Source organism: Blautia caecimuris, assembly GCF_024622975.1.
In the GTDB taxonomy this organism is placed as follows: Bacteria; Bacillota; Clostridia; order Lachnospirales; family Lachnospiraceae; genus Blautia_A; species Blautia_A caecimuris.
Map to the genome: position 1 here is coordinate 1 of NZ_JANJZT010000027.1, position 52,396 is coordinate 52,396.

The following is a 52,396-nucleotide window of genomic DNA, read 5'->3' on the forward strand; positions in this document are numbered from 1 at the left end:
TGCTGATGACAGTATACAGGTCAATTCAGAGACAGGCAAGTAAATCAGTATTTTGATAATTTATGAGGTCAACAACAGTTACGGATTTTTCCGGCTTCCTCAAGCTGTTCTAAATATTTTTCATACATAATAAAATCCTCCATGTAAAATCAGTAGTAATCAAAACACTGCTTTACACGGAGGTGCATTTGGGTCATAAAACCGCTTGCCAACCAAGCGGAAGGGTGGTATTCTTTTCATAGGCAGTGGGAAGGTCGATCCTGTTTGATTGTTATTTTGTGGTGATTTAACAATACTACTTTTAGGACTTGCTTTCCACTGTTTTTTATTATAGAAAACAGAAAATCGCTATGCCACAGCCTTGGCAGGCCATCGCGCAGCGATTTTGTTCAATTCCAGTTTGTATAACAGGAAAATTTAAATTTAGCGAGGAAAAATATATGAAGAAAATAATTAAAATTCTGATTGCGCTGATAGTTGGATTTGCTCTTGCAATGCTATTGATGAGCGTCGCAATTTACTTTGGATATACTAACGCATATAGTACAGATGTAAATACACTAACTGTTAAAATACTCGGAATACCTATTTACGAACTTACAAAGTCTGGAACAGAGTATATTGGCAAATCAATAGGAGTTTATATGGGGGCAGTATGTGGTATTTGTATGGCAATCAGTGTTATTGCTGAAGAACTTATCAGCAAAGCAAGACACAAATAAATCCCAGTCTGTAGGAGAGATTGAAAGTACACGATTATTTGAATTTTGCGGAGACCAACTATGAATAAAATAATTGAAAAATATAAGTGTCCATGTTGTGGATTTTATACTTTTGATGAAAAGCCTAATGGTAATTACGATATATGCCCAGTGTGTTTTTGGGAAGATGATCCAATACAATTAGAGGATAATGAATATGAAGGTGGAGCTAATCGAGTTAGTCTCGTACAGGCAAGACATAATTTTTTGTCGTTTGGTGCATGTGAAGAAGAAATGAAAAAGCATGTGCGAAAGCCTAAAGAAGATGAATTGCATGGTATTGATTAGCAATGTGAATTTTTCAGTAATACAGAGAGACGAATTTGAATTTGTTAGGCTTCTTCGCTTAAAGAGTTTTTGCATATTAACACTGAAATTATTATTACTACACATGAAAAACAAATCATGAAAATGGAATCAAAATTATTATTTACATTTAAAAGCTCCAATTCATTAGCATAGAGCACTCCATTCATGATTGCATGGAACACTATACTTAAAGCTAAATATACCACTCGTTTATTTGTTACGGATTTGTAATCTATCAAAGTTAAACCCATCAACGCTCCAAAACTCAAAATTCTTCCAACAACGGCAATTAAACAACCAAAAATACTCATATGAGTAGCAAAAATTGTTACAAAATCAAATATTGTATGTATGCTACTACGCCCTAATCCAAATACAATCGGTGTTTCCTTAGATTTTTCTTTTTTTAGCATAGTTTTAAATACAAGATAATATCCACCTTCTTCAAACAAACCCTGAGTTATTCCAACTGCAACACATAGTAATAATGAATGTCGTAAAAAAAAGTCTTTGATAGGTGATTCAAGTAACACCATGAATGCTTGAATTGGCTGTGGTAGCAATAGTCCAAAAATCAATAAGCTTAATACTCCAATCAAGAATATTTTATACTTTTTCATCATTTTTCTCCTAATACAACTTCAAATTCATGCATACTTTCAATCTCTCCACAAGACTGAAAGTTGTCGCTTTACTTTCAAAGATAAAACTTTAATTTTCCTTTTAACCATAAAATAGAGAAATTGGATTTCTATTTATCGTTTCTTTTCATTCTCACCTTCCCAGTCATATTCTTTACAACTAGCTTAAATACCGTTGTATGAGGCATAACTGATTTATTAAACGGAAATGTTTCTTGATGATAATGTTTCATTAATATACATAAAGCATCATATTTTTCTTCTTCGGGAAGTATTTCAATATATCCCTTTCCAATAACGCTTTCATATTCCATAGTGCAACTTCCCCGTTCTAATTCTGTAACAAGTCTATGTTCACAGTCCATTTCAAAACTAGCCCTATTATCATTTTGAATCAAATCATACTTCATCCCTTCATTTGCTCCATGGAAGTACAGCTCTACAATATTATTATCAACTTTCATTCCAAAATTTAATGGTAAAATGTAAGGATATCCGTTATTATTTAATGCAATTCTACATACATCACATTTTTCCATAATTCTAATTATACCATCAAAATCTTTTACCTCTCTGTCTGAACGTCTCATTCTATTTCTATTCTCCTCCCTACAAAATTCAAATTTTTTTATTATCCAAGCTCTAAATCCAGCCACCTAGCATTTGCCCAGCTACGCTCTTTTTTTGTAGAAACTCATCACTAAAACAAAAGATATAAGCTGACCTATTAATATTCTTATAATCTGCAAATTATCAGCTTCGTTGTTAGATATTACATGTAAAAGATTTGTTACAACAATATTATTGAACAAGTGATCTCCAATCCCCATCCATAGTGAACCTGTCATTTTATAAAGCACCGACCACTTTATGCTCATAACACCCGACAAAATAATATATCCAATTCCCATTACAAGTAAATTACCGAGAGATGAGTTGCCTTCTATATAGTCTCTCATAGGCATAACCCAATGCCAAACTCCGAATAATAAGGCAATAAAAAACACTATGCCTTTGAAACTCATTCTATTTTCAAGCAGACGAGAGAAAAGTCCTCGAAAAATCCCCTCTTCCATCCAAACATTTATAAGATTGAAAGTAATACAAAGTAGAATAAATCCAATTCCAGTTTGCTTAACCGCCTCACCGTTTAATGAAAAACCACTTGTATAAACAGAAAGCTGAACATTCCCATTCATACAATACAGCAGAACACATTCTACAAGATAAGCAATTGAAAAGCAGGAAACTCCCAACGCCAATCCTTTTAAGATATTCTGTACAATCTTAGTTTTTGTAAATCCGATGCTATCCCAAGAAAGCTTTGATAACACAAGCATTACCACCAAAATAATTATGCCAAAAACCTTATGTATAAAATTCTCTGCTAGGATTGTTTCGTCTGTTCTTATCCCAAAGTACTCTACAACTCTTGCGATACAGCATATAAGAAAAATCAGCACACAACTTAATATAGATTTTTCAAAGATTACTTTTTTCATTTTCATCACCTATACAACTTCATCTCTCAGTATTACTGGAAGTTTACTTTGCTTTTATCTTTTGTATTATCTTATTTACAATAAATACTATAATAGATACAATCAAAAAACCAATAGTATAATTGACAAAAATATCTCTATATGCCGAAGATGCTAATTCAGCAGTTAGTCCCCTAAACCATACATACAAAAAAGCCAATAAAATTGTTGGAACATACACCACAACTAATTTAATTGCAAAATTCTTTATATGTATATATCTAATTAGTGAGTATGCTAAAATCACAATTAAAGTAATAATTGCACGGTCTAATTCGTGCCAGTTTCCTGCTGGATCTTCATATATCCCTTTTGAAAGATAAGAAATACTATTTACTATTGTCGCAATTGTATATAAGCCACAATATATTAATAACAAATCCTTTAAACCTTTGTTCCATATGTTTTTCATGTATTGTGTTCTCCGTCAATTGGAATTTACTTGCTTTTCTTCTCTTTGTTACATCTCGTTAATGCGATAAATAGTTCAATGCCCCCACCACATAGCCATATGATACCTAACGTAATATTTTCTGCCCAGAACCAAAACAGTGATATAACGATCCATGTAATCGCTAAAATAAAAATCCCCTTGCTTCTCATGATTTTCCTCCTCCAAATTCAAATTTATCTCTCAACCTCAACAATCAGCTCGGAGAATATGCCTGATATGTTGATTGTATTTTCGGCAGTTTCGTTTTCTTCAAGCTCAACAATTTCTCCGTTTTTGCGGGTGATGAGCTTGCATTTTCTGCCGTTATTTGAGAGTTTGTAGTTATCTGCATTTTCAAGGTGAACAATCGCTTTCGCTTTGAACTGGTTTATATCAAGTTTTGTGCAGTTACCTGAAATAAAAATTTCGTAGTCAGTCTTTGCGGTAAACTCCAGACTTCCCTCTGTGTCCCGGATAAAAACCTTTTCTGCGTCGCCGTCGTACTCAAGTCGGCTGAGGCGTAAATCCTCAATAAGAAGTTCCTTAACGCTTGCTGAAACCTCTGTATGCTCGGTAAACTTTTCAGGGAGTAAAAGAGTAATATCCACGCTTTCCTGTGCTTCAAAACGGCTGACGCCCTTTTTATTTACAAGTTCAATATCCAACTTATTACGCTTTTCGTCAAGTTTCACCTTGAAAAGAGAGCCAATTTCAGCAAGTATTTCGGAAGAAAGCACAATGTGGATTTTTTCATCCACACCTGTTTTGATAGTAATTTTCCTTGCACCGCCCAAGTTTATATCAAAATGCTTGCCGGTGTCGATATCATAAACTGTTTCGCTTTCGAAAACCACCGGCTTTTCTTCCTGTTTTTTGACCTCTTCAAGCACAAGCTCATCGAGAGTGAGCTTGAAAAGCTCTGCGAGGATAATCATATTTTCAACATCAGGGAGACCTCGCTTGGTCTCCCATTTTGTTATAGTTTGACGGCTTACTCCTGTTTTCTCAGCAAGCTGTTCCTGAGAAAGTCCCTCTTTTAATCTGTACTGCTTTAATTTATCACCAAAATCCATTTTTGTCTCTCCCTTATTCCTTAATGAGTACATATGCTGAAATCTTTCTTATCGGCATACACAAAATAATACTTATCATAATGTTTACTAAAATCTGAGCTACTGCAAATAGCATTAAAAAGCCAAATGAAATCTCAATGTTATTTTTCATGGCACCCAAAGTCTCAAAAATAAATTGATAGATAGCCGGCATATAATAAATTGCCAAAAAGCTTGAAAGCACAATTGCCACCATCGACACAGGCATAAATGAACCTGTTGTCTGTAAAATAAGCTGTGAACTTGTGTAGCCCATTGCTTTGTAAATACCTAACTCCTGTCTTCTTTTTACAAGCAGAGACTTGATGACAATATATAAAATAAATAACACAACGAGAATTGTTACCGCACAAATTGATACTACAAGCACCACAGTGATACCCATATACATATCCTGTGCTTCAGTTTGAAGCTTGTAAGAATTCACTGTGTCTGCTACCAATGCAGAGTAATCGGATTTATATTCCTTTGTAATCTTTTCGGCATTTTCAGCATTTTCAAGATACACATAGAGGTATGGAGTCTGATTTTGGTTAAAGAGACTGTTGTATCCTTCTATGCTCAGTTCACAAAGCTCGCCCTGTAAATTTACGCTTTGCACAAAGCCTGTAACCTGAAAGCTTTTTGTGATACCGTCCACCGTCACGCTGACTGTATCACCGATTTTAAAATTTTCTTCAAAAGCACTGCCCAAAGCGATTTCATCTGCATCTTTCGGATTTTCACCCATATAACATACATCATTTCTCACCTTTGAGAAGTCCTCGCAGGCAAAAGCAGTCACTGTTTTCTCTTCAATTTTAACAATTGCAGACATATATTTCAATGAATTTTGCACACGATTATCGTTACCAAGTTTTGACTCAAGCTCACTCATGCTGTCGCTTTTAGGATAAATAATCACATCTGCTACTTCGTCTGACAAAGCAGACATAAAATTATCCGGCTCAACTACTACATTGTAGAACAGTGTGCCTGAAAATGCTATGAGAACCGTCAGTACAAAAGACACCAGAAAGAGCATTATATTCTGTTTTGTAGAAGCTATCATCTGCTTTAAGACAAGCAGGAATTTTGTATTGCCTCTGGTTTCTTCAAGCGGAAAATAATTTTTCTTTGTGTGCTTTGAACTTGTATTACCTCTTAAGCCGTCAATAGGCTGAATTTTCTTGATTTTTCGTGCGGATATATATGTGAAGAACGAAACAACACCGCAAAGAATACAAGCCACACATACAAAGCTCAGCAAATCAAAGCTAACAGCAAACGAAAAACCTGACTGAACAGTAAGCACTGAGCAAAGCACAGGAAGTAAAGTGTAAGACAGACCAATGCCGAGAATTGCAAACAATAGCGAAACAATAGCATAAGGCAGTGTGATACTCGCTACAATCTGAGCACTTGTATACCCCAGAGCTTTAAGCACGCTCATATTTGTAATTTCGGACTCAATAGCATTTTTAACTTTGAAGTTACTTAGGAATACGCTAACTGCAAGGATGATTAGTGCAAAAGCGGTTAAAATAAGTACAAGCAGATCCGTAACCATTGTCCGTGTACCCTTTACGCTTTCGCTGTCAAGAATTGATAAAGCCATAACACCTTTGTTCTCAATTGCTTTGCTGACATCATCTTTCACTTCATCAAGGCTTGCATCGCTCTTTACGCTCATTGAATATTCAACCACAGCCTTGTCACTATAAGAATCCGCAAGCTCTGCAAACTCTTCTTTTGGTAAATAGGCACACAGCAAACCCGAACCATAGTTGCCGTACTGCATTTCTTCAATCACACCTGCCACAGTGAAACTATGGGACTTGCCGTCAATTGCATAAACGATTTCGTCATTCAAAGCAAATCCACCAAAGTTGGATACATAAAGTGGGATATAGATTGGATCGTCAACATTATTTTTGCTTTCACTCACAAGTTCATAATTGTTAAGAGTACGCTTGTCGTCAATGTTATAAAACACTGTGTTCATTGAAAAATCCGCACCATTGAAATCCTTGACAGTAGCTTCTGTCATAATAGCAGTATAGCTTTCGATTTTCTCTACCTTTTCGATTTCATCAATTGCTTTTTCAAGTTCACTGCTGTTCTGGACCTCAGGAACAATTGCGGTGAGCATTGCGCTGCTTAACTTTTCAAACTTTGTATCATAAGCCCTATCTACCTGACACAGCAAAACCGCTGCACAATTTAATATTAGAGCAGTTATCAGAATGATAACGCCGAATGATATAAAGGAGGTTTTTTCTTTTTTTAAGTTGTATAAAATCTGATTTGCTATTTTTTTCATATTACCATCCCATCTCTGTTAAAAAGTTGTTTAGCTTTGCTTCACGGTCTTTACTTTCATTTGTGTAAACCCCAAGGTCACACTCACCGTAGATCATGCCGTCCTTAACATATAACACACGGTTGCCTCTTAAGGCTGTTTTCTTGTCATGAGTTACCAATATAATGCTCTGACCATCATTATGAAGCTTTGTAAAAACATCAAGAACCGCAGTTGAGTTATTTGAGTTCAGTGCACCTGTGGGCTCATCGGCAAAGAGAATCTCGGGTTTATTTATAACTGCCCTTACAATGCCTGCTCGCTGAGCCTCACCGCCCGACACCTGAGATGGGAACTTTTTGCGTGTTATCTCAGGAATATTAACAAGCTCGAAAAGCTCTTTGGCATATTTCACTGAGTCCTTTTTGCTTGCTCCTGACAATGCACTCGCCGTAAGTACATTATCCATAAGGCTCATCTTATCAAGAAGATAGATTTGCTGAAAAACAAAACCACAGTTCTTTCGTCTGAAAATTGCCAGCCTATCATCACTTAAAGATGTAATTGTTTTGTCGTTCCAAACAACCTCGCCCGAGCTGGGCCTGTCCATTCCCGAAAGGGAGTACATCAGTGTGGACTTGCCTGCGCCTGAACTACCCATAATCACAGTAAAGTCACCCCTATATATATTAAGGTCTAGATTTTCAAAAATTGTCTGCTCTGTGTCACCTGTAATAAAACTCTTTTTAAGTTTAGTTGCCTTGATAATGATTTCTTTTTTGTTACTCATAACAATGCCTCCATCAGTATTTTGATTTACACTCGCATCTTACACAAAATGAAAAAGTAGCACCACCAACACCTGTTTACAAATCAAAAAACGGACGCTACTTTCCGTAGCATCCGCTTAAAATCAAGTTTTTCAACTTATAATCCCTGATTCAAGTCGAGCATCCGCGAGACTTGGCGCGTGATTCTGGGCAGCGTAAGCTGACACATTCTTTACAGAATCACTGCGCATCCTCGCGGAGCGTTTATCTCAGTCGGAGATTGGACTCCCACTGAGACAAATTTGCTGTTACTCACCACCTGAAAGAGGTGGGAGTCTTCTCGACTGAGATAAATCTCCTCTCCAAGAATAGCCTTGTCACGCACATAGCAGGCAAAGCTATTAAATTGCCAAATATCTCCTACTCGATAATTCTCTAGTAAGTTAATTTCTTTTATTTTATCACACCAAGCCTAGATATTCTGCCAACATTTTATCAAAAAACATTTATAGAAATCACCAGACTGCCAAACTATCAATCGCATCCACCCATGCCTGCATTTCATCCAGTTCCAACTGCCATTTTTATAATTTGTTATAAGTTGTTACCAGATTTTCTTTCCCTTGTTTTTTCCCTTATCAGAGTTCATAACCAAGGGTAAAACGATATAACACGATACAAGATGTGACGGAGAGGACACCCACAAAAACTTTAGTATTTCAAGGGTTTGACGAGATTTTTATAACCAGATATAACAGTTATTAAATCCCTTAAAATACCTCAAGTGAGAATTCAAATTCATGCATACTTTCAATCTCTTCATAAGACTGGAAGTTGTGGTGTATCTTATCAACTCGTCCGTTTATTGTTCATTATATAAAATAACAATACTATTATAAATGAAATAAGCTGACCAATCAAAATTCTCACTATTTGCATACTATCTGCTTCATTATTTGATATAACATGAACGAGATTAGTGACAATTACATTATTGAACAAATGGTCTCCAAGTCCCATCCACAATGAGCCTGTCAACTTATATAATAAGGACCATTTAATACTCATGATGCCTACCAAAACTATATATCCAATTCCCATAATCAAAAGGGTTGACAATGATGATTTTCCTTCTATGTAGTCACGAAACGGCATTACCCAATGCCACACGCCGAATAGGAATGCAATAAAAAAAACTGCTTTTCCGTTTCGCCACTCAGAGAAAAGCCGCTTGCATAGAATTCCAGTTCCACATTTTGATTTGTAATGTGCAATATCAAACACTCAATTCCGTATGCAGCAGCAAAACAAACGCTGCCTAATAAAATTCCTTTTCCACAATTTCCAATTGCATATTCATTTACAAATCCAATGTCTTTCCACTTCATTTTTGAAATATGAAGAATAATAAATAAAAGAAAAATCCCAAATAACTTATGGATAAAGTTCTCTGACAAGAACGATTCGTCAGTTCTTATAAAAAAATATTCAACTATTCTTGCCGCAGCACATATCATAAAAATTAGCCAGCAAACTATCACTGGATGCTTTCTAAATTTATCCATAAAACTTCTACTCTTTGTTCTCGCAAATTACTAAATTAGGATTTTTCCACTTCCACCTTCTTGCCCTACGGACAAGAAGTATCCCTCGCTTTCAGCTCGGTCAATTCGAGTTTTTAGAACCTATGGATTGGTTGAAATATGGAATCACACGAAAAGGTCTGGAAGAAGCCGCAAAAGGAAAGGAATGAAACTGTTATGACTGAGAAAGAAAAAATGCAAAAGCAGATGCTTTATGACGCAAATAACGACAGAAATTTGTTAGATGAAAGAGCCAAGGCAAAAGACCTTTGCTATCAATTCAATCAGCTCCGTCCATCAGATGAAAAAGGACAGCAAAAACTTATGAAACAACTGTTAGGAAAGACAAAGAACGTATTTTGTATTGTTGCACCATTCTGGTGCGATTACGGCTACAACATCGAAATCGGAGAAAATTTCTTTGCGAATCACAACACGGTTATTCTTGATGGGGCGAAAGTGACTTTTGGCGATAATGTGTTCATTGCACCTGATTGTGGCTTCCATACAGCCGGACATCCGATTGATTTTGAACGCCGGAATCAAGGATTAGAGTATGCTTATCCGATTACCGTAGGAGATAATGTATGGATTGGTGCCGGTGTTCAGGTTATGCCCAATGTTACAATCGGAAGTAATGTTGTAATCGGAGGTGGAAGTGTCGTTGTCAAGGACATTCCAAGTAATTCGGTAGCAGTCGGAAATCCTTGCAGGGTCATTCGAGCAATTACAGAAGAGGATAGAAAGACCTGTTGGGACAGATAAATTCCAGTTGTGCGCCCAGCTAAGGGTGTGTAGTCAAGCCGGTGGGATTCCGGTTTATCCAAGGTTTAGCCAACCAGATAATAGCGAGTCTTGGGATGATGCCGGTAACGGCATCTGACAAGCGTAGACAGCAAGAAAGCAGGGTTGAATAGTGATTGAGCTTCGAAACGTTAACTTCAGTCGGTCGACGTCTTAACTGGTGCGGAAGACAATATCATGTAATGCGATATGGCGAGTGTTATGTGGCACTGCGGAGTCAGAGAACCAATCATGTTTTACATTGTGAATACACATCAACTGGGGAGAACCTGCCATTTCTCGAAGAAGAGTATGAAGTTGCAACTGAAAACGGAGGATTTCAAATGAATGGTAGGTGGTCGGACAATCCCATAGTACTGTAGAAATCGGGCAATGCCGATGGAGGGAAGGGGATTGCATAGTAAAGGTCTTACTGAGGACACATTATCCGTACCCAGGGACGGAGGAAATAATGGAAACGAAATTAGTAAGAATAGCTGAGATATCGGCAACATCAAAACATCCTATATTTACATCAGTGTACCATTTGATAAATGAAGATATGCTAAAGCAATGCCATAAGGAATTAGATGGGAACAAAGCAGTCGGAATTGACAAGGTAACTAAGGATGAGTATGGGAAGAACCTTGATAGAAATATCAAGGAACTGGTACAGAGGTTGAAAAACAAATCCTTTAAGCCACTTCCGTCACTGAGGGTATATATACCTAAAGGAAATGGAAAGAAACGACCATTAGGGATTGCTTCCTATGAAGATAAGATTGTACAAATGGCAGTGAAGAAAATACTGGGAGCTATTTATGAACCGAGATTCCTAAACTGCATGTATGGATTCAGACCGAATAGGGGGTGTCACGAAGCAATAAAAGAAGTATACCAACGGATAAGCTATGGAAAAATCAGCTATATCGTAGATGCCGATATCAAAGGTTTCTTTGACCATATCGACCATGATTGGATGATGAAGTTCCTTGAATGGAATATACAGGATAGGAACTTATTGTGGCTAATACGTAAATACCTTAAAGCAGGAATAATGGAGCAAGGAAAATTCGAGCCAACAGAGGAAGGTTCGGCACAAGGCTCAGTAATGAGTCCGATGCTTGCAAATATATACATGCATCATGTGCTGACGCTGTGGTTTAAGCTGGTGGTGCAAAGGGAAATGCAGGGAGAGTGTTTTCTCGTCAACTTTGCGGATGATTTTGTTGCAGGATTTCAATATAAGTCAGAAGCTGAAAGATACTATAAAGAATTAAAGGAACGAATGGAAAAGTTTGGACTGGAGCTGGAAAGTAGTAAAAGCAGACTGATTGAATTTGGGAGATTTGCAGAGCAGAATCGTAGAGCAAGAGGAGAATGTAAGCCTGAAACATTTGATTTTCTGGGATTTACCTTCTACTGTAGCAAAACTCGAAAGGGAGGTTTCGTGCCAAAGGTACAGACTTCAAGAAAGAAGTTTGAGCAAAAGGTTAGAGCATACAAGAACTGGATTTACGATAATCGAAATCGACCAATGCGAGAAATAATTAAAGAGTTGAATGTAAAACTAATTGGACACTATCGGTATTATGGTGTTACATGGAATTTTCGGAAGATAACAACATTCCTGCATAGAGTACAACAGTTTCTATTCAAAGCCATGAATCGGAGAGGTTGTAGACGGGCATACACATGGAATGGATTTGTGGAAATGCTCAAGTATTACCCGTTAGCAAAACCTAAAACGTACTATTGTTTATATTGAAGCGAATGTTACTATGAGGAGCCGTATGCGGGAAAGCCGCACGTACGGATCTGTGAGGGGCTAAGATTGAGAGGTCTTAGTCTACTCGACTGTAGAATTCAAAAATTTAATATGAAATGTGAGATAGAGCGTATGGAAATTAACTATACGTTCTATTTTTTTGCCTTTTTTGAAAAAGTGATTAAAAAACTATTGACATTTTGTTACTGGCAAAACGGCGAAGTCGATTTTGATTTCCTGTGGTGCCAGACTTGCCCCATTTGATATCGCAGAACTCCGTGAGATCATGTCTTATGATGAAATGGAACTGGATAAGATCGGAGACAGGAAGACAGCCTTGTTTCTGATTATGTCCGATACAGATACAACCTTTAACTTTGTGATTGCCATGTTACAGTCACAGCTTTTCAATCTGCTTTGCGATAAGGCAGATGATGAATATGGTGGAAGACTTCCGGTGCATGTGCGTGTCATCGCTGACGAGTTTGCCAACATCGGACAAATTCCTCAGTTTGACAAGCTGATCGCAACCATCCGAAGCAGGGAAATCTCTGCTTCTATTATTTTGCAGTCACAGAGTCAGTTAAAGGCAATGTATAAGGATAGTGCAGATACCATTCTGGGCAACTGTGATACGACTTTATTCCTTGGTGGGAAAGAGAAGACCACATTAAAGGAAATGAGTGAGCTTCTGGGTAAGGAAACCATTGACCTGTATAACACTTCGGAGACGAGGAGTAATCAGAAGTCTTTTGGATTGAATTACCAGAAAACAGGCAAACAGCTGATGACAGAAGATGAGATTGCAGTCATGGATGGAGGAAAATGTATCCTGCAGATCCGTGGTGCCAGACCATTTTTCTCGGACAAATATGATATCACGAAACACAAAAACTATCGGCTTCTTGCAGATGGAAACGAGAAGAACCGATACAAAGTTGAGAAAGAGTTAAATCCGCAGTACACACCGAAATCTGAAGAAGAGGTGGAAGTAATTCATGTAGAACTGTCGGAGTAACCTTGGGAATGAACGAAAAATAATGAGGAAAGGAATAACTGACATTAGGTGCGCCGGCTTTTTAGTCGGTGTTTTTTCGTTCCCGTAAACACCTGAAAAAAGTCAGTTTTGGTGAATGTATATGGCGTTTTTTAGCAGTGCAATTACAACTTTAAAAACTCTTGTAGTCGCAATCGGTGCAGGTCTTGGCGTGTGGGGTGTCGTAAACCTTCTGGAAGGTTATGGAAATGACAATCCCGGCGCTAAGAGCCAGGGCATCAAACAGCTGATGGCTGGTGCCGGAATCATGCTGCTGGGAACTACCCTGATTCCACAGCTGGCAACATTGTTCTCTTAAGAGGAGTAGTAGATGAACACCATCATTGAGAGAATTACGGAAGCGATAAAGGATATCCTGATCGGGCTTATCAAGTCAAGTTTGGATAACATGTTCACGTCTGTCAATGAACAGGTGGGAACCATAGCCGGGCAGGTGGGACAGACACCGCAGGGATGGAATGCAGGGATTTTTAATCTGATTCAGAATTTATCCCAAACAGTGATTGTCCCCATTGCGGGACTGATCATCACCTTTGTCCTGTGCTATGAATTGATCACGATGGTAACACAGAAAAACAATTTCCATGAATTTGAGACTTACAATATTTTCCTCTGGATCTTCAAAGCGTATGTAGCCATTTATCTGGTGACAAATACGTTCAATATCACGATGGCGGTCTTTGACGTTGGCCAGCATGTGGTCAACAATGCCGCCGGAGTAATTTCCGGAAACACAGCAGTGGACGCATCGGAAGCAATCACAAGGATTGTGGATGCACTGGAAGATATGGAACTGGGGGATTTGTTCCTGCTATCCATGGAAACGCTGTTGATCAGTGTTACCATGCACATTCTGTCAATTATCATTACGGTAATCTTGTATGGCAGGATGATAGAGATTTACCTTTACACTTCCATAGCACCAATTCCGTTTGCCACCATGACCAATAAGGAATGGGGCAATATCGGAAACAACTATTTAAAAGGCTTGTTCGCACTGGCATTTCAGGGATTCTTCATGATGGTCTGTGTGGGAATTTATGCAGTTTTAGTAAATGCAATGACCATATCCAGTGACCTTCATGCAGCAATGTTTTCAGTAGCGGCTTATACCGTGATTCTTGCATTTTCATTATTCAAGACCGGAAGCCTTAGCAAATCAATATTCAATGCCCACTAACGGGCAGGAAGGGAGAGCATACATGGCGTATGTACCAGTACCAAAAGACCTTACCAAGGTCAAAACAAAAGTAGCGTTAAATCTGACAAAGCGGCAGCTGATTTTCTTTTCACTTGCCGCAGTTGTGGGAATTCCGTTTTATCTGTTCATGAGAAAACCAATCGGTTCCAGTATCGCAGCCATCCTGATGGTAACGATCATGCTTCCGTTTTTCTTCATGGCAATGTATGAAAAGGATGGACTTCCCTTTGAAAAAGTGGTGGCAAATATCATTCGACAGAAGTTTATCTGTCCGGCAGTAAGACCATATAAGACAGAAAATTTTTATCAGGAGATTGCCACCCTTGTAAAAAAGGAGGGTGTGCCGGATGGCAAAAAAGACAAAGCAGGAGGCTCAGCAGGAGCGTCTGTCCCTGGCGGAAAAAAGAAACCGTCAGGAAAGAAGAAACAAAAAAAGCAGAAAAGAAAGAGAACAGGAAAAGCGTAAGAAGAAACAGGAACGGGATCGCAGGAAACAGAAAAATATTCCTACAACTGCACAGCAGAGTATTCCGTATATTCGGATGCTGCAGGATGGTATCTGCCAGGTGACAAAGACCTTTTTCTCTAAGACAATTCAGTTTTATGACATCAATTATCAGCTTGCTTTAAACGAGGATAAGACCACGATATTTGAAAATTACTGTGATTTTTTAAATTACTTTGATTCTTCCATCAGTGTGCAGCTGTCCTTTATCAATCAGCAGGTGGATGTGGCAGAATTCGAGAAAAGTATTGATATTCCAGATCAGAACGATGACTTCAATGCCATTCGTGAAGAGTACCGTACTATGCTGAAAAATCAGCTTTCCAAAGGAAATAATGGTCTGGTAAAGACAAAGTATATCACTTTTGGAATCGAAGCAGAAAGCCTGAAAGTGGCAAGACCAAGGCTTGAAAGAATCGAAACAGATATCTTAAATAACTTTAAGGTTCTGGGAGCACAGGCACATTCTTTGAATGGTCTGGAAAGGCTGGAGATTCTGTATCATGTGTTCAACCAGGATCGGATTGAACCATTTAAGTTCCAGTATAAGATGCTTCCGGAAACCGGATTAAAGACCAAAGATTTTATTGCACCGACTTCCTTTAACTTTTCCAAGAATCAGACATTTTTGATGGGAAGAACGATGGGAAGCGTGAGTTATCTGCAGATTCTTGCACCGGAGCTGACAGACCGGATGCTTGCAGATTTCCTGGATGTGGATGACAGCATCAATGTCAACATTCATATCCAGTCCATTGATCAGAGTTCAGCAATCAAAATGATCAAGAGCAAGATTTCAGATCTGGATAAGATGAAGATTGAAGAGCAGAAACGGGCGGTACGTTCCGGTTATGATATGGACGTGCTTCCGTCAGACCTTGTGACTTATGGAGAAGAGGCGAAGAACCTGTTGGAAGATCTGCAGTCCAGAAATGAGAGAATGTTCCTTGTGACGGTTCTGGTAATGAATACCGCTAAGAAGCGCCAGAAGCTGGATAACAATATTTTCCAGGTGCAGGGAATCGCACAGAAATATAACTGTTCTTTAAAACAGTTGGATTATCAGCAGGAGGCAGCACTTATGTCCTGTATTCCGCTTGGAGTCAATCGAATTGAAATTCAGAGAGGGCTTACCACATCATCAACAGCAATCTTTGTGCCATTTACGACACAGGAACTGTTTCAGGAAGGGGAAGCTCTTTATTATGGATTGAATGCATTATCCAATAACATGATCATGGTTGACCGGAAGCGTCTGAAGAACCCGAATGGACTGATTCTCGGCACACCAGGTTCCGGCAAGTCCTTCTCAGCAAAGAGAGAGATTACAAACTGCTTCCTGATTACGGAAGACGATATCATTGTCTGTGATCCAGAAGCTGAATATTCAGCACTTGTGCAAGCACTGCATGGGCAGGTGGTACGTGTTTCTCCGGTATCTGACCAGTATATCAATCCAATGGATCTGAACCTGAACTATTCCGAGGAAGATAATCCACTGTCACTGAAAGCAGATTTTATTCTGTCTTTGTGTGAGCTGATTGTTGGAGGAAAGAATGGACTGGAACCGGTAGAAAAGACCATCATTGACCGCTGTGTGCGGTTGGTATATCAGGAATATCTTGCCGATCCCGTACCGGAGAAGATGCCAATCCTGGAGGACTTATACAATCTTCTGAGAAAGCAGGAAGAGCCAGAAGCACAGCGACTGGCCACTTCATTGGAAATCTATGTTACAGGTTCTTTGAATGTATTTAATCATCAGACAAACGTGGATATCAATAACCGCATTGTCTGCTTTGATATCAAGGAACTTGGTAAACAGTTGAAAAAGATTGGGATGCTTGTAATCCAGGATCAGGTCTGGAACAGGGTAACAATGAACCGTTCTGCCCATAAGTCCACCAGATACTATGTGGATGAGTTCCATCTTCTTTTGAAGGAAGAACAGACCGCAGCCTATAGTGTGGAGATCTGGAAGAGATTTCGTAAATGGGGTGGTATACCGACTGGAATCACCCAGAATATCAAGGATTTGCTGTCTTCCAGAGAAATCGAGAATATATTTGAAAATTCAGATTTTATTTATATGCTGAACCAGGCTTCCGGAGACAGGCAGATTCTTGCCAAACAGCTGAATATTTCACCAACCCAGCTGTCCTATGTAACCAACAGTAATGAGGGGGAAGGACTTCTGTTTTATGGCAATGTCATTATCCCATTTGTAGACAGATTCCCGAAGAATTCCCTCTATAAAATCATGACAACCCGCTTGGAGGAGACTTCCGAAGCAGGTTAAATCAAAGGAGAAAACAATGTTACGAGCAATTTCATATGTATTAACTTTTAGTGGCGGTGCTGTTTTTGGCATCGCTTTTCTCTGTTTATTACAGGCAGGGAAAGGGTATCCGAAGAAGGAGGAATAAGTAGTGGCAGAGCAGAGAATGAAAGTCAGGGATAAGAAAGTCCAGAAAATGACCAAGGATGGTCTGGTGGAAGAAAACCTGACGGATAAATCTTCTGTTCGTGTCAGTAACCGTGCCAGTGATGTGCAGATGGGGAGGAAACAGGGGGAAATAGAAGAAAACCTTGTGGATAAGTCTCCCCGCCAGTCTGAACGGAGTGGGAAAAATATTCGCCCCTCTGTGCAAAAATCCAGAGATGCACCGGAACTGATACGGGCAGAGAAGCAAAGTGAGGATCTTGGACAGAGTAGAAAACAGCAAAATAGAAAAAGAATCCGTGCTGAAACCGGAAAAGGTTCCAGACTTGCAGAAAAATCCGAAGCCGGACAGTCAGGGAGACTGAAAGAAAAACGTGCGGATCTATCAGAAAACAGAGGAGACAGCCGGAGAAATCAGACCGGTGGCAGCAAAAAGCCGAAACAAAAACAGCGTTTGAAGTTTGCTTATGAGGAAACTGGTGCTTCTGTGAAAAATGATAAAGATATGGAGAAATTGAACCAGATGGATACGGATGGAGTCAATTTTCGCCATCAGAAACAAAAGGAAAAAGCCAGAAAGTTTTCTTATGAGGAAGCAAAAAAGAAGAAGGAAGCAAAGCAGCATTCCAAGAAAGCACAGGTTTATCAGGCAAATGATGGAGAAGCTCCTGGAAAGAAGAAATCCCGCTTGAAGTTTGGCGAAGGGGAATCTGTGAAAACAGGAAAAACTTCTGTTGTCAAGAAAGCAGGAAGTGCAACTTCCGCAGCATTGCACCGTGAGATCAGCAAAAATGAAGACGATAATGCGGCGGTAGAAGGTGTCCATAAGTTAGAAGAAAGCGGCGAAGGTGTTTACCGGCTGGAACAGAGAAGTGCCAGACGCAGGAAACAGAGGGCATCCAGAAAAAGAAGCAGACTAGAAAGACAGGAAGAGAAACAGACACAGGCGGCAGCCCATCAGGAGCAGAAGAAACTGAAAAAACAGATTCAGAAGCAACAGATCAAACGGGATTATGCCAAAGCGAAGCGAAGTGAACAGACAGTAGGGACAGCTGCAAAAGGTACGATTGATTATATCAAGAAGATTGGCGGCAAAGTCACCAACTTCTTTAAAGAAAACCGGAAGGTGTATATCAGTGTAGCAGTTCTGATCGGATTGATGTTTCTGATCATAACGAATGTCACGTCATGCTCTTCAGTGTTTTTGCAAAATGTGATCACTTACACCGGAACCAGTTATCTGTCATCGGATCAGGCAATCCGGGAAGCGGAACTGTATTACACACAGCTGGAAGCTAATCTGCAGGAGCGGATCAACAATATGGAATCTGAAGAACCGGGACATGAGGAATACCGATATAACATCGGACCTATTGAGCATGATCCGTTTATCCTGATTAGTTATCTGTCTGCAAAGTACGAAGAATTTACTTTTGAACAGGTCAAGCCGGAGCTGGATGCCTTGTTTGCAGAGCAATATCATCTAACTACTGAGGCAGTCAATGAGACTGTAACGGAGACAGCAACAGTAAGAGTTGGAGAATCTTTGGGACAGGTTGTGACCAGTGGATATTGTAACTGTCCAATCTGTTGTGGTATTTGGAGCGGAGGACCGACTGCCAGTGGAGCATATCCAACTGCCAATCATACCTTAGCGGTAGATGCTTCCAATCCGTTTGTTCCAATGGGAACAAAGGTAGTTATGAATGGTGTTGAATATACCGTAGAAGATACCGGAGCTTTCGCAAGATACGGTGTACAATTTGATGTCTATTATGACAGTCATGCGGCAGCATCTGCACATGGACATCAGACCTGGGAATGTTATCTTGCGGATGATAACGGAAGCAATGAAGTCGAAGTGACCAGAACCAGAGATGTGGACACGCTGAATGTAACATTGACCAGTGGAAACCTGATGTCAATCTGTCAGGACAGGTTGGGATTCTTCCAGAAAGAACTGTTCAGTGCTTATAACGATACGAAGGGTAATTTACAGATGTTTGCGACACCAGTTGATTTTAACTGGTATTCCAGTGTGACCAGCTATTATGGATATCGGATTCATCCAATTTCAGGAGCAAATCAGTTACACAATGGTATGGATATCGGAGCACCGGAAGGGACAAAAGTAATGGCAGGGCTGACCGGAACAGTTACAACTTCTGCTTATAACGACAGCTATGGCAATTATGTTGTAATCAAGGACAGTAAAGGCTACGAACTGCGGTATGCACATTTAAGCAGCCGGAGCGTATCTGCAGGTGTATCCGTCACGAAAGGTGATGAGATAGGTCTTGTAGGAAATACCGGAAATTCTACAGGAAGCCATCTTCATATTGAGCTTCTGAAAAATGGAGAGCGTTTAAACCCAATCTTTTATCTGGAAACAGGAGAAGGGGCAGGCTTTGGCGGTAATGAATATACCAGCGAAGCAGCGCAACGTTTACTGGAAGAGGCTGCAAAATATCTTGGAACACCGTATGTGTGGGGCGGATACTCTCCTAGCGGATTTGACTGTTCCGGATTTGTAAGTTACTGCCTGACACATTCGGGTGTAAGGAATACAGGAAGATTAACGGCACAGGGATTGTATGACATTTGCACGCCGGTATCCCAGTCAGATGCACAGCCAGGAGATCTGATCTTCTTTACCGGAACCTACGATGCAGGAGAACCAGTAACGCATATTGGAATCTATGTGGGCAATGGTCAGATGATCCATTGTGGGCATCCGGTTCAGTACACGTCCATCAACTCTCCATACTGGCAGAGCCATTTCTATGGATTCGGGCGATGGTAAGGAAAAGGGCGGTATAACAGCCGCCCGGAAAGGAGAAGAGATGAAAAATCTTGAAAAAGCAACGGCAGATTATGAGAAAGCCAAGGAAAAAATGGAAGCATCCAAAGCCAGATATGAAGCAGATTTAAAGCGGTTCAAGGCTGCGGAGATTGCAAAAACAGAAGCGGAAAATCTGGAAATTGTAAGAATTATCCGCGCAATGGATATGAGTATTCCGGAATTGGAAGCTTTTAAAAAGAAAATGAAAAATGGGTTGCCCGGCAGGGTAGAAATACAGAAGGAGGAAATAAAAGCCGATGATGAATCTGGAAAAAATGAAACAGAAGAAGAGAACAACTACTAAAAGCAGGGTGAAAAAGAGTCTGCTTGCAGCAACGACATTTCTTTGCCTGACAACACCTTTGCTCCAGACACAGACTGCTTATGCAGCTGAGAATACCACACCTGCAATCACGATTGAGAAACCGGATGGCTGGAAACAGGGCGAAACAAGCATTGCTGTTACGGTAGATGCCAGTCATATGCCGGAAGGTTTCTCAATAGCAAAGATTGAAGCAAAAGCAGGAAAAGATGGAAGCTGGCAGGATGTAACTGGAAGCGGAAGTATCACGATCACAGGAAATCAGATAGTGTACGTGCGTGTGACAGATGGTGATGGAAAGGTGTATGAGCAGAATCGTTCTATTAAGTGTTATGATACGGAAAAGCCGACACTCTCTGCTTCCCTGACAGATGGCATACTGACGATTCAGGGAAATGATACCGTTTCCGGTATTGCTTCTGTGACAGTTAATGGCACCACTTATACAGATCTGAAGGATGGAATGCTGAGAGTGCAACTGACACAGAAAGATTTTACAACAAAACAGATTGAAATCACGGTAACGGATGGTGCCGGAAATACTTCTGAGAAGTATGTACTGCAGAATCCTTATTATGAATGGGCAAAGAAGCAGGCAGAGAAACAGAAAACCTCCAGTGACAGTAATGGCGCAATGGCAACTACGACCAGTGCAGATGCAACTGGGACTGAGAAAACAACGACTTCTCCGCTTCCGCAGGATGCACAAGCTTCTGAGCCGACAGATGCAAAAGGAACTGTGGATGATCGGACAGTGACAGGTATTGAGGAGCAGCTTAATAAAGAAGGAGAGACAGCAGATTCTGTTACCAAAACAGCTACGGAAGGCACAAAAGAGTTTTATACCATTTCAACTAAGAGTGGTAAGATTTTCTATCTGATTATTGACAATTCAAAATCTCAGGATAATGTGTATTTCCTTACCGAAGTCAGCGAGAAAGATCTGATGAACTTCACACTTTCTGATTCGGTGACACTTCCGGAAGTAGATACTGTTTATGCAGAACCAGAGAAACAGGCTGAAGAAGAAAAGCCGGAAACGACAGGGTCAGCTGAGAAAGATAAGGTAGAGGATGACATTCAGATGCCAGAAGATAAAAGTCCAATTGGAACGTATCTTCTGATTGCACTGGTTGCAGTAGGAGCTGTGGCAGGAGGATATTACTTCAAAGTCTATAAACCAAAGCATGAATATGATGACGAGGATGAGATGGAAGAGGATGAAGATGAATCCGAAGATTCAGAGTCAGAAAAACGGGAAGTAGACGATGCAGATGAGCAGGAAGAAAGTACAGAACCGGAAATCTTGCGAGATGAAGATTTCAATGATGATGTACTGGAAGATGAAGAAGAGGAGCATGAGTAAATGAAATTAGTGATTGCGGAAAAACCATCGGTTGCGATGGCACTGGCTTCCGTGATTGGAGCCAGAACAAGAAAAGATGGTTACGTGGAGGGAAACGGTTATATCGTTTCCTGGTGCGTAGGACATCTGGTTGGATTATGTGATGCATCGGAATACGATGAAAAATATAAAAAATGGAAATATGAAGATCTGCCGATTGTGCCGAAACGTTGGAAACACAAGGTTTTGGAGGGCACAAAGAAGCAGTTCGGAATCTTGAAAAAACTGATGAGAGATTCCAAAGTAGATGAAGTGATCTGTGCTACTGATGCAGGACGTGAAGGAGAGTTAATCTTCCGTCTGGTGTATGAGCAGGCAGGATGCAAAAAGCCGATGAAGCGGCTCTGGATCTCTTCCATGGAAGAACAGGCAATTAAAGATGGATTTGCGTCATTAAAAGACGGTTCGTGTTATGACAGTCTCTATCAGTCAGCACTTTGCAGGGCAAAGGCAGACTGGCTGGTGGGAATCAATGCGAGCCGTCTTTTTTCCGTTCTGTATAACCAGAATCTGAAAGTTGGAAGAGTACAGACACCAACACTTGCCATGATCGTGGATCGAAATCAGAAGATCAAGGAATTTACCAAAGAAAAATATTATATGGTTCATATCAAGTTTGACGAGATGGATGCAGTCACAGAGCATTTTCAGAAAAAAGAGGATGCAGATAGAGTGGCTGCGGACTGTATGGAGCGTATGTGCGAAGTGGAAAAGGATGATGTGAAAGAAAAAACGGTTCGTCCTCCGAAGCTCTATGATTTGACCACTCTGCAGAGGGAAGCAAACAGAATGTTTGGTTATACCGCACAGCAGACATTGGATGCCATGCAGGAGATGTATGAGCAGAAGCTGGTCACTTATCCGAGAACAGACAGCCAGTATCTGACAGATGAGATGGGAGAAAGCACTGAAACACTGATTCAGATGTTACTTGGGAAAATGCCTTATGCTGAAGGTCTGGAATATCAACCAGACGTGAGTAAGGTATTAAATTCAAAGAAAGTATCCGATCACCATGCGATTATCCCAACCATGGAAATAGCCAAAGCAGATAATGGTGAACTGAAAGAACGAAACCGCAAGATTTTGTATCTGATCAGTGCCAGGGTACTGACAGCAACTGCAGATCCTTATATTTATGAGAGCCATAAATGCCAGATTACCTGTAATTATCATACGTTTTATTTCACAGCAAAGAAAACAAAGCAGGAAGGATTCAAGGCAATCGAAAATAAATTAAAACAGTTCTTTGGAGTAAAGATTGAGAAAGAAGAGCCGGAGCTGGATATCTGGGCAGGTAAGCATTATGGTCCCTGTGATTCTTTTGTATCGGAGCATTTTACACAGCCACCGAAACAGTACACAGAAGATACCCTGCTTTCTGCAATGGAACGTGCAGGGAATGAAGAGCTGACCGAAGATACGGAAAAGAAAGGACTTGGTACTCCGGCAACAAGGGCAGCAATCATTGAAAAACTGATTCAGTCTGGTTTTGTGAAAAGAGAAAAGAAAAATCTGGTGCCGACAGATGATGGCAATGTACTGATTACGGTTCTGCCGGACGAGATTAAATCTCCGAAGATGACCGCAGAGTGGGAAATGGCATTGAATCACATTGCCCAGAATACAGAGACAGCAGATGAATTCCTAAATGGGATTACAGAACTGATGCAGGAACTGGTTGCCAGGTATCAGGGTATTTCAGAAGAGAAGAAAAATCAGTTTCAGGGAAAGGCAAAAGGAGAAGTCATTGGCAAATGTCCCCGCTGTGGAGCAGATGTCCGGGAAGGAAAAGTAAACTTTTACTGTTCTGACCGGAACTGTGCTTTTACCTTGTGGAAGAATGATAAATTCCTTGCAAGCCAGGGGAAAAGGATGAATAAGGCGACAGCAAAGAAATTTCTGTCTAGAGGAAAAATCCATTATAAGGATCTGGTATCCAGAAAAACAGGGAGACAGTATGAAGCAACTGTGGAGATGGTTGATCCCGGAGAGGGAAATGTACAGTTCAATCTGATTTTCCCACAACGATAAGTAGTGTATTGCAGGCAGTCTAAGGACTGTCTGTTTTAATACAAATATATGAAAGAGAGGACCTTAGCATGAAGAAAAAAGGTAATTTTAGAAAAGTAGTATCTGGCTTGCTGGCAGGCATGACAATGCTTAGTACAGTGCTATCTCCGATGACTGCATATGCAGCGGAGATCCAGCCAGAGGAGAAACCTCCACTTTATGAGGAAGTGAAAGACCTTCTGGATGAAGATGAGGTGGTGACTGCCAAAGACTATGAAATCGAAACAGGCAGTGTATTTGATGTGAAATCAGATTATACCGGATTGGAAATCAAGGATGATAACAAGGTTAAAGTCACATTTGAGGAAGCAAAGAATGATAAGAATGAGGATTTTACGACAGATCATGCGGACACTTACAAAGCGGTCTATTATGTGGAACCGGTAAATCAGGAGCATCCGAAGTACCAGATCAGCCGAAAACTGATTGTGCGTGAGAAAGAAACAGAAGCGCAGAAAGAGGCGGCGGGGAGTGAAGCAATGACCGAATCCGAAACAACTGGCAGTGAACAGCAGACAGAGGAAGCGGAGGATTCAGAAGCAGACTCGGAGATTACCGATATTGACGCTGATGAATTTGATGATTTCGTAGAGCAGGCACAGAATCAGGATACCTATGATGAAGAATCAGGGTTAGAGCTTCATGATGTTTTGGAACAGGCAGGAGAAGAAGGCGTGGATCTTGATGCTATGGAAGAGGGAGAGATTGCAACATTTGAAGCAGTTTCGGCTTATTCAGCAAGAAGTACACAGCAGGTGACAATTGAAAAAGGACCACTGTATAGATATGCAGATTATAATCTTGGAACGTATCTGACAGAGCCGTACTATATCAGCTACGGAAGCGTCAGAGCAACTGCGTATTGTGTACAGCCAGCAAAACCAGGACCAGGATCTGGAAATTATACAATCACAAAGATCGGGGACAATCAGGCGTTAGCAAAAGTGTGTTATTACGGTACAGATGCCGCAGGGAGCGAAAGCTTTTTTGCGAATAAACACACGGATTTCTCAGAAGGAAAAAGATTCATCATTATTCACATGGCTGCATCGTATGCCAATGGAAGCAGTGATGCATTCTATGGAACAAATGCTACAGGCGAGGCTTTGGCAAAAGAACTTTATAATTATTGTGTGAATAAGCCGGAAATACCAGATGTAGCGATGTCATTTTCAAAGCCGAGTGTAAAGGCTTATGTAGATGGAAATGTTCAGAGAACGGAGAACATTAAGTTCAACGCATCTTCCCAGCAGAAAATTACAATGGACTTACCAAAAGGAGTAAAGCTCCATAATGTATCTACTGGAAATGTAAGTGCGGCAGGTGCAAGCGTAACAATTGGAGGAGGAACCACGTTTTATCTTTCAGCACCTCTGACACAGACAAAAGATGTAAGTGCTACTTTTTCTGCAAAAATGAAGGGAAGTATTACAAAAGATTATTCAGCATATAAACTGACTACGAATGCAAGTGTTCAGGATCTGGCATTTGTGTTTGGAGAAGGTGTTGCTGATGAAAAATATGTAAGCTTAAAGGTGTCCTGGATTGAGCAGGCTACGATCGAAATCGTAAAGAAAGGCGATATAGCGGATGTCAATCTTTCTGGTGCAGTATTTGGTGTTTACAGCGATGAGGCTTGTACAAAGCTGATCACTCAGATGCCGGCAACAGATAAGAATGGAAAATCCTCTGTTACGATCATCAAGACACAGGATACCGTTTATCTGAAAGAGATCACAGCACCACAGGGATATGTAGTAAATGCAACGGTAACAAATGTAAAACTGGCAGCAAGTAAGACTTCATCGGTAACTGTGGAAAATAAGGAACAGCTGGCAGAGCTTACCATCTACAAAGAAGGACAGGTTCTTACCGGAGCAGATGTCAGTGAAAATGGAACGGTATTTCAGTATGAAAACCGCAGACAGAAAAATGCAGTATATAACGTGTATGCCGGAGCGGATATCGTAACTGCTTATGGCACAAAAGTGTACAGCAAAGGTGATCTGGTAAAAGAGAACCTGACTACGGGAGAGAATGGTTCTGTTACACTGAAGAACCTGCATCTTGGAACCTATGTGGTAAAAGAAGCAAAAGCACCAGACAATTTCTATAACGGCAGTGAAGAAAAGTCAGTGACTCTGACCTATGCCGGACAGAATAAAGAAGTTGTATTTGCAGATGTGACTTTTAACAACGAGAGACAGAAAGCAGCTGTTTCCGTAGTAAAACAGGATAAAGACACCAAGAAACCACTGAATGGCGGTATTTTTGCTCTGTATGCATCCGATGATATTAGAAATGCAGACGGAACCGTTGTTGTGAAAAAAGGAACATTGATTGAGAAAGCAACTACTGGCGCAGATGGAACTGCAAAATTCACAGCAGATCTTCCGATTGGATATTCCTATTTTGTAAAAGAAGATCAGGCACCGGAAGGCTATGTAAGAAATACAGAAGATGTGTATACGTTCAAGTTTTCTTACACCAATGATAAAGAAGCAACCGTATCATTTGCTCATATCTTCAGCAATGACCGTGTGACAGCAAAGATCAATTTATTCAAAGTTGATAAAGAAACAGGAAAAGCAGTACCACAGGGAGATGCCACACTGAAAGGTGCAGTTTATGGTCTGTATGCCCGTGAAGATATTGTGCATCCGGACGGAGCAACCGGAACTATTTATAAAGCAGGAGAACAGGTAGCTTCTCTTACAACAGATGACAAAGGACAGGCTTCTGTAAATGGCTTGTATCTTGGCAAATATTATATCAAAGAGATCACACCTCCGACCGGATACCTGGCAGACACAGAAGAGCATGATCTTACGTGCAGTTATGAAGGAGATATGAAAGCAGAAGTAAAAAGAGAGTGCACTTCCAGTGAGCAGGTCATCAAGCAGCCATTCCAGATCATTAAAGCAGCCAACAATGGAAAGACAGATGCAGATCTGTTATCCGGAGCTGGATTTACAGTTTATCTGAAATCTTCCCTTACAAAAAAAGCAGATGGAAGTTATGATTTTGATTCTGCAAAACCAGTAGTGAGTGGAGAAAATGGAGCAACTGAGATTTTCACAGATGAAAAAGGGTATGCCTGCAGTATTCCATTACCATTTGGAAGCTATATCGTGCGTGAGACAACAACACCGCACAACTACAAGCCAGTCGATGAATTTGAAGTGAATATCACAGAGCATCATCCAAATGAGCCACAGATCTGGCGAGTGCTTCTGGATGAAGAGTTTAAGGCAAAACTGAAAATCGTGAAAAAAGACGATGAAACAAAGAAATCCGTCCTGATTGCAGGAACAGAATTTAAAGTGTACGACTTGGACAACAAGAAGTATGTGGAACAGGTAACAACTTACCCAGTGACAACAACCCACAAGTCCTATTTTACGGACAGCCAGGGATATCTGATCATGCCGAAGAATCTGAAGATCGGACATTACCGGATTGAGGAAGTTAATGCACCGGAAGGGTACACAATCAATAAGAACTATGTAGAGATTGCGGTGGATGCAAACACAGCATACCAGATGGATTCTGAGAGCGGAGATGCCATTATTACGGTAGATTACGAGAACCATCCGGTAAAAGGAAAGCTGACGATCTATAAAAAAGGTGAAATGCTGACCGGATTCAAGAAGGATTTTGTTTATGAAGAAAGATACCTGAAGGGTGCGGAATTTAATGTCTATGCAGCTGAAAATATCTATACACCGGATTATCAGAAAGATGAAAACGGAAACAGACAGCTGATCTATGCAAAAGATGCACTGGTAATAACAGTAACGACCGGGGAAGACGGAAAAGCAGTTGCAGAGAATCTGCCGCTTGGTTCTTACTATGTGGTAGAAAAGACTGCACCGGAAGGATTCGTCCTGAACCATGACAGATCAGATGTCACATTTGTCTATGCCAGTCAGGATACACCTGTGATCGAACAGGAAGTGACTGTTGGCGATGACCGCCAGAAAGTTGCAATCCAGGTAGAAAAACAGGATGCAGAAAATGGTGCAACCGTAGCAGGAGCTGTCTTTGGTATCTATAACAAAGCGGATATCAAGGCAGATGGAAAAGTAATCGTGAAAGCAGACACACTCTTACAGGAAATGACTTCTGATAACGATGGACTTGCAGCATGTACGCTGGATCTGCCACCTGGACAGTATTATGTGAAAGAGTTAAAGGCACCGGCGGGATTTGTATCCTCTGATGAAGTTCTGAATCTGGATGCTTCTTACCAGGGACAGGATGTGAAGACAGTAAAACTGAAAACTGTGAAAAAGAACCAGCCGACAACAGTAGAAATCACGAAATCTGATGTAACAACAGGTGTGGAGCTGGATGGGGCAAAACTCACCGTTCTTGATAAAGAAGGAAATGTTGTGGATCAGTGGACGTCTGTAAAAGATCAGCAACATGTGATCAAACGCCTGACAGTTGGAGAGGAATACACTCTTCGTGAGGAAATGGCACCTTATGGATATCTGAAGGCAACGGATGTGAAGTTCACTCTGGAAGATACCGCCGAGATTCAGAAAGTAGAGATGAAAGATGAAGTACCGACAGGACTTCTGATCATCAACAAAAATGGAGAGTTTTTGGATAAAGTGACACTTTTGGATCATGTAAAAGGTACCGTGGAGCATCTTTTTGAGTATGTAACCGGAAGCCTTACAGATGTGACGTTCGATGTATTTGCTGCGGAAGATATTAAAGCGGCAGATGGTGTCAGTGAAGATTATTTCAAAACCGATGAAAAAGTGGGAACCATTACCACAGATTCCAATGGTATTGCACAGATGGGAGCTCTCCCGGCTGGAAAATACTATGTGAAGGAAGTAAAAACAGCCCATGGTTATGTGCTGGACGGAGCACCGAGATATGTTGACCTTTCCTACCGTGATCAGGACACACCAGTTATCACTTATGATGAGAAATGGCAGAATGCCCGTCAGAAAGTAAAGGTTACGGTTCTGAAGAAAGAAAAAGATACAGACCGTGTCCTTGCAGGTGGTGTCTTCGGCCTTTATACCAGTGAAGATATCAAAAATGCAAAGGGCGAGGTACTCCTTGAGAAAGACAGTTTGATCGAGCAACGAGTAACGGATGAAAAAGGACAGATCACTTTTACGGCAGATCTTCCGGTAGACGGAAAATACTATGTGAAAGAGATCTTTGCGCCGGACGGATTTGTTACAACAGAAGAAGTACAGGAATTTACCTTTGAATATGCCGGAGAAGACCAGGCAGAAGTAAGCTACGACTTTACTTTTGAAAATCAGCCGACCACAGTAGAGCTGACCAAAACAGACCTGACAACAGGTAAAGAACTTCCTGGTGCACACCTGAAAGTGACGGATTCAGATGGCAATACAGTGGATGAATGGACTTCTACGGAAGAATCCCATGTGATCAAAGAACTGGTTGTTGGTAAGGAATACACTATGACAGAGACAAAACCGGCAGATGGATATGTCACTGCAGAAAGTATTACCTTTACAGTAGAGAATACGGCCGAGATTCAGAAAGTAGAGATGAAAGATGATGTGACAAAAGTACAGATCAGTAAGACGGATATCACAGGAGAAACAGAGATTCCGGGTGCGAAACTGACAATTCTCGATAAGGATGATCAGGTAGTAGAGAGCTGGACTTCCACAGAGGAAGCACACTATATCGAAAAACTGCCAATCGGTAAATACACCTTACGTGAAGAGCAGGCACCGAAAGGATATCTTCTGACATCTGATGTGACATTTGAGGTGAAGGATACCGGAGAAATTCAGAAAGTAGCTATGGAAGATGATACTGCCAAGGGAAAAGTGATTCTCAATAAGGCAGATAAATCGTCAGGAGAACCGCTGAAAGGGGTAGAATTTGAACTCCGTGACAGCAAAGGAAAGGTTCTGGAAACCTTAAAGACAGACGCTGCCGGTCATGCAGAAAGTAAGCTGTATGAGATTGCCACATTTAAGAACGGCAAATATGATACAGCAATCAAGTATTATCTGGTGGAAACAAAAACACTGGATGGATACACACTGGATCAGACCAAGCATGAAGTGACATTTGCTTATGTGAATGACAGTACACCAGTCGTGGAAGTTACTTTCAATCTGACAAATGAGAAACCGGTAGTTCCAGAAACACCGAACACACCGGATACACCACAGTCCCATGAAGAGACAAAGGTATCAAATGCACCAAAAACAGGTGACAGCACGAATATCTGGCTGCCGATTCTGCTTCTGGTAATCTCCACAGGAGGTATGGCAGGACTTTATATCTGCAGAAAAAGGAAAAGCAAATAAGGAAACCAACGGTTATGATTGGGAGCTTCTATGTGAGGCTCCCTTTTTCATACAAAAAATCACAGAAAGGAACAGAAAACTATGATGAAAGCAATGGAAAAAAGACAGGAAGCACGAAAAAACCAGGAGAAAACTTTAAAGAGAATGATGGCTTATCAGAAGAAAGCCGAGCAGATGATCAGCAGAAAAAGAATGAACCATCACATGATCAGAAAGGGGTAAAAGCGTATGATGAACAGAAAAGAATTTTATGAATATGTCAAAGACAATGTAAAGGAGTATCTGCCAGAGTCTTACAGGGACGCAGAAATTAAACTTCAGGAAGTAGAAAAAAACAATGGACTGAAGCTTACTGGCATTACAATTCCAAATGGGAATCAGAGAATCGTACCGACAGTCTATCTGGATTCCCTCTACCAGGAATATATCAATGGGAAAGATGTAGATTCTTGTGTTGGGGATGTAGCTGATATGCGTATTGAAGCACAGGGTAAAGCAGAATTTTGTGATATGGGAGTTCCGGATATTCTGGATTATGAAAAGATGAAGGACAAATTACAGGTAAGAATTTGTGACAAAGAATGGAATACCGATCGTCTGGCAGATAAAGTAGTCACAGAACACGGAGATTTTGCAGCTTATTATGCAGTAAATCTGGAGGAAAATGGAGAAGGAATCAGCAGTATTCCCGTAACAATCTCTCTGATGAATGAATGGGGAGTATCTGTTGAACAGATTCAGGCAGATGCGATGATGGCAGATAGGAACAGAGGCGTGCAACTGGTGGATATGACACAGATTGTCGAATCCATGATTTTTGGAGGAACACCGAAGAATCTTTTGAATGAAAAACTGGATATGGAAACTGTGGAGAATCCAATGTTCTGCCTTACCAATGAATCTAAGATGAATGGAGCTTCCCTGTTACTGCAGGAAGATATTCGAAAACAGATTGGGGAATGCCTGGGAAGTGATTACTTTGTCATCCCATCTTCCGTTCATGAAGTGCTGATTCTCCCGGATAACGGTATTTTTCAGGTTCCAGAATTAAATGCGATTGTACAGGAAGTCAATGAGACACAAGTGGAAAGACAGGAACAGCTTTCTGATAAGGTTCAGTTCTGTGACAAAAAGACAGCAGTAATGGAAAATGCTGAGCGCAGGGAAGCACGTTTGGAAAAGGAAAAAGTAGCCGAAAAAGCGGAAGTAAAAGGTGGAATTCATGGAAGATTGGAGAAAGCTAAGGCAGAAATCAAGGCAAAAGAGGTAGACAAAGTGCCAAAAAATAAGTCAAAAGATCTTGCCGCAGCATTATAAAGAGAAACAACGATGATTTTAAGGGGACTGTGCTAAGCAGTCCCTGATTTTATGAAAAGGAGTAGCACATGGCAAATAAATTATATGCAATGGAACAGCTGACGGAAGAGGTGGCAAAAGATGTAGCTGCCAGTCCGCAGGAATGGATGCGGTTCCTAAACACGGCATCCAGACTGTACAAATACACTTTTCCAGAACAGCTTTTAATTTATGCACAGCGACCGGAAGCAACTGCCGTAGCATCCATGGAAATCTGGAATCAGAAGATGTACCGCTGGATCAAAAAGGGCTCCAAGGGGATTGCCTTGATTGACAATACTTCCGGACCGAAAACAAAACTTCGGTATGTATTTGATGTGCAGGACACTTATAAAGTGCGGAATCTTGGAAAGGATCCTCAGTTATGGAATCTTCCGGTGGAAGGAGAACAGCTGGTTGCAGATTATCTGCAGGAGCAGTTGTCTCTGGAAGAAACAGAGGGTGGACTTGCAGAAATTTTACATCAGGCAGCGAAGGAGAGTATGCAGGAATGGCTTCCTGATGCATTGGAAGAACTGAGAATGGACGTAACAGGGACATTTTTGGAAGAACTGGACGAACAGAATCAGGAAGTCGAATTTCGGGAACTGATGACCAATAGTGTCTGGTATCTTTTAATGAATCGTTGTGGATTAGACGTTCAAGAATATCAGGATGCTGAGGATTTTCGGCATATTACGGACTTCAATCAGCTGAAAATATTAGGACATCTGGGAAGTGCAGTCAACGAAATCAGCAGGCCAGTCCTGATGCAGATTGGACGGTATGTGTTGAATGATCTGGAAAATGACCTGAAAACGGTTGCAAAAGAAAAAGAAGTAGTCTATAATGAATTTAACACGTTAATTCGTGAAAGTAAAACAAATAACACAGAAAATAGAGCAGAAAATAAGGAGGAAACGGACTATGAGAGAGATCAGTTACAGCCAGAACGGAGCGTATCAGATTCCAGATATCAGCCTGGAAGAGACAAGAGGAACCATCGGGAAGTACGGAATGATGAGGAAAGAGTATCTGAGAAATCACAAGGTAGCCAGGTTCAACATTCTGACACTGCAGAACCGTCTGGACAGTCATCTGATGGAGATCGACAGTCAGGCAAGACAGAGAGTAGACAACCTGATGAACGAACTTCTGGAGAAAGATCCGGCACCAGACAAGATGGCAGACACAATGGCATGGACCAGACACATGAACCAGATCAAAGCACAGGCAGAGGAACTGGTAATTCAGGAGATTATTTACAGTTAAGCCTGTTCCCAACAGAAGAGGAACAGTTAGGAGAAATAAGGAAAGCGGCAGCTGCATTAGAACAGCCGGCCGCTTTTCTTATTTCCGATGAAGTAGTCGATCATATCCTTCGCACAGGTAGTGGGCAGAAAAATACACTGTTTCATATTACTGCAAGATTGATCGAAGGTCTGGATAATGAAGAAATGCAAAGCTTCCTGAAAGATGAATATGGCACCGGAGGAAAAGGATTTACCATAGATAATCAGAAAATCAGTATCTGGTACGACAACGATGGTATCCGTATCCGGCGAGGTGACTCTGCAAGAAGAAACTTTGACCGTATCGTTACGTGGGAAGAAGCTGCTGACAGGATCCGGGATATGTATGAGGAAGGAAATTACGTTGATAATCTTATCTCCAATAATGCTATCGAGCAGGAACAGAAAGAAATGACAGATCTTCTGGCGCTTCATTTTCGAGACACAAATAGAAATACGGAAGAATACCGGTCTTATACGGATTGGCAGGATACCATTCGGAACGCTTGGACAGATCCAGAAGGAAAAAAAGAAATCTATCAGCAGTTTGAATGGTTACAAGCGGATATGAATGAAAATCCGAGTAATTATCATCGTTGGGAAATCCAGCATAATCCGGAATATTTCCAGCGTTATAAAGATCTCCAGAGGGATCGTTCCTGGGTGGATCAGCAATTCAAGGTAGAGCGACCGGCACTATCCTTTATCACACAGGATGAAATTGATGCAGTGTTAAGAAGAGGCGGCATTACTGCCGGAGGACGTAACCGGATTTACGAATATTTCATGGAACATCATGATATGAAAGATGCAGCTGAGTTCTTGAAAAATGAATATGGAACAGGTGGTTCTTCACCCGGAATACCAGGAGCAGGTGCTTCCGACGCATCCCATGATGCAAAAGGATTAAAACTTGCAAAAGGGAAAATTGGCAGTCCAGAGGTAGAAGTTTTATTAAAGTGGAACAAAGTTGCAGAACGTGTTCGCCAGTTAATCCGCACAGATGATTATTTGTCACCGGAGGAAATGGAAAAGTACGAAGAGCGACAGGAAGCACAAAAACTGGCAGACTTGGAAGAAGCACAGCAGATGTTAGGAGAACAACAGGAGCAGGATACTTTGACCGCTGAAGATATAACTGATTTGCAATTAGTTGATTCAAAATATATGTCTGGTACCAGAACAACAATTCATGATTTTGATTGCAAAGTTAAGGGAGAAGAGAATCAACTTCAATACACATTAGAATATCATGATGATGGAGAAGGTTTCACGATTCATACGGAAAAAGATGATATTTGGAATCGAATGTCAACACAAGAATTGGAACGTCTGGATGTAAAACTTGGACAAGAAGTACTTTATTATCATTATCACAACAAAACAGTAAATGCAGATTCCCTAGATAAATTACGGGAAATCAGGGAAGAAATAATGGAGGAAGAGTCCTCGTATTTCACTGCTGTTTCTAATCGTGTGTGGACAGATTATGATAAAAAAGAAAAAGAATTATCTGGAGAAGTTGAGGTATCGGAAGAAAAAGAATCTTTGGAAGAGATTAACGGAATATCAGAACCGATTCCAGCAACAAACTTCCACATCACAGATGATGAGCTTGGGCAGGGTACAGCAAAAGAAAAGTTCCGTGCCAATATCATGGCTATCCAGTTGTTAAAGAAATGTGAGGATGAGAACCGTAATGCGACACCAGAGGAACAGGAAATCTTATCCAGGTACGTCGGCTGGGGAGGTCTTGCAGATGCATTTGATGAAACAAAAGCTGCATGGGAGACAGAATATCTGGAATTAAAGACAGTCCTTACACCAGAGGAATATGCTGCAGCCAGAGCTTCCACCTTAAATGCTCATTATACACAGCCGATTGTGATTGACAGTATGTATCAGGTGTTGGAGAATCTGGGATTTACAAAAGGAAATATCCTGGAGCCATCTATGGGAGTCGGGAACTTTTTTGGAATGCTTCCGGAGAATCTAAACCAGTCCAAACTTTATGGTGTGGAATTGGACAGCATCAGCGGCAGAATTGCAAAGCTGCTCTATCCTGATGCCAATATTCAGATCAAAGGTTTTGAGAAGACAGATTATCCCAATGATTTCTTTGACGTGACGATCGGAAATGTGCCATTTGGTGCATACAAGGTCAATGACCGTCAGTATGATCGCTTCAATTTCATGATTCATGATTACTTTCTTGCCAAAACGATAGATCAGTTACGTCCAGGTGGTGTGGCTGCATTGATCACAACAAAGGGAACCATGGATAAAGCATCACCGGAAGTCCGGAAATATCTGGCAGAGCGGGCAGATCTGCTAGGAGCAATCCGACTTCCGAACACAGCTTTTAAGGCAAATGCAGGAACAGAAGTCAGTGCTGATATCCTGTTTTTTCAGAAGAGGGAAAGCCTTACGAAAGAAATGCCGGAATGGATAAATCTGGATAGTGATGTCAATGGTATTACAGTCAATCAGTATTTTGTTCAGCATCCTGAAATGATTTTGGGTGAGATGAAAGAAGTATCGGGTCCATATGGTATGGAAACAACCTGTATGCCGATAGAAGGTGCTGACCTTGAACTCCAGCTTGCAGAAGCGGTCAAGAACATTCATGGAAACATGGTACCGGCAGTAGATGTGGAAACAGAACTGGATGAGATGCCAGAGAGTATTCCAGCAGATCCAAATGTCCGAAATTACAGCTATACGGTGGTAGATGATCAGGTATATTACCGTGTCAACTCTTTGATGAATCAAGTGAAGATGCCTGCCGCTACTGCAGAACGTGTAAAAGGGATGGTTGCAATCCGTGATACTGTCCGGGAGTTGATCGCCATGCAGATGGAGGAATCCGTCACAGACGAAGAAATCCAGAAACAGCAGGAGAAACTGAATCAGGTATATGATACCTACACAGCAAAGTATGGAGTTATTGGAAATAATGCTAACAAACGTGCATTTTCCGATGACTCTTCTTATTGTCTGTTGTGTTCGTTGGAAGACTTAAACGAAGATGGAACATTGAAGCGAAAAGCGGATATGTTTACGAAACGAACCATCAAAAAGGCAGTGGCAGTAACCAGTGTAGAAACTGCGACAGAAGCATTAGCATTATCTCTGAATGAAAAAGCAAAGGTTGATCTGTCCTATATGGCACAGCTGACCGGAAAAACAGAAGAAAAAATCACAGAGGAACTGGTTGGAGTTATCTTCAAAAATCCACTGACAGATCAGTGGGAGAGTGGAGATGAATATCTGTCAGGCAATGTCAGGGAGAAACTGAATACAGCAAGAACTTTTGCAGAGAACCACCCGGAATTTACACCGAATGTTCGTGCATTGGAGGCAGTTCAGCCAAGAAATCTGGAAGCATCTGAAATAGAAGTAAGGATTGGGGCAACCTGGATTGAACCATCGGATTATCAGGACTTTATGCGGGAACTGCTTCATACCCCGTGGTATCTTGCACAGAAGGAAATACAGGTCAAATTCTCTGAGGTAAATGGTGAGTGGCGGATTACAGGAAAGAATGCCGACAGTCCGAGAAATGCGTTTGCTTATGCAACGTATGGAACTGAGAGAGCAAATGCCTATAAGATTTTGGAAGATACCCTGAACCTGAAAGATGTACGCATCTACGATAAGAGTGTCAATGAAAATGGTGATGAGATCCGTGTCCTCAATAAAAAAGAGACCATGCTGGCATCACAGAAGCAGGATGCTTTGAAGGCTGCATTCCAAGATTGGATTTTCAAGGATCTGCAGAGGAGAGAAAGGCTGGTAAAAGTATATAATGAACGATTTAACAGTATCCGTCCCCGTGAATATGATGGCAGTCATTTGACTTTCCCAGGAATGAATCCAGAAATAGAGCTTCGCCCGCATCAGAAAAATGCTGTTGCACATCAGCTTTACGGAGAAAATGTGCTTCTGGCTCATGTAGTAGGAGCTGGGAAGACCTACGAGATGGTAGCGGCTGCAATGGAGAGCAAACGTCTGGGATTATCACAGAAGAATTTATTTGTCGTGCCGAATCATCTGACAGAGCAATGGGGAGCAGAATTCCTGCAGTTATATCCGGGAGCCAATATCCTGGTAGCAACCAAGAAAGATTTTGAACCGGCGAACCGGAAAAAGTTCTGTGCCAGAATCGCTATGGGAAATTACGATGCTGTTATTATTGGTCATTCCCAGTTTGAGCGTATACCAATCTCTGATGAGAGGCAGGAAGCTATGCTGCGGAAGCAGATTGATGATTTGGAAATGGCGATTCAGAGTGCAAGGTATGAACAGGATGGCGGACGTTATACTGTCAAACAGATTGAAAAGACCAGAAAGACACTGCAGACAAGGCTGGAAAAACTGAATCAGAAAGAGAAAAAAGATCAGGTAGTTACGTTTGAAGAACTGGGAGTGGATCATTTGTATGTAGATGAAGCACACAGCTATAAAAACGCATTCCTTTATACAAAAATGAGAAATGTAGCCGGGATTGCACAGAACGAAGCACAGAAGTCAGCAGATATGTTCAATAAATGTCAGTATCTGGACGAGATTACCGGAGAAAAAGGCATTACCTTTGCTACGGGCACACCGATCAGCAATAGTATGACGGAATTATATGTTATGCAGAGGTATCTGCAGAACAGTAAATTACAAAATATGGGACTGGGACTGTTTGATTCCTGGGCCTCCACTTTTGGAGAGGTAGTTACGAGCATTGAACTTGCGCCGGAAGGAACAGGCTACCGTGCAAAGTCAAGATTTGCAAGATTTTATAATATTCCGGAACTGATGAATATGTTTAAGGAGATTGCAGATATTAAGACTTCTGATCAGTTAAAACTTCCTGTGCCGGAAGCGGAATATGAAACAGTGGTGCTGAAACCAACGGAACAGCAGAAAGAAATCGTAGAAAGCCTTGGAGAACGTGCAGAAGTTGTCAGAAATGGTGGGGTAGATGCCTCCGTTGATAATATGCTGAAAATCACCAATGATGGAAGAAAGTTAGCATTGGATCAGCGTTTAGTGAACGAATTATTGCCGGATAATCCAGAAAGCAAGATATCAGTCTGTGCAGAGAAAAGCTATGAAATCTGGAAAGACACAGCAGCACAGAAATCAGCACAATTGATTTTCTGTGATTTGAGTACACCGAAAGGCGATGGCAGTTTCAATGTTTATGATGACTTGAAGCAGAAACTGATTGGGAAAGGTGTACCGGAAAAAGAGATTGCTTTTATTCATGATGCAAATACAGAAGCAAAGAAGACGGAGCTGTTTGGAAAAGTAAAATCCGGACAGGTTCGTTTTTTGATTGGTTCTACAGCAAAGATGGGTGCAGGAACCAATGTGCAGGATCGTCTGATTGCTCTGCATCATCTGGATATTGGCTGGAAACCATCTGATCTGGAGCAGAGGGAAGGACGTATCATCCGTCAGGGAAACCATAATAAAAAGGTTCATATCTTCCGATATGTAACTGAATCCACATTCGACAGCTACATGTGGCAGCTGATCGAGAACAAGCAGAAATTCATTTCTCAAATTATGACCAGTAAAGCACCTGTGCGAAGCTGTGAAGATGTGGATGAAGCGGCACTTTCCTATGCAGAGGTCAAGGCACTGGCAACCGGAAATCCGGCAGTTAAAGAGAAGATGGCATTGGATGTGGACGTGGCAAAATTAAAACTTTTAAAAGCCAACCACATGAATAACCAGTACCGCCTGGAGGATGATATTGCAAGAAATATTCCGCAACAGATTGCAAAACTGACAGAGATCATTGACAGCTACAAGGCAGACATCGCTCATTTTTCTGAGTATAAAATCACAGATCCGGAGCAGTTTTCTATGGAAGTCGGTGGCAAAGTATTTACAGAAAAGAAAGAAGCAGGAGCAGCACTTCTGGCAGTCTGCAAAGACATTAAGTCTGTGGATGCAGCTATGGATATTGGAAGCTATCAGGGATTTAACATGAGAATCCAATTCGACAGTTGGAGCAAAGAGTTTATCCTGTCTGTAAAGCATGAATCGGTAGCTAAAGTTCGATTGGGAGCCGATGCTCTAGGAAATATCACTCGTATCAATAATCTTTTAGAAAGTTATCCGGAGAAACTGGCAGAAGCAGAACAACGGCTGGAAACGGTACAGGAGCAGATGACAAACGCCAAAGAGGAAGTCGGGAAGCCATTTCCAAAAGAAGAGGAACTGAACCAAAAACTGGAGCGGCTGTCAGAGTTAAATGCACTTCTCAATATGGATGAACGGGAAGATACAGAAACAGAGCAGTCGGAATCAAAAGAGAAAGAAGAAAGACCGGCACGAGGTTCTATCCATGAGAAACTGCAGATTTATAAAGAAAAGAGTCAGCGGGAAAGTGAAACTGGCAAGGAAACCAGAAAACGGGACTTCGGTCTGGAATAAATAGGAAAGATGGCATAATTTGGTAGAAGAAGGTTCTGTCGGTTATGCCATTTTTTAGAACACAGGAGGAATTTATATGGCAAGAAACAGGATAACGGGCAGAGAAACACAGAAAATGCAGGAATTTACGCAGGAACAGATCAGTCAGGCAGAGCGTAGAGGCATAGAATTTCCAACAGATGTAAAAGAACAGCTTTTTGAATATGCGAATCTGATTGGTGAGGAAGAGAAAATTAGGACCCTGGTAAGAAATCTGGCAGATGCATTGAGCCAGGCAGATGAAGAAGGGGGAGAGGATTTGCTGGATGACGCAAAAATGGATATTCAAGAACTGCCGGATCCAACCATAGGTAAGCTAGAATTACGTGACTATGGATATACAGCAGAAGATATGGTACCGCTTAGAAAAGAAGCAGCTTTGGATTATCACAGAATGGGTTCTAAGATTTATTGCCTTGGAAGTGATGGCAGTAAAGGTGAATATGCGAGTAAAGAAATGATACAGGCGCATGAAGGTCTGTTTGGAATGGAATCGAAGATGTGGGAACGGATAGAGGAGAATGATCTGGATTATGCCGATGAAGATTTTGGAGTATTTCAGGAGCCTATGAGTGTGCTCAATCAGAAAGAAGCACTGAAATTATACGATGCCGGAGCAGATATTTATTTGATTACTAATTTTTCATCACCGATCTATGTCACGGAACGCATGGAAATTGAACGAGGACCAGAACATTATCAGATGTCCATGGCAGAACTGGAGCGTTTCCGTAACCTGGAATGGAAAATGCAGAAATATCCACAGATTCAGTCTTTGAAAGAGGCAAACCTGTTGTTAGGAACAAGGCGAACCTTTGGTATTTATCAGATCAAGGATGATTCACCGGGCGAAAACTATGCATTTATGAATATGCGCTTTATTGAAAGTCATGGTATGCAGATAAAAAAAGAAGATTATAAGCTGGTCTATGTTGGCGAATTACTGGGAAATATGTCACTGGATGATATTTTTGAAAGATTCAACATTGACAGACCGGAAGACTTCCGGGGACATTCCCTGTCGGTCAGTGATATCGTGGTTCTGAATGACGGAGAAAATGTAACCGCTCATTTTGTAGACAGTATCAGTTTTGAACAGCTGGATTCTTTCCTGAATCTGGAAGAGCAGGTTCTTAGTGAACTGGCATATGAGGTGGGAGAACGTTACTTTGCTATTCAGAGGACAGAAGAAGGATATGATTATTCCTTTTATGATGAAGATTTCCGTCTGCTGGATGGTGGAGTCTATGAGAATGATGAAATTTCTATTGAAGAAGCGGCAGAGGAACTTTTGGAAGACGAAGGCTGGACTGGAGAACACATCCGTGGGGATTATGATCAGTTGATGGAAAAGGTAGAAGAAATGGATGAGGTTGTAATGGCAGAGATTCAGAAAAGCCAGGGCGAATATAAGCCTTTAGCAAAGGTGGAGGAACTGGAAGAGGCGAATTATAACATGATTGATAACGTCCTCAACAATATGCCACCGAAGAAAGAGCCTTATCTGGAATACTTTGCCACAGAATGCGATGAGTTCCATGACATGGGAGCTTATGAAAAAAGTACCGATGTTAATCAGATAGCTGCAGTCTATGAAAAATATAGGGAGAATCCAGAAACAGCTTATCTGGGATGCTCAATGGGAATTATCTATCGTGATCCGGAAGACAGTTACTATGATGAAGCCGAATTTGCAATCGTTAAAGGAAATACCGTACTTGGAAATCTGATGGATGATGTTCGATTTTATGGAGAACTTGCACTGGTACGGGAAGGAATTGAAAAAATCCATGAAGCATTGCCGGATTATAAGTATGTACCGATGAGGAATGTCCGAGAAGCAATGTATCCAGAAAAGATGACCACAGAACAGCTGGCAGAGGCACTGGATGAGATTGCAGAAGCTTTTGATCCGTATGAGTATCGAGATAATGTGGAGATGGGAGAAAATACGGTACAGGAAGTAATGCTGGATTTACAAAGCGGTAATATTCATTCCTATATTTCGTATCTGAAGGATATTGTAGACGAAGAATGCGACCTGTCTGTTCGTTCAGGTGTATTGATAGAAAGACTGAAAGCCTATGAACCTGAACTTCCAAAGGATATGGAACCGATGGTGTATGTGAATTATTGTGAGAAAAGTGAGCTGGGGAATCCAAGATGCCAGAAGTTATCTGATTTGGATTCAAGAACCGTAGAACAGGACAAAGCCTGGTATGCTGATCGTGATCCCAACACCAACGAACCAAAAACGACAGCACAGATGTTTTTTACAGTATATTATGCTGAGAAGGGCGACAAGATGCTGCATCATTTTCAAGGTAAGATAGACATTGGTAGCGGAAACGGCGGTATCATCAGTCAGTTAAAGATGCAGAATGAAATGAAATTGACAGATGAAAGCTGGATTAGCTATCAGCAAGGAAAAGGTAATGAAGAGTATCAGAAGTATATGGAAGATCTGACGGATATGCAGAATCATGTACTGCCGTATTTGCAGAGCTTTTGCAGTCTGGAAGAAAAAGGTGTGAAGGAGAGACGAGAACAGCAGGTGGCAGAGATAAATGAGAGCAGAGAGGCTGTGCCAAGAGCTGGCGTTGAAATAAATACAGCAGTTAAGGACGCAGGGAAAGCAGAAAGAAAGGCAGTAGCACAGAAAAAGGCAATGACAGGAAAAGAGAAGAAACCGTCAATCCATGAACGCTTGGAAATCAATAAGAGAATCATCCAGGAAAAACAGGGAAAAGATAAGCCGGAGAGAGGAGCTGATATGGGTGTAAGAACAGTGTAGAGAGGGAGTCAGATGATGTCATAGTAGGTGTGACAGCCGAAGGACTGAAACGATTTATAGTACGAAACGTTATTAAGAGAATCATGCGTTAGCCAGAAATCAGATGGATGTGAAAAGTAGGAACGTAACCGAGGGATAATGTCTGTATCGAGAGGGGTGATGTGCATGAATTTTGTGATAAGCAGAGGAGTAACAACAAATGGAATTAATAGATGTGATTACATCAAAGGAAAATTTAAACAGAGCCTATAAGAAAGTAGTGGAAAATAAAGGTGCAAGTGGCGTTGACAGAATGAATGTCGAAGAACTTGGTGCATATATCAGGGACAATAAAGATGAAATTATCCGTTCAATTAGAAACCGAACCTATATGCCAAAGCCAGTACGCCGAGTTTATATTCCAAAGGATAATGGAAAACAAAGACCATTGGGAATCCCGACGGTTTTGGAGCGAGTGATATAACAAGCTACTATTGCTCAACCTGTTATAGACATTTATGAGGAAATATTCAGTGAGTTTAGTTATGGTTTCAGACCAGGAAGAGGTTGCCATGATGCCATAAAACAAGCATTGGAATATCTGAACGAGGGATATGAATGGGTCATAGACATTGATATAGAGCAATTCTTTGATAACGTAAATCATGACAAATTAATTCAGATACTTAGAGAGCAAGTAAATGACAGTACCACACTGAACCTGATTCGGAAATATCTGAAAGCGAGGGTAATGGAAAAAGGACTGGAAAGAGCCACGACAAGCGGTGTGCCACAGGGCGGCTTATGCCGAGTTCAGAAAGTAAACGCGCTGATAGAACCTAAGAATACTGGATGTATCTCGGCATAACATCTATCTCGTCATAAGGTGGGGGTGATTAGTCCGGTACTTGCAAATCTATTTCTGCACTATGTATTTGATGATTTTATGGTAAAAGAGTTCCCGAGTATTCCGTGGGCAAGATATGCGGATGATGGGATTGCGCATTGTGTATCCCTGAAACAGGCAAAATATCTTCAGCGCAGACTGCTGGAGCGCTTTGTAGGTTTTGGACTGGAATTAAATATGGAAAAGACAAGGATTGTGTATTGTAAAGATGATGACCGCAAAGGGAAACATGAACATACATCCTTTGACTTCCTGGAATATACATTCAGACCAAGGCATGCAAAGAACAAATACGGTAAGTTCTTTACCAACTTTCTGCCGGCAATGAGTGAAAAGGCAAAGAAAGCCATACGAAAGGTTGTCCGAGGATGGAAGTTACAGTTCAAGCCAGATAAAGACCTGTGGGATATAGCAAATATGTTCAATAAGCAGATACAGGGATGGATTAACTATTATACGCATTTCTATAAATCAGAAATATATGAGGTTCTAAGATACATCAACGGGCGGTTGGTCTATTGGACAAGACAAGAAGAAAGTACAAGAACCGAAAACAGGAAATTGTATTTGCTGAGGCACTATATACAGGAAGGTAGATCCCCCTTGATTGGCCAAAATCAAGCTTCTTTTTGACTGAACAGAAGAAATGATTACAAAAGCAGAGTCTGGATACAAATTTCTTATTTCATTTTTGGCGTGGGGAATAAGAATTATTTCACTTACTATGATTTAGGGAATGCGCAGTTGTGGAATTGTGGAGGCATCCATCTTACTGTGCGTGGACTATATAAATACACTAATATATGGTATCACAAATATTATTTTTACACAGTCAAAAAAAAACAGCTTGCAGTCAGATTTCCACAAATTACATTTTTAGTGGTAGGATAAATTGCATAAAAAGATATGGAGTTATAAAGTGTAGAGGAAAAAGTGATGAATGACCTTATTATTGAAACATCAAATTTAACAAAAGTTTACGGAAAACAAAAAGCTGTTGATAATCTGAATTTACATATTTATAAAGGGAAGATTTATGGTTTGTTGGGCCGAAATGGTGCGGGTAAAACAACTACAATGAAAATGATATTAGATTTGATTTCACCTAGTAGTGGAAATGTATATTTATGGGGAAAAGAAATTAGTAGTAATAAGAGTACTATTTTATCAAATGTCGGGAGTTTAATTGAAGCTCCAGGGTTTTATCATAATCTTACCGCAAGAGAAAATTTGGAAATATTCGCATCGCTCCGAAAGATAGAGAATAAAGAGAGTTCTATAAAAAAATGTTTGGAACTTGTGGGACTTTCCTATAACGATAAAAAAACTTTTTCACAATATTCCATGGGAATGAAACAAAGGTTAGCAATAGCGTTGACTATTATGCATAATCCTGATTTACTCATACTGGATGAACCAACAAATGGTTTAGACCCTATCGGAATATATGAAATGAGAAAATTTATTAGGAATCTTTGTGAGCAAGAGAAAAAAACAATATTAATATCAACGCATATCCTATCGGAAATTGAATTGTTGGCAGATGATATCGGAATTATTGATCAAGGTAAATTAATAATGGAAAACACTAAGGAAGATATAAAAAAAATGAGACAGGAGTATATTGAGGTTAGTGTTTTAAATATTGAAATGGCAAAAAGTATTTTAAATGAATTATCATATGTTCATGATTACGAAGTTGTATCAGGAAATAAGATACGAATCCCAGAAAAAGGTGTGATTCCATATAAACTAAATGAAGATTTAATTACTAATAAAATTGAGGTGAATGAAATTCATTTGGTTAGAGAATCAATGGAGGAGTTTTTTGTTAAGGTTACTGGGGGAGAGGGAATTGCTTAGATTATATATAAACGAACTAAAGAAACTTAAAAGGCAAAAAATAGTGCGAATTATAGTGGCGATTGGAATTATTATGCCAGCAGTTTTTACAGTAATGTGTATCAAGGATGACTTGCCATATAGAAGCCTAGTTGCTATGTTGGTTGATATAGGGAATTTTCTCATAATGCCGTGTCTGTTTTACATATTATTTGCACAACTTATCCAGATTGAAAAGCAAAATGATACGCTAAAGAATATTTTCGTGATTGATACGAATAAAAGTGGATTGCTCTTGGCTAAGCTTTTAGTTTCTATGACTTTTGTTTTTATATTTGTTTTTATTTCATGGTTGTACTCTCTTATAGGAGGTGTGTTTTTAAGAGAGTTTGGAATGTTTGGAAAAGCACTAATCTCATTAACAGTATCTTGTTTTATGGCAATTGCTGCTTCAATGCCTATTATTATTATTATTATCTTGTGTGATAAAACATATTTATTAACTATGGTACTAGTTAATTCGATATCAATTATAGATTTTATTTTAGTTTGGCAGTTGGATATGAGCGAAATAGTTTTAAAACAGCAACTTCCAATACTATTAGCTTACAGGATTACATATCCATTACAAATTTTGCAGTACTCGTCTAATTTGCAATGGGGATTGGATGTATTATATTATCCATTGAATAAAGGATTGTTAATTATCCTTTTGACATGTATTATCTCATTGCTGATTTCAATTAAAATATATAGTAAAAAGGAAGTGTAATAAAATGAATGCGCTTTTATTTGCAGAAGCACATAAGCTTAAAAGATTACGGATTATTTATATTGGAGTAATAGGAATTGTTATTGCAGTAATAATTTCAGCAATACAAATAAATGCTATGAGAGAAGGTGAGATTCATTTTACTGACTTTTCAAATATGGTTATTTGGAATAGTGTGACGATGGCGATTCCGTTCTGTTTGGCTCTTATTGGTGGTTATATAATTAGTAGAGAATATGAGGAAGATACAAGAAAAAATTTAGAAGTAATTCCGGTTTGTTGGTCAAAAATAATTATTTCAAAGATATTGATATTACTTATGATTGATATTTTTTTGTCAGCAATAGAATCTCTTATTATATATTTTATGGGTGTGGCTATAAAATCTCATGGAATGATTTTTAACAATATTATTGGTATGATAGTAGCTGTTTTTAGTGTTAATATTCTCATCTTAAACGGAGTACTTCCAATTATTTTATTTTTTGCGAGAAAGTCAAGACAGTATATATGGGGAGCACTTTTAGCTATGTTATTAGGAATCATTGGGATTTTTATTAGTAATGGCAAATTGGTAAATATTTATCCTGTTACATACGGATATTCTTTCATTAGTTTCGAAATGGTAAATCCAGAGATCCTTGATATAAGAATATCGATAGTGAGTATGATGGTTTATCTTTTTCTGTCATATATAGTTTTTTTGATTTTTTATCAAAAAAACTATAATAATAAAAATTAAAATATTGTTTATGGTTAGTTGTATCTGCTTTTGTAACATCAAAATGAAAGGAGAAAATTAGTATGTCAAAAAAAATGATGAGAAATCCAATCGAAAGAGAAAAAATCAACAATCCTGCAGGTAATGTTATGGAAGAATTAACAGAGGCCGAACTGGACAAAGTAACAGCGGGGATTATTGATTATGTAAGTCACTGGTATTCCTGCGGATTCATTTGTACTTACACAGGAGAATGCCAGGGATCTCGTAAAGCAAGCTGCTGCAACTAAGATTTAATGAAGAATATTTGGAAGAGTCTTAGTATACAGCAACCAGCACTTTAATAATAGCATTAACTAAATAGTAATTCAACAAAAAAATGATTTATTACAAAATCGTTACAAAAGCAGATTTTCAAAAGTAGATACAAGTAATCATAAGAGGGAGCGAAAATGAAACAAAGCACATATTTATCTGAAAGAAAGTATAATTCTACAAAAGCAGTTCCGAATTTTAGAAAAGAAGAGTATTGGAAAAATATCCTGGGCAAAGAAATTTATGAAAAGATTAATGAATCAGAAAACGGGATTTTAAGAAAAGTATTATCAGAAGATGAGTTTGAAGAGATACTTGACGTTGAAAACAATGTAATATGGAAACTTTATGTTGAAAAGAAATATAATAAATCTGACCTTGTATTAGATGTAGAAACACAAAAAAATGCATACCCTTTTTCACAATTTTTGGCACCTTTTGTAAGAGTAGCTGAAGATTTGTTAGTGGACGCTTCTAAAAATAATGATTTTTTTTGCCGAAATAAGAAACTTATTTTATCTGAATTCGAAAATAATTTGTTTACAAAGTTACTTGACTGTAGTGTAAGAACGTTAATATTTGAAATGAATCTATGTAGAGAATACAATGAATTAGAGGGAAGTAACCCTGAAGAAGAGTATTCTTTTTATACTGAGGTATGTTTGAATAATGAGCGATATATCATAGAAATATTTGAAAATTATCCCGCATTAGTTCGTAGTATTTTGGATATAACTGAAGATATTTTAGAATTTTACCAAGAAGTTACAAACAGATATGAAAATGATCTGGATGATTTAAAAAGAGAATTTGGGGTCGATTTAGAACTGATGAATATATCAGTTGGAGGCTCCGATTCACATAACCATGGAAAGTCTGTAGTGTTATTTGAGTTTGAAAACAATAAAAAGATTTTGTATAAGCCGCACTCGATAGCAAGTGAAAAAATGTATTACTTTTTTTTACGTTGGATAGGCCAGTGTATAGAAGTTGATATGAAAAGCTACATAGTTATCGATAGGAAAGACTATGGCTGGGAAGAGTGTGTTATACCGCTAGCTTGTGATGATGAAATCCAGTTAAGCAATTATTACAGAAGAATGGGTGTGATTTTATGTGTTAATTATATACTTAATGCCTATGACATTCATAATGAAAATATAATTGCTTCAGGTGGATATCCAATTATAATTGATACTGAAACAATACTTAAAAATTTTGAGGAATATGATGTTTCAAGAATAAATTCATATACGTTGAATAAAATTCGTGAATCTGTCATCGGTCAAGGATTATTGCCGATTCATATGAGAAAAGGGAAGAGTACTCCTTCAATAGATTTAAGTGGTATGGCACATGAGGGTGGAGAAGAATATCCAGTAAAAATTCCTGTTATTATTAATGAAAATCGATCAGATATGCGATATGAGTACCGCTATATCAAATCTACGTCTCAAAATAATCTTCCCATATTTAAGGGAAAGGGTGTTCTGCCGGGAAAATATTTAGATGACATTGTTTGTGGGTTTGAAAGAGCATACGTCTATGTAATTAATAATAAGGAAAAGGTTATAGATAATATTAGAGGATTTAAGATGTTAAAGCTTCGTCATTTACGTCGTGATACTCAAACTTATGCAATGGTCTTAGAAACATCTTACCACCCGGATTTCATGATAGACAGTGCATATAGGGAAATATTTTTAATGACTCTTGCCAAAAATAAAAAAATTGACTCACAAAAGGAGTACTTTTCAGTAAAGGATGAAGTTCTTCAATTAGTTCATAATGATATACCATTTTATTACTATAATGCAGATTCTAGGGATTTATATTCTGCATATGGCCTGCATATTTGTGATTACTTTGAGCGGACAGCATATGATTTGGTTCTTGAGAAAGTAGAAAACATGAACATGCATGATTTAAAACAGCAAAGATTATATATTGTGTTGTCTATCCTATCTTTGGAAGATATTAGTAGTATTGGTTACAATATATCTCGTAAGCGAATTGATTATCTGCAGCCGAATTCATTAAATAGTAATGAATCTTTTGAAAAAGTCATCATGCACGCAACAAGTTTAATTTTAAAAAGGCTATATCAAGATGCAATTTTAACACCGGATAGAAAGAAGGCTAATTGGATTGGTGTTTCATTAGGTGGAATTGAAGATGTGAAGTGGAATGTGATGCCTTTAAGCTATAATTTGTATGATGGAATAGGAGGAATTGCGATTTTCTGCCATACATATAATGAATTGTATAAAAATGATATGAGTAGAGAGTTATGTCAGGCAGTAGACGAAACGCTAAATGAACATCTTGAAGATATTATTATGGTATACGATAAAATGGGGACAGATCAAAGTAGTGGTGGATTTGTTGGAGAAGGTTCATTGATGTATGTATATACTGTTTTGTTTGACATTACAGGTAGAACAGACTATATAAAAAATGCAGAAAAATTATATAGTGTTGTTAAAACACAGGTTCAAATTGATAAAGACAATGATATTACATCTGGAAATGCTGGAATCATTATTACTTTATTAAAGATGTACCATATAACAGGAAATAAAAAATATTTAGATTTAGCAATTTTAGCCGGAGATGTATTATTAAAAAATGGAAATAAGGATAATTCAGAAACGGGGTGGACATATCCAGGACAGCCATATTCTGTTAGTGGGCTTTCTCATGGATATAGTGGAATAGCGCTAGCCCTTTTTAAATTAGGCCAAGTAACTGGAAACGAGAAATATACAAAGATTGCTAAAAAAGCAATAATAGAAGAAAATAGCATGTATAGTGAGGCGTTTGGTAATTGGGCTGATAGAAGGTTATTTAAAGGGAGAACAGGTGAGGAACGTGGCAATAATCCTGTTACATGGTGTCATGGAGCAGCGGGTATATTATTGGCGAGATTAAAGATTTATCCATATGTTGATAGCGAATTTAAGGAAATAATTACTGCTGACATTTCGAAAGCAGCTAATACGCTTATTCGTCTAGGTGGACTCAAGAATCAGTGTTTATGTCATGGACAAGTAGGAAATTTGGAAATCTTATTTGAATATACAAAGTTTTTAAATGATAAAGATTTAAAAGATATGGAACATAATACTTTAATAGAATGTTTAAAACGCAACAAGGAATATTGGAATTGTGGATTAGTAGACGGATATGAACACTATGGTTTTATGCTTGGAATATCTGGGATTGGATATTCTTTGCTCCGGAGAGTAAAAAAAGAGTTGCCTTGTATTTTGAATTTAGAATAATTGGAGAAAGTTTATGATAAAACATAGAACGATACCGTTTATATCACAGTTAGGAAGTCTGGATTGTGGCGTTGCTTGCATAACTATGATTTTGAATTATTATGGCATAAAAGTAGATATTGTGGATATAGGATCTACTATCCATATTGGAAGAGATGGTATGTCTCTGGTTGAGATGAAATCTATCGTTGAAAATTATGGGTTTAAGTTTGCTGCTTATAAATACGGATACAAGGAAAATAATCTAAAAAATAATTTACCGGTTGTTTTATGTTCTTCTGGTCACTTTGTCGTAGTTGAAAAGATAAAAAAAGGAAAGTATCAAGTTATTGATCCAGCTAAAGGAAAAGAGCTTGTTTCTTTTACGGAAATTATGGATAAGTATCAAGACATATTAGTGACGATTGTACCAGATGATGTAGTTAACTATCCTCAAAAGAAAAAAATAAAAATTCAAGTTGATAAGAAAAGACTTGCTATAGTTGGCATATTAATGCTTTTAATTCAAGGAATATCGCTAGTTGTTCCAGCAGTTGTACAACGAATAGTGGACGGCTTCGCGGATAACATAGGAATTCACATGATTAAGTTGTTGTTTATAATAATATGTATTTTATTATCATATTTTATTATAAGCTATATTCGTCAAAAAATACTGCTCACTGTTGATATGACTTTGTTCAAAAATATGATCTCCCAAATGTTAGAGAAGATATTTTGCGTGGATATAAACTTTTTTGAATGGCATGCTGCTGGAGATATAGGAAACAGATTTAACAGTGTAAACCAGTTAAATGATTTGTTGACAAACGGGATGATAAATATAGTGATACAAGCTATTACATCTATTGTGTGTTTTTTTGCAATGTTATATTCTTCTATAGAATTAACATTATTAACAATACTTGTTTCTATTGTACAAATCGCATTGATGTTTTTCTTGAATGGGAAAAGTGCAATAAAAACAAGGAAATACATGCAAAGTCAAAGTTCATTACAGAGCGAACTCATTGATACTTTAGGAAATATTGTTGAAATAAAATGTATGGGTATGGACGGTATTATCTGCAATAACTTAAAAGACAAGTATGATTGCTTAATAGCACTATTCCGTGAAAAAACAAATGTGTCGAATATTATGGCATGCTTTGTATCTACGATACAATTAGTATTTCCGTTGTTTATATATTTATTGGGAAGTTCACTTGTCTTGAACAACAAAATGACAACAGGCTCGCTAATTGCATTTGTTACTTTAGTAGGATATTTTACTGCTCCATTTTCCAGTATATTTCTAATAATGCCAAGTTTTAATTCAATAAAAGAAGTTCTACTAAGATATAAGGAATTAATGTATTTCAAAGAAAATCAGTTTTTGGGAAAGGAGTTAAATGAATCATTTGAAAATTTGACGCTGAATAGTATATGCTATTCTTATAATAATTCGCTTGTATTAAATAAAGTTTCAATGGAGATAAAGCAAGGACAGACAATAGCGATAGTAGGTTTATCGGGAAGTGGAAAATCGACAGCTATAAAAGCAATATTGGGCGCTATAAAAATACAACAGGGAAGCATTTTTATTAACAAAGAGAATATTGATTGCATTTCGAGAGAACAAATTTATAAGTGGTTTTCTATTGTTACACAAAATCCCATGTGCCTTAATTCTACTATACGAAAAAATGTTGACATTACTGGGAAATATTCTGATACGGAAATATATGATGCACTTTCTATGGCTGAGATAGAGGAAGATATCCGTAACATGCCATTAGGATTGGATACAATAATAGGTGAAGGAGGGCAAAATATATCAGGTGGACAGCGGCAAAGATTAGCTATTGCAAGAGCACTGATTAGCAATACAGAAGTACTAATATTTGATGAGGCAACAAGTAATTTAGATCCAATAACGGAAAAAAAGATATATGATAATCTTAAAGTTACTAATAAAACATTAATTATAATTACACATAGACTTGCCTCAATACAAGAGGCTGATAATATATATGTTATGATGAATGGTATGGTAATAGAATCTGGAAACCATACTACATTGTTAGAGCATAGAGGTTGGTACTACGATAATTTAATAAAATAGTTATTAAGCTTTTGAAGTGTTTCATTTGCCAAAGTACAGTTTACAAGGGACTACACAGGGTAAGTATCTGACGGGAGGGGTTCCACCCGTCAGATTTTCCATGTGATATTCAAGGTGTCGCTTGTGGCGGCTATGGTGGTAACCATCAAATCCACCACCCGCCGTTTGTCGTCAAAGGATACATTCTCCCAAGTGTCGAGGTAGCCGGAAATCTGATTGACCTGTTCCGGGCTAATGGCTTCCACCGCCAGTTCCGCTATCCTCGCCAGAAGTTCCTGCTTGCGCCCGTCCAGTTCTGCTATCTTCACATTCACATAGGAGAGCAGGACATTGTTTGCACCGAGGGTGTAAAATAAAGTGTGTAAGTTGAGAAAAGCAAATTTCAAAACTTACGCACTTTGTTTGCTTTAACAGAGTG

At 39.4% G+C, this 52,396-nt stretch carries 36 protein-coding genes and 3 pseudogenes; 28 read left to right on the forward strand and 11 right to left on the reverse strand.

Features of this window, described 5'->3' with window-relative positions; translation table 11 throughout:
- The first annotated feature begins 440 nt into the window (after positions 1–440).
- On the forward strand, positions 441–722 hold the full coding sequence (locus NSA57_RS14985) for a DUF5963 family protein (protein ID WP_257465269.1): 282 nt from the start codon (positions 441–443) through the stop codon (positions 720–722).
- Between the two features lie 60 nt (positions 723–782).
- Positions 783–1,049, forward strand: coding sequence for a CPCC family cysteine-rich protein (locus NSA57_RS14990; protein WP_257465270.1), 267 nt, complete (start codon positions 783–785; stop codon positions 1,047–1,049).
- A gap of 44 nt (positions 1,050–1,093) precedes the next feature.
- Here NSA57_RS14990 and NSA57_RS14995 read toward each other — a convergent pair whose 3' ends face one another.
- From NSA57_RS14995 to NSA57_RS15035, 10 genes are all read right to left on the reverse strand, one after another.
- A complete protein-coding gene (locus tag NSA57_RS14995; RefSeq protein WP_257465271.1) occupies positions 1,094–1,693 on the reverse strand; it encodes a YhfC family glutamic-type intramembrane protease in 600 nt (199 codons plus the stop codon).
- Positions 1,694–1,821: 128 nt separating this feature from the next.
- Complete coding sequence (locus tag NSA57_RS15000; RefSeq protein WP_257465272.1) at positions 1,822–2,301, reverse strand: pyridoxamine 5'-phosphate oxidase family protein; 480 nt, start codon at positions 2,299–2,301, stop codon at positions 1,822–1,824.
- A gap of 81 nt (positions 2,302–2,382) precedes the next feature.
- Complete coding sequence (locus NSA57_RS15005; protein ID WP_257465273.1) at positions 2,383–3,213, reverse strand: CPBP family intramembrane glutamic endopeptidase; 831 nt, start codon at positions 3,211–3,213, stop codon at positions 2,383–2,385.
- Positions 3,214–3,256: 43 nt separating this feature from the next.
- Entirely contained in the window at positions 3,257–3,664 is a 408-nt protein-coding gene (locus NSA57_RS15010; RefSeq protein WP_257465274.1) for a DUF6608 family protein, read from the reverse strand.
- Positions 3,665–3,690: 26 nt separating this feature from the next.
- Positions 3,691–3,855 (reverse strand): hypothetical protein, encoded by a 165-nt coding sequence (locus tag NSA57_RS15015; RefSeq protein WP_257465275.1) that lies wholly within the window; start codon positions 3,853–3,855, stop codon positions 3,691–3,693.
- A gap of 24 nt (positions 3,856–3,879) precedes the next feature.
- Positions 3,880–4,758 (reverse strand): helix-turn-helix transcriptional regulator, encoded by an 879-nt coding sequence (locus NSA57_RS15020; protein ID WP_257465276.1) that lies wholly within the window; start codon positions 4,756–4,758, stop codon positions 3,880–3,882.
- Positions 4,759–4,771: 13 nt separating this feature from the next.
- Positions 4,772–7,099, reverse strand: a complete 2,328-nt coding sequence (locus NSA57_RS15025; protein WP_257465277.1) for an ABC transporter permease — start codon at positions 7,097–7,099, stop codon at positions 4,772–4,774.
- 1 nt (position 7,100) lies between these two features.
- Positions 7,101–7,868: an ABC transporter ATP-binding protein gene (locus NSA57_RS15030; RefSeq protein WP_087936897.1), complete on the reverse strand. Its 768-nt coding sequence runs from the start codon at positions 7,866–7,868 to the stop codon at positions 7,101–7,103.
- A gap of 829 nt (positions 7,869–8,697) precedes the next feature.
- Complete coding sequence (locus NSA57_RS19965) at positions 8,698–9,090, reverse strand: CPBP family glutamic-type intramembrane protease (RefSeq protein WP_408611659.1); 393 nt, start codon at positions 9,088–9,090, stop codon at positions 8,698–8,700.
- Positions 9,003–9,413, reverse strand: a complete 411-nt coding sequence (locus NSA57_RS15035) for a hypothetical protein (protein ID WP_257465278.1) — start codon at positions 9,411–9,413, stop codon at positions 9,003–9,005. Before NSA57_RS15035 ends, NSA57_RS19965 begins: the two co-directional genes overlap by 88 nt.
- 195 nt (positions 9,414–9,608) lie before the next feature.
- On the opposite strand from NSA57_RS15035, the gene NSA57_RS15040 reads away from it, so the two are divergent.
- The 26 genes and pseudogenes from NSA57_RS15040 (at position 9,609) to NSA57_RS15165 (ending at position 51,978) form a co-directional block, all read left to right on the forward strand.
- The gene (locus tag NSA57_RS15040) at positions 9,609–10,196 is read left to right on the forward strand and encodes a sugar O-acetyltransferase (RefSeq protein ID WP_257465279.1); all 588 of its coding nucleotides are present in this window, start codon (positions 9,609–9,611) and stop codon (positions 10,194–10,196) included.
- Between the two features lie 490 nt (positions 10,197–10,686).
- A complete protein-coding gene (gene ltrA / locus NSA57_RS15045; RefSeq protein ID WP_069424453.1) occupies positions 10,687–11,982 on the forward strand; it encodes a group II intron reverse transcriptase/maturase in 1,296 nt (431 codons plus the stop codon).
- Between the two features lie 208 nt (positions 11,983–12,190).
- Positions 12,191–13,000: pseudogene (locus tag NSA57_RS15050) on the forward strand (VirD4-like conjugal transfer protein, CD1115 family); the annotation flags it as partial.
- 121 nt (positions 13,001–13,121) lie between these two features.
- Positions 13,122–13,337 (forward strand): Maff2 family mobile element protein, encoded by a 216-nt coding sequence (locus NSA57_RS15055; protein WP_017144663.1) that lies wholly within the window; start codon positions 13,122–13,124, stop codon positions 13,335–13,337.
- 12 nt (positions 13,338–13,349) lie between these two features.
- On the forward strand, positions 13,350–14,219 hold the full coding sequence (locus tag NSA57_RS15060) for a VirB6/TrbL-like conjugal transfer protein, CD1112 family (RefSeq protein WP_257465280.1): 870 nt from the start codon (positions 13,350–13,352) through the stop codon (positions 14,217–14,219).
- Between the two features lie 22 nt (positions 14,220–14,241).
- A complete protein-coding gene (locus tag NSA57_RS15065) occupies positions 14,242–14,706 on the forward strand; it encodes a PrgI family protein (RefSeq protein ID WP_257465281.1) in 465 nt (154 codons plus the stop codon).
- Positions 14,588–17,044, forward strand: a complete 2,457-nt coding sequence (locus tag NSA57_RS15070; RefSeq protein WP_257465282.1) for a VirB4-like conjugal transfer ATPase, CD1110 family — start codon at positions 14,588–14,590, stop codon at positions 17,042–17,044. Before NSA57_RS15065 ends, NSA57_RS15070 begins: the two co-directional genes overlap by 119 nt.
- 16 nt (positions 17,045–17,060) lie before the next feature.
- The gene (locus NSA57_RS15075) at positions 17,061–17,171 is read left to right on the forward strand and encodes a hypothetical protein (RefSeq protein ID WP_008688066.1); all 111 of its coding nucleotides are present in this window, start codon (positions 17,061–17,063) and stop codon (positions 17,169–17,171) included.
- Between the two features lie 18 nt (positions 17,172–17,189).
- Entirely contained in the window at positions 17,190–19,991 is a 2,802-nt protein-coding gene (locus NSA57_RS15080) for a CD1108 family mobile element protein (protein ID WP_257465295.1), read from the forward strand.
- Positions 19,992–20,031: 40 nt separating this feature from the next.
- Positions 20,032–20,334, forward strand: a complete 303-nt coding sequence (locus tag NSA57_RS15085) for a DUF4315 family protein (RefSeq protein WP_118758674.1) — start codon at positions 20,032–20,034, stop codon at positions 20,332–20,334.
- The gene (locus tag NSA57_RS15090) at positions 20,288–21,718 is read left to right on the forward strand and encodes a CD1107 family mobile element protein (protein WP_330671362.1); all 1,431 of its coding nucleotides are present in this window, start codon (positions 20,288–20,290) and stop codon (positions 21,716–21,718) included. The genes NSA57_RS15085 and NSA57_RS15090 overlap by 47 nt, the downstream gene beginning before the upstream one ends.
- On the forward strand, positions 21,719–23,791 hold the full coding sequence (locus tag NSA57_RS15095; protein WP_257465283.1) for a DNA topoisomerase 3: 2,073 nt from the start codon (positions 21,719–21,721) through the stop codon (positions 23,789–23,791). It abuts the gene before it with no gap.
- A gap of 68 nt (positions 23,792–23,859) precedes the next feature.
- Positions 23,860–30,153, forward strand: coding sequence for a SpaA isopeptide-forming pilin-related protein (locus NSA57_RS15100; protein ID WP_257465284.1), 6,294 nt, complete (start codon positions 23,860–23,862; stop codon positions 30,151–30,153).
- Between the two features lie 81 nt (positions 30,154–30,234).
- The gene (locus tag NSA57_RS15105) at positions 30,235–30,375 is read left to right on the forward strand and encodes a hypothetical protein (RefSeq protein WP_166460071.1); all 141 of its coding nucleotides are present in this window, start codon (positions 30,235–30,237) and stop codon (positions 30,373–30,375) included.
- 6 nt (positions 30,376–30,381) lie between these two features.
- A complete protein-coding gene (locus NSA57_RS15110) occupies positions 30,382–31,470 on the forward strand; it encodes a DUF5688 family protein (protein ID WP_257465285.1) in 1,089 nt (362 codons plus the stop codon).
- A gap of 68 nt (positions 31,471–31,538) precedes the next feature.
- Complete coding sequence (locus tag NSA57_RS20040; RefSeq protein WP_257465286.1) at positions 31,539–39,221, forward strand: helicase-like domain-containing protein; 7,683 nt, start codon at positions 31,539–31,541, stop codon at positions 39,219–39,221.
- Between the two features lie 76 nt (positions 39,222–39,297).
- Positions 39,298–42,054 carry a YodL domain-containing protein gene (locus NSA57_RS15120; protein ID WP_257465287.1) on the forward strand — a complete coding sequence of 919 codons (2,757 nt, stop codon included), beginning with the start codon at positions 39,298–39,300 and terminating at the stop codon, positions 42,052–42,054.
- A gap of 199 nt (positions 42,055–42,253) precedes the next feature.
- Positions 42,254–42,517, forward strand: a complete 264-nt coding sequence (locus tag NSA57_RS15125; protein WP_257465288.1) for an RNA-dependent RNA polymerase family protein — start codon at positions 42,254–42,256, stop codon at positions 42,515–42,517.
- Between the two features lie 24 nt (positions 42,518–42,541).
- A pseudogene (locus NSA57_RS15130) lies at positions 42,542–43,192 on the forward strand (reverse transcriptase domain-containing protein); the annotation flags it as partial.
- A gap of 72 nt (positions 43,193–43,264) precedes the next feature.
- On the forward strand, positions 43,265–43,573 hold the full coding sequence (locus tag NSA57_RS15135; RefSeq protein WP_257465296.1) for a group II intron maturase-specific domain-containing protein: 309 nt from the start codon (positions 43,265–43,267) through the stop codon (positions 43,571–43,573).
- A 303-nt stretch (positions 43,574–43,876) separates the two neighbouring features.
- Positions 43,877–44,803, forward strand: coding sequence for an ABC transporter ATP-binding protein (locus NSA57_RS15140; protein ID WP_257465289.1), 927 nt, complete (start codon positions 43,877–43,879; stop codon positions 44,801–44,803).
- Entirely contained in the window at positions 44,769–45,554 is a 786-nt protein-coding gene (locus NSA57_RS15145; RefSeq protein ID WP_257465290.1) for an ABC transporter permease, read from the forward strand. The genes NSA57_RS15140 and NSA57_RS15145 overlap by 35 nt, the downstream gene beginning before the upstream one ends.
- A 4-nt stretch (positions 45,555–45,558) precedes the next feature.
- Complete coding sequence (locus NSA57_RS15150; RefSeq protein WP_257465291.1) at positions 45,559–46,296, forward strand: ABC transporter permease; 738 nt, start codon at positions 45,559–45,561, stop codon at positions 46,294–46,296.
- Positions 46,297–46,358: 62 nt separating this feature from the next.
- Positions 46,359–46,565, forward strand: coding sequence for a plantaricin C family lantibiotic (locus tag NSA57_RS15155; protein WP_257465292.1), 207 nt, complete (start codon positions 46,359–46,361; stop codon positions 46,563–46,565).
- A gap of 162 nt (positions 46,566–46,727) precedes the next feature.
- Positions 46,728–49,874 (forward strand): type 2 lanthipeptide synthetase LanM family protein, encoded by a 3,147-nt coding sequence (locus NSA57_RS15160; RefSeq protein ID WP_257465293.1) that lies wholly within the window; start codon positions 46,728–46,730, stop codon positions 49,872–49,874.
- A 13-nt stretch (positions 49,875–49,887) separates the two neighbouring features.
- Complete coding sequence (locus NSA57_RS15165) at positions 49,888–51,978, forward strand: peptidase domain-containing ABC transporter (protein WP_257465294.1); 2,091 nt, start codon at positions 49,888–49,890, stop codon at positions 51,976–51,978.
- An 89-nt stretch (positions 51,979–52,067) separates the two neighbouring features.
- Here the strand turns inward: NSA57_RS15165 and NSA57_RS15170 are convergent.
- Positions 52,068–52,319: pseudogene (locus tag NSA57_RS15170) on the reverse strand (recombinase family protein); the annotation flags it as partial.
- Positions 52,320–52,396: the final 77 nt, after the last annotated feature.

Excerpts from the sequence above, each read along its gene's own strand:
- NSA57_RS14985 (WP_257465269.1), top strand. The coding sequence starts at position 441 with ATGAAGAAAATAATTAAAATTCTGATTGCGCTGATAGTTGGATTTGCT.
- NSA57_RS14990 (WP_257465270.1), top strand. The coding sequence starts at position 783 with ATGAATAAAATAATTGAAAAATATAAGTGTCCATGTTGTGGATTTTAT.
- NSA57_RS14995 (WP_257465271.1), bottom strand. The coding sequence starts at position 1,693 with ATGATGAAAAAGTATAAAATATTCTTGATTGGAGTATTAAGCTTATTG.
- NSA57_RS15000 (WP_257465272.1), bottom strand. The coding sequence starts at position 2,301 with ATGAGACGTTCAGACAGAGAGGTAAAAGATTTTGATGGTATAATTAGA.
- NSA57_RS15005 (WP_257465273.1), bottom strand. The coding sequence starts at position 3,213 with ATGAAAAAAGTAATCTTTGAAAAATCTATATTAAGTTGTGTGCTGATT.
- NSA57_RS15010 (WP_257465274.1), bottom strand. The coding sequence starts at position 3,664 with ATGAAAAACATATGGAACAAAGGTTTAAAGGATTTGTTATTAATATAT.
- NSA57_RS15015 (WP_257465275.1), bottom strand. The coding sequence starts at position 3,855 with ATGAGAAGCAAGGGGATTTTTATTTTAGCGATTACATGGATCGTTATA.
- NSA57_RS15020 (WP_257465276.1), bottom strand. The coding sequence starts at position 4,758 with ATGGATTTTGGTGATAAATTAAAGCAGTACAGATTAAAAGAGGGACTT.
- NSA57_RS15025 (WP_257465277.1), bottom strand. The coding sequence starts at position 7,099 with ATGAAAAAAATAGCAAATCAGATTTTATACAACTTAAAAAAAGAAAAA.
- NSA57_RS15030 (WP_087936897.1), bottom strand. The coding sequence starts at position 7,868 with ATGAGTAACAAAAAAGAAATCATTATCAAGGCAACTAAACTTAAAAAG.
- NSA57_RS15035 (WP_257465278.1), bottom strand. The coding sequence starts at position 9,413 with ATGGATAAATTTAGAAAGCATCCAGTGATAGTTTGCTGGCTAATTTTT.
- NSA57_RS15040 (WP_257465279.1), top strand. The coding sequence starts at position 9,609 with ATGACTGAGAAAGAAAAAATGCAAAAGCAGATGCTTTATGACGCAAAT.
- ltrA (WP_069424453.1), top strand. The coding sequence starts at position 10,687 with ATGGAAACGAAATTAGTAAGAATAGCTGAGATATCGGCAACATCAAAA.
- NSA57_RS15055 (WP_017144663.1), top strand. The coding sequence starts at position 13,122 with ATGGCGTTTTTTAGCAGTGCAATTACAACTTTAAAAACTCTTGTAGTC.
- NSA57_RS15060 (WP_257465280.1), top strand. The coding sequence starts at position 13,350 with ATGAACACCATCATTGAGAGAATTACGGAAGCGATAAAGGATATCCTG.
- NSA57_RS15065 (WP_257465281.1), top strand. The coding sequence starts at position 14,242 with ATGGCGTATGTACCAGTACCAAAAGACCTTACCAAGGTCAAAACAAAA.
- NSA57_RS15070 (WP_257465282.1), top strand. The coding sequence starts at position 14,588 with ATGGCAAAAAAGACAAAGCAGGAGGCTCAGCAGGAGCGTCTGTCCCTG.
- NSA57_RS15075 (WP_008688066.1), top strand. The coding sequence starts at position 17,061 with ATGTTACGAGCAATTTCATATGTATTAACTTTTAGTGGCGGTGCTGTT.
- NSA57_RS15080 (WP_257465295.1), top strand. The coding sequence starts at position 17,190 with ATGAAAGTCAGGGATAAGAAAGTCCAGAAAATGACCAAGGATGGTCTG.
- NSA57_RS15085 (WP_118758674.1), top strand. The coding sequence starts at position 20,032 with ATGAAAAATCTTGAAAAAGCAACGGCAGATTATGAGAAAGCCAAGGAA.
- NSA57_RS15090 (WP_330671362.1), top strand. The coding sequence starts at position 20,288 with ATGATGAATCTGGAAAAAATGAAACAGAAGAAGAGAACAACTACTAAA.
- NSA57_RS15095 (WP_257465283.1), top strand. The coding sequence starts at position 21,719 with ATGAAATTAGTGATTGCGGAAAAACCATCGGTTGCGATGGCACTGGCT.
- NSA57_RS15100 (WP_257465284.1), top strand. The coding sequence starts at position 23,860 with ATGAAGAAAAAAGGTAATTTTAGAAAAGTAGTATCTGGCTTGCTGGCA.
- NSA57_RS15105 (WP_166460071.1), top strand. The coding sequence starts at position 30,235 with ATGATGAAAGCAATGGAAAAAAGACAGGAAGCACGAAAAAACCAGGAG.
- NSA57_RS15110 (WP_257465285.1), top strand. The coding sequence starts at position 30,382 with ATGATGAACAGAAAAGAATTTTATGAATATGTCAAAGACAATGTAAAG.
- NSA57_RS20040 (WP_257465286.1), top strand. The coding sequence starts at position 31,539 with ATGGCAAATAAATTATATGCAATGGAACAGCTGACGGAAGAGGTGGCA.
- NSA57_RS15120 (WP_257465287.1), top strand. The coding sequence starts at position 39,298 with ATGGCAAGAAACAGGATAACGGGCAGAGAAACACAGAAAATGCAGGAA.
- NSA57_RS15125 (WP_257465288.1), top strand. The coding sequence starts at position 42,254 with ATGGAATTAATAGATGTGATTACATCAAAGGAAAATTTAAACAGAGCC.
- NSA57_RS15135 (WP_257465296.1), top strand. The coding sequence starts at position 43,265 with ATGAGTGAAAAGGCAAAGAAAGCCATACGAAAGGTTGTCCGAGGATGG.
- NSA57_RS15140 (WP_257465289.1), top strand. The coding sequence starts at position 43,877 with ATGAATGACCTTATTATTGAAACATCAAATTTAACAAAAGTTTACGGA.
- NSA57_RS15150 (WP_257465291.1), top strand. The coding sequence starts at position 45,559 with ATGAATGCGCTTTTATTTGCAGAAGCACATAAGCTTAAAAGATTACGG.
- NSA57_RS15155 (WP_257465292.1), top strand. The coding sequence starts at position 46,359 with ATGTCAAAAAAAATGATGAGAAATCCAATCGAAAGAGAAAAAATCAAC.
- NSA57_RS15160 (WP_257465293.1), top strand. The coding sequence starts at position 46,728 with ATGAAACAAAGCACATATTTATCTGAAAGAAAGTATAATTCTACAAAA.
- NSA57_RS15165 (WP_257465294.1), top strand. The coding sequence starts at position 49,888 with ATGATAAAACATAGAACGATACCGTTTATATCACAGTTAGGAAGTCTG.